Below are 57,671 nucleotides of genomic sequence, written 5' to 3'. Positions count from 1 at the left end.
AGCGCAAAATGTGCGTGAGATTTTGCGAGATGAAAAAATCATTTGCGAGTGTTTCGACGGAGCCGAAAATAAGGCGATGATAGCGAATTTGTCGGCTGAGTATAGGGATAAAATTTTCGTTTGCGCTTCGGGTATGGCGGGAGTTGGGGGAGCAAATTCTATCCAAACTCGCAAATTTGGGGCGAATTTATATATCTGTGGCGATAGCGCGAGTGGGGCAGGGCTCGAAAATGGGCTAATTTCTGCGCGAGTAATGCTATGTGCCGCCCACCAAGCAAACACCGTGATAATGGCGATTTTGGGTGAAAATTAAAATTTTCGTCATTGTGAGCAGAAAATTTGTTTAATCTGTTATAGCTAGCGAGCTTCGCTCGCAATGACAGCAAATTCGGCGCAAAAAATTTTAAAGTCGTAGATTGCCACGCTCGTTACACTCACTCGCAATGACAAAATAAAGTAAATTTTACTTCGCTTACAATGACGATAAGATTTCGGCGCAGTATTTCAGGGTGACAGATTATGTGTCATTGCGAAAAGCCAAAACCTACATATATTTTTCTAAAACTTTTGGAATTTCGATAGTGCCATCGGCGCGTTGGTAGTTTTCCATGACAGCGATTAGTGTGCGCCCCACTGCCAAAGATGAGCCATTTAGCGTATGCACTAACGCATTTTTCTTATTTTCATCTTTATAGCGGATTTTCGCGCGTCTTGCCTGAAAATCACGACAATTTGAAATCGAGCTGATTTCTCTGTATTTATTTTGTCCCGGAAGCCAGACTTCAAGGTCGATAGTTTTAGCCGCACTAAATCCCAAATCCCCGCTGCAAAGCACCATGTGGCGGTGCGGAAGTCCCAAAGAAGCTAGTAAATCACTAGCGCAAGAGACCATTTCATCTAGCATTTTTGCGCTATCTTCTGGGCGTGTAATCGCCACAAGCTCGACCTTTTCGAACTGGTGCTGACGAATCATACCCCTAGTATCGCGCCCGGCACTCCCTGCCTCTTTGCGGAAGCAGTGGCTGTAACTCGTAAGCTTTATCGGTAAATTCGCGCTTTCGATAATCTCATCGTTGAATAAATTCGTCGCCGTAACTTCGCTAGTAGGTATGAGATACAGATTTAGCTCGTCATCATCGACCCTGTAAAGATCGTCTTTGAATTTCGGTAGCTGTCCCGTGCCGTAAAGTATCTCATCACGCACCAAAAACGGCATATTTACAAGCTCAAAACCACGGCTATTGTTAAAATCTATCATATAATTAATCAGCGCCATATTTAGTTTCGCGCCCACTCCACGAAGCGCGGTAAAACGGCTACCGCTAAGCTTCACGCCACGAGCGAAATCTAGCCAACCAAGGCTCTCGCCAAGTTCAAAATGCTCTTTTGGCGTAAAGTCAAATTGCCTTGGTTCTAGCACGGTTTTTACGCAGACATTTTCGTTTTCATCTGCGCCAAAAGGCACATCATCATCAATGATATTTGGCACGACGGCTGCCACACTATTTAGCTTTTCTTCGCACTCGCCGACCACTGAATTTAGTTCTGCGATTTTTGCCTTGTTTGCGTCAAGTTCGGCTTTTAAGGCTTTCATGTCGCCACCATTTCGCGCGATGACGCCCATTTCTTTACTTTTGGCGTTTTGTACGGCTTGCAAATTTTCTAAATTTGTCTTTTTTTCTTTTAACTCATTATAAGCGTCAAGTAGGCTTTTTAGCGTGTCTTCGGGGACTTTTTTGGCGATTAGTTTTTTATTAAATTCGTCAAAATTTGTTTCGATTAGTCGTAAATTTATCATATCTTTCTCCGTGAAATAAAATTTTTGGATTTTAGCGAAATTTTACTTTAAAAATATAAAGTGGGCAAATTTAAGCGAAATTTTATAATATCTAAAAATTTTTAGTGTTATTTTAAGCTAAATTCTGTAATATTACGAAACCGAAATTTTTCACAAGGAGCGAATATGAAATTTAAAATTTTATCCCTTCTAACCTGCGCCGCAACAGCGTCATTTGCGCACTTTGGCGTGATTTTAGCTGATAGCGACACTATCGAGGACGAAGGCAAAAACAAGCTAAATTTAGTTTATGAATTCACTCATCCTTTCGAGCAAAATCGTATGAATTTAGAAATTCCAAATGTGGCTGAAATTTGGATAAATGGCGAGAAAAAGCCGTTTTTGCAAAATTTAAAAGCGCAAAAAGATGGCGAAAATGCTTATTTCACAGCCGAATTTGAGGTAAAAGAACCGGGCGTTTATCAATTTTACTTCGATCCTAAGCCATATTTCGAACCAGCTGAGGGAAAATTTATCCGCCACCAGACAAAAACCATAATCGACGCTTACGGATACGGCGAGGGCTGGGACGAGCCAGTGGGGCTAAAAGCCGAAATCGTGCCACTTACGCGTCCGTTTGGGCTGTATGCGGGCAACTCGTTTTGCGGGGCAGTATTATACAAAAATGCCCCAGCTAAGGGCGTAGAAGTCGAGGTCGAATACTACAACAAATCCGCCCTAAAAGCCCCTAGCGAGGACCATATCACGCAGGTTGTAAAGACTAATGCAAACGGGGAATTTTGCTTTACGATGCCTTTATCTGGGCATTGGGGCTTTGCGGCGTTAATAGATGATGACGAAAAAATCACGCACGAGGGCAAGGAATACGGCGTCGAGCTTGGTGCGGTGCTTTGGGTGCAGACCAAAGACTACGAAAAATAGGGCTTTGCGCGTGAAATTTGACGAGAAAATCGAAGCGAAATTTAGTATGAATTTAAGCGAAAAATTTGGCGCAAATTTTACCTATAAATTTAGCTCAAATTTAAGCGAAATTTCATTTAAAATTACGAAATTTAGGACATTAAATGCACATTAGCGAAGGCGTTTTACCAAGCGAAATTTTAATATCAGGCTGGGCGATAAGTGCGCCCGTGGTGGCGTATCTCGCATACCGCTTAAAAGTGGAGAAAATCCCGCAAGTAGCGTGTATAAGCGCGATTTTTTTCATCGCTTCATTTATCCATTTGCCAGTGGGCGCAAGCTCCGTGCATTTGATTTTGGGCGGATTAATCGGCGCAGTATTGGGTGCTGATGCGATTTTAGCGATATTTGTGGGGCTCATGCTTCAAGGGGTTTTCTTTGGCTTTGGCGGGATTACGATTTTGGGCGTAAATACCGCGATTATCGGCTTTCCGGCCGTTTTGGGCGCAGTGTTTGTGCGTGCGTGGAAAAATGCTAAAATGCCCGCCACGACGGCGTTTTTCCTAGCAGGAGCGGTGCCGATACTCATCTCGACGCTACTTTTGGATTTAATCCTTTTTGCTAGTGGTAAGGAATTTTACACAATCATCACGCTAATCTCGCTAGAATCAGCAGTTTTAGCGGTTTTGGAGGGAATTATCGCGCTGTTTGCGCTGAAATTTATCGTGCGGGTAAAAAAGGAAATTTTGCTATGAAAAGGCTCATTTTTGCGCTGTTTGCGTTAGCTTTGGCGAATACTGCTCCGGCTCACTCGCTCAAAGTTTTCGCTAGCCAAGACGGGGAAAATGTGCGTATAAAAAGCTTTTTTTACGGCAATTCGCCCTGCCAAAACTGCGATGTGAAAATCAGCCAAAACGGCGCAGTATTACTGGAATCAAAAACCGATAAAACTGGCGTTTTAAGCCTAAATTTGGGCACTGGGGAATACGAAATCGAAATTTACGGCGGCGCAGGTCATGCGAAAAAAATAAATTTCAAAGTAGAAAATTTAGGTGGAAATTCGCAAAATTTGCAAAGCCAAAATTTAGATCAAAATTCGAGCGAAATTTTGCAAAATTCGCTCGAACCAAAAAATTCATCAAACCAAAATTTATTAAATTTTGCGCTTAGTTTGGCTATAATTTTTGCGATTTTTGGCGCACTCTACGCCATGAAAAAACGCAAATAAGGATCAAAAATCAAAACTTTTAACCCCTGCCAAAACGCCGCAATTAGCCTACTTTGCTTTGTGATTTATAGCTTTTTTGTCGCACTTGGGGGCAAAATTTATCTTAGCTATTTTTTGCCAGTTTTAGCCCTTTTGGCGCTAAATTTCGCCGATTTTAAAGAGATTTTTAAAAAACTTGCGATTTTAAATATTTTTGTATTTTTTATGATACTAAGCGCGCTAATAGCGCAAAATTCGCACTTTGCACTGCTTGTATTTTTTCGAGCAAATTTGATTATGCTTTTTGCGATTTTGATTTTTTGGAAGCGGGACGAGTATTTTTTGGCACGCGGGGTGCGAAATTTAGGGCTTGGGGATAAAATTTCATCGATTTTTTATTTTTGCGTGAAATTTATCGCGTTTTTGCGCGCGGAGTTAGAACGCCAAAAAACCGTGCTTTTGGTGCGTGGATTTAGGGCGAAAAGTTCGATTTTTAGCTACAAAACCTACGCAAACTGCGTCGCGCTACTGATTTTAGGGGCGTTAGGGCGGGCAGAAAATCTGCAAAATGCCCTGATTACGCGCGGATTTAGCGGGAAATTTTTCTTCGCCAAAGAAAAATTTGGCGCACTCGAAATCGGATTTTTATTTTTTGTATTAATTTGCCTTTTTGCAAGGTTTGGAGAGATGATTTGAGCTGTTCGGTAAAACTTAGAAATTTAAGCGCGAAAATGGGCGAGAGAAGCCTTTTTTCAGGGCTAAATTTAGATGTCGCGCACAAGGAAAAAATCGTAATCTTGGGCGAAAATGGTCGCGGAAAAACCACGCTTTTGGAGATTTTGTGCGGGTTAAGGGCGCCTAGTGGCGGAGAGATCGAGATTTTTCACGAAAAAATTTCTAGCGTCAAAGAGTTTGCGAAATTTCGCCAAAATATCGGGTTTTTGTTTCAAAACTCCGACGAGCAATTCATCTGCGCCAATGTCTTTGACGATGTCGCATTTGGGCTTAGGGCGCGAAACGAAGCGATAAAAAAGGGGCAAAACGGAGGCGCAAAAAAGGCTAAAATTTTAAAATTTTTCCGTAAAAATTCGAGCGAAAATTTAGAGCAAAATTCTAGCGAAATTTTCACCACGCCACACAATCACCACATAAAACCGCGAAAAATTTTAAGCGAAGACGAGATAAAAATCCAAGTTGATGAGATTTTGCAACGCTTCGGAATCTCGCATTTAAGGGACGCCGTGCCGTATCATCTAAGTGGCGGCGAGAAAAAACTCGTAGCGCTTGCTGGGGTGATCGTGTGCGAGCCTGAGATAGTTTTGCTCGATGAGCCCACGACTGGGCTTGATTTTGCTATGCAATCGCGCGTCGCAAAAATCCTAAAAAACCTCGATATTAGCGAGATTATCGTGAGCCATGATGAGAAATTTATAGGTGCCGTGGCGGATAAAATTTACACATTGGGCGAAGAGGGATTATTTAGCGCAAATGGCGAGCCTTGCGGGATTTGAACCACGCGTTTCTACACTGAGAATGTAGCGTCCTGGGCCGCTAGACGAAAAGCTCAAAGAAAAACGCGTATTATACAAATTTTTAGTTAAATTTTTTCTTTGCGTTTGAATTTCGGCGGTTTTATGTGCGGGTTTTTGGCTCTGGGAATACTGCGCCGAAATCTTATTGTCATTATAAGCGAAGTAAAATTTACTTTATTTTGTCATTGCGAGCGTAGCGAAGCAATCCAGGGAAATTCAAATAAATTTTAATTCGCAGAAAAATTTATCGAAATTTATATTTTATGGAATTTTAAAAAACTCACTCTAAATTTTACTGGATTGCTTCGACGGCGTTGCCGTCTCGCAATGACACGGAATTTACATTTTGGTTATTTTCGCTCGTAGATTGCCACGGCGACTGCGTCGCCTCGCAATGACAGATTAGACAATTTTCGCGCTCGCTATTGTCATTGCGAGGAGCAAAGCGACGAAGCAATCTACGATTTAAAATTACCGAACGCTCAATTTGCTGTCATTGCGAGCGAGTGTAACGAGCGTGGCAATCTACGAATTTAAAATTCCTTGCGCTAAATTTGCTGTCATTGCGAGCGAAGCGAAGCAATCCAGGGAAATTCAAATAAATTTTTAATTCACATAAAAATTTATCGGAATTTATATTTTATGGAATTTTAAAAAACTCACTCTAAATTTTACTGGATTGCTTCGACGGCGTTGCCGTCTCGCAATGACACGGATTATAGCGTCTGGTAGTTTGCGCTCGTAGATTGCCACGGCGACTGCGTCGCCTCGCAATGACAAATTAAACGAAATTTGCTCGCCATTGTCATTGCGAGGAGCATAGCGACGAAGCAAAACAAGCGTAGCGGTGGCGTGCGTAGCACGACAGGTTTGGACGAGCCGTAGGGGAAGTCAATCTACGAATTCAAATCACCGAACGCCAAATTTGCATTTTTTAGTTTGCAAATTCGCGCGCAAATAAATTCGCCCAAATAACAAAAATAAAAAATCCGCTAAATGCCTTGATTATTCACATTTTCAAAGGTTAAATTTATATTTATTTTAAGCGATTTAGTAATAAAATAGAGAAAATTTTTACACATAAAATGATGGAGGTCATATTATGAAAAAAGAAAAGGTATTTAGCAGGGCGTTATCTGCTATGTTGATTTTGTTTGGAGTTAGCGTTGGCGCGTTCGCTGAGGGTTGGTATAATGATCCAGAAATTCCAAACAGCGGAATAATTCCAAAAACGCTTGGGCATTTAACTGCTGATGGCAAAAAACAATTAGTCAATTTTAGCAAGGTTAATCCAGTTAGTATCAATACACAAAGCGATTCTTTGAGCCATAGATTTGGTGGAGAGGGAACTTATGTCTTTGGAGACATTGTAACGGCGGGAAATTCTGTGCTTGAAGCTATGAAAGCCGATACCATAGGTGATGCGACGGTTTATACAGGAGCGTATAGAACAGATGGTGGCATGGGAAAGCAATACAATAACTCAAAGGATGAAATCAAACTCCCAAATGGTGTCACGAGAGATGATATAGTTTTTGCTAGGCTTTATTGGTTTGGTCATTTATATGCTAATGAAGGTTTGCCAAACTCATGGGATAGTGCTGGCAACCTAGAAGTAAAAGATATAGCAGGCTATAAAAAGGCAAAATTAAAAATAGGAAATGAGCAAGCCAGTGCGACTTATGAAGTAGAAAGTGAAGTTTGTAATGGAGTGTTTGCTTATGATTCTGATAAAAAATTATTACCAGATAATGCTATAAACAAAGGCACGCAGTATAGATATAATATGCACTATACCTGCTCTGTGGATATAACAGAAAAAATAAAAAATAATTTTAGCGATTATAGCGATACAATAGAAATAGCAGCAGGCGATATCAAAGTCACAAAAGATAACGCTGCTCGAAGAAAAGATGGCAAGCTGGACGGCACGCGAATATATACAAGTAACCAAGTATATAGATTGGCGAATGCTGACAAGGAAAAAAATCCAGAGAAAGGTTTTATGGAAGACCAAGCTGCGTTGCTTCCTTTTGGCGGCTGGTATGTAGTGTTGGTTTATGATAAATCTTTGGAAGCTAGACAAAAGCTACTAGATAATCCTAGTTTGATAGGCAAAAGCGATAGAAAAGGCGCAAAAGAGCATTTAGATAAATATTTCAAAGCAAAAAATGTCACGCTATATGATGGCTATTTGTCGTTGGAGCCAGATACTGGCAATAACACAAATATATCGGCTGATTTTAGACTAGACGGGATTTATACCCCTACACATGGCGATTATATTCAAGGCAAGCTTTTGTTTGGGTCTTTTGGTTCTAATAAGGGAAATTATAGCAATTTAAGTGATGACCAGAAAAAAAGTTTAAATGAAGGTCTATTTGTAAAAAATGCAAAAAATGGCAAATATGAGAGATTGACAAGTCCTAGCAATCCGCTTGCGACATTTAATGGCTCAAAAAGCAAATATGTAGTGGATGATAATGGAAAATATAAATTTGAAGGAATGCAATGTTCGCAAAGTGGTTGTGGCAACAAATATCTTCAAGGATATGACTTAGATGAATTTGATATTTCGGATAAATTTGGCAATGGACAGACAAGTATAGATATTACTCTGAAACAACAACCGCTTCCTGGCGGTAAAGGAACAAACCGTGCCTATGTGGCATTTATGGGATTTTCTGTTGATTTACATGTCCCAAATCTCTGCTATGCACAGAAATTTTACGACACAGCTGGCTGGCTGGGATTTTATTATGATAAAAAAACAGTTGAAACAGAGAAACTGAATCCTGAAAAGATAGGCGAAGCAAAAGATACCCCTGATGCTGATATCAAGACCCCAGAGGCGGTAGTCGTAGGCGAGACGCTGTATTATAGGACAGAGATTCGAAACCAAGCTGGCAAGGATGGTGCTGGTGAGGTTGTCGAGGGCGCAGTAGTAGAGCTAGCCACAGGTGCGTCTAATACATACAATCCAAATTCTGCTGGTATTAACAATACTGACCCGCAAGCAAAACAGCTAGAAAAAGTGAAATTTAGCTATCTCGTAGATGATAAGCCTGGTGCATATACTACCAATAAAGCAAGATCTGCTGAGGCAGCGGAAGGCCATGATCCAAGATACGAAGGCAACAAGACTATATTTACGACGAATAATAACAATATGAAATTTCGTGTCGGTAGAGACGCTGGTGGCGAAATGGGCGATGGCGAATACGCTGGTGGTCGTATAGGTGTAGGTGAATCAGCATATATGGAGTTTAACGCTACTGTCGGAAACACAGCCGTATATACACCTATGAGTTATACGCTTTCATACTCAATGAACCTTGGTGGTAAAAACATAGTAGGACCTAAGACTGTGCTAGAAAGATGTGATAACGCAGAGGAACAGAATGTTAAGATTAGGTTTTTAAATGGTCTTAAAGTGGTAAATCAAAATTTCAAAGATTTAAAAGACCGAGATAAAAACAGCGAACAAGACGATAGATTATATACCCAAGTAGCAGAGTTGCCATTTGATGTAAATATGGTTTTTCAGCCAGATATCAATGATATATTCCAATGTGGGATAAAAGTGGCAGAAAGCGGAAAATGCCCTAACTGGGATTTGGAGTTATCAAGCGATGGACAAACAACTCAAAATCGTGGATTGTGCGCGAGATTCCCAGCTATTTTTGAAATCAAATCTGACGGCACTTGCCAGCCAATAAAAGATAAAGAGCTAAGTGATGGCACGATAGGCATAGACTACGATGAGGCTAATGGCGATTTGCAAGTATTTGAGTTGCCTGGCAAGGTCTATATGTCAGCTATCAGAGCGGTAGATAGGGGACGTTGTAGAGATATAACACGAGAGTTAAAACTGCCATTTAAAGTAGGTAATGGCAAGAGTATGGTGGATTATGATACTAAGTTTGAAAAAGATCAAACCGAGGAAAATAAAGTCTTAGGTATCAAGGATGTAGAGATACTAGACGCATTTCAGGGCGTGACATTTATGCTTAGCTACTATCCTAATGGTCTAGGTAGCGAGCAACAAACAATAGGCGTAGATGAAAATACGACTTTGTCTATGGATACGCTGATTTTATATGAGTATGACACAGATGGCAAAGCTACGGCGATTTCTAACCCAACTGATTACTATGTAAGATACCAAGTTGAAAAATTATATGAATACTATATAAATAAAGATAGAAATTTGCCTGAGAAAGTAGCAGAGCTTTTGGGTAATCGCAACCAATATGAAATGAACGCTACTGAGAGCGACAAGCGCCCACTAGAAGTGGCATGGCTAAATGAGACAAAGACTGCGACTGGATATACAGATGAGAGAGAGGCTTTTGAAAAGGAAAAAGAAGCTATCCTCGATGAGATTAATAGAGCTAAATCGTATTTCGGTGTAGAAATGTCGAAAGACGGCTCCTTCCATGTATGCGATAGCGATAGCTTCGTAGTCAGACCTGCGTATTTCGAAGTAGATATGAGTGCTATCGACAAATACGCTAAACTAGTCGATCCTAGTGGCAAATCTGACAAAGACGGCGATATCACAACGGCATTAGATAAGACACATACTACTGATTTGCGCACAGGTGGCGACTATGAGAGCAATAAAGATATTTTAAGCAAGGTGCTTTATGCAAAAAGCTTTGAAGGAAATCCTGTGCCAAACTATACAAATCGCATAGGTGGAAATTTAAGCAATCAAAGATTTGTTAGGAGAGCGAGTTATGATTATAATGGCAAATCTCTAAGCGCAAGTTCTTCTGACGAAAATGCAACGCTAGCGGCATATAGAGAAAATTTGACTTATCTAAAACCATTTATTTCAAATGATTGTCGCAATAGCATATCAAATCAAGCGTTTTTCATAGAAAGTCAGTTAAAAGATCAAACTTATTTAAGAAAAACGATTGATTATCAGTGTGCTAATGAAAAAATCGGTTATACTGGACTTGTGCTCAAAGACGGCAGATATCAGGTGAGCGATTATGATAAATTAAACAAAGATGACAAATTTGGTGAAGCGACGAGCATAACAGTAGAGCACTGTATGGTAGATAGCAAAGACTTTAATAACATTGAAAATTTTAGAAGAGTTTGGGATAAAGATGCAGTGGCATTGAATGCTATGTTTGATGCCAAGGATATCAATGTCAATGCCAATGGTGTCGCTACCATAAAAACCTTTACTAGCAACGATCTTCGACTAGAAGCTCTAAAAGAGCCAGCAGCGAAGACTGGCAAACCAGCTGTTTTATTCACTGAAATTTTATATAAAGATAAAAATTTAGCAAGCAGACAGGGTGAAATTTTCAATTATTACAATGTCGGCGATGTTATGGTAAGCGTATATGACAACTCATGGACAGATGCTTTTGGTGATCAGACATTTGACAATAGAATAAATCCTAGTGCCAAAAAAGACGATGACGACGATGACGACGATGACGACAAAGATAAAAATAGTAAAGATTACTGGGGCACTAAATGTATCATCAATTCTACTACCAATAAGCACGATGAAAGAGGTAGAATCGGTTGCGATATCGGTATAAAACGAGCTACTCACAAGGTAGATGTTGGTGGTCAAAAAGCTGATGACGCGCTAGGTCTAGTGCTACGCTATCAACCAGATAGAATTCTTTCATCTATTAATGGATTGAGAAATGGTTTGCATGGTGCTAGATGGGATGGCGGTGCTGATTATAATGCGAGCGTTACTGCTTTTGTTGGTGATAGCAGCAATGAAAATTTTACATATTTCAATTCAGTTGATGTCGAAAATTTTGATATCGACATTGTCGGAAATGGTGAGAGTTATGTAGCTGCTAATGCAAATAACGCTGCGACTAGACAGCTAAGCGAGCTTGCTAGAATTTCTATTAGCACTAAGGCGTTTTTAAGCGATAAAGTTCATCCGGGAATCATCGCTACACTATATGATGGTAGAATGAGCACTTATGATAATAACAATACTGAGCCATTGTGTGGTTTCGCGTCTGATATGGATCTTTCTGTAAATTTCAGCTTTGATTGCGCTGTGGATGGTAGCGACCCTCGTTGTATCCAAGGTGTAGATCCTGATGAGACTGCTCCACAAGAGCCTTATACTCCGTATTCTGGTATGCCTGGTAAAATAGCGAGCGAGTATGGTATTACAATCCCTAACGATGCGAGGTTTTTCAGCGAAGATGTATGTAAAAATAGCGTAAATTATGATACTAGATGTTATAATTTTACTAAAAAAGAAGTTAGATACGAACAAAAAAAAGAATCTCAAAAACATTTTTCTTTACAACATGCGCTTTCTTACTATACAGATGGTAGCTTAAATAGCGGTCTTATCAATGCGGTAGATACAGCTAATGGCGATATCTTAAATGCTAAATCGCCAAATTTTGTATTAATGTCTCGTGCGTTTAAAGAGGGACAAACACCTACTGCGACTATCTATTTTAACTTCGATAGAATGCAAAAAATCCCTCATTTCCCTGCGCTTGTATATTTGACAGACTTTGATATAAATAATTTTGCATTAAGAAGTAATGAGATTCGTCCGGCTAAATTTGGAGCAGATTATAAGCTAAAACCTCGTGGAAGTAACTATGACTATAACTTTGCTCGTGAAGTATTTAATCCCGGCGCTATGAAGATAGATAGAAATAGCACTAAAAGTATCATAAATACAATAACCAATCCAAACGATATCTATGCATATTTCGTATATGGAAAAGCGTATGATGTAGATGATGGGTGGAAAGAATATACGCCAATAGCGGGCAATACCCAGCCTATATATATAGAGCAAGGTTTATATTGTGGCAAAGGTGATAATTTTGCAAATTGCACTGGTATGGTTGCGCCAAATATTATTCCTAGCGCATTAAGACCTGCCACAAATATATTTGCTGATTTGAGAAGAGACGATCCTGGACTTATGGCGACACAGAGAGGTTTTGTTAAAAATGTGAATTCTCGTGTAGATGCTACTTTGGCGCCTAGTGTGTTTGTTTCTAGATATGCTACTAGTAGAGTAACATTAAGCAATATATCGACGCTTCAAAACGGAGTTCAAACTCTAAGTGTAACTCATCCAAACAGAGCGAGTGATACTATTAGGATTATAACAAATCCATGGTTGATCTACACTTCACATGATACTGCGATATTTATAGAAAATCCGGCATTTGTTGGCGGAGAGGACTATGCTGCTAGATACTCTGGTGTTAGACAATACTTTAATCCTATTAAGGTTCGTTTTACTACGGCTGGCACTTGGGCTGGTGAAGGCGGTATAAAAGGCAAAACAAATAAACAAGTCGGTAATTTCGCCGGTGATAGTAATAGTGAAGCTTCTGTGGATGGCGGAGCAAAAGAAGGTTCTAGCGGAAGAACATACCGCAACAACCGCATTAACTGGTAACTTTCACGCCAGTTAAAATTTAAAGCCTAGCCTTGGTGCTAGGCTTTTTTAAATTTAATCAAATTTAAAAAAATAGTAAAATTTAAATTAGGAATACATTTGAAAAATATACGAAATTTCAGCATTATTGCCCACATAGACCACGGCAAAAGCACCCTTGCAGACAGACTAATCAGCGAGTGTAAGGCGGTCGAAGATCGTCAAATGAGCTCGCAAATCATGGATACTATGGATATCGAAAAAGAGCGTGGTATCACTATCAAGGCCCAATCCGTGCGCCTAGAATACGAGCTTGGTGGCGAAAAATATGTCCTAAATCTCATCGACACCCCAGGCCATGTGGATTTTAGCTACGAAGTGAGCAGAAGTCTGGCTAGCTGCGAGGGCGCGATACTCGTCGTCGATGCCAGCCAGGGCGTGCAGGCTCAAACTATCGCAAATGTCTATATCGCACTCGAACACAACCTAGAAATTATCCCTGTGCTAAATAAAATCGACCTTCCATCAGCAGATCCTGCGCGCGTCAAGGACGAGATCGAGCATATAATCGGACTTGATTGTTCAGAGGCAATCGAAGTAAGCGCAAAAACAGGGCAGGGCATAAAAGAGCTATTAGAGGCGATTATCACGAAAATCCCAGCCCCTAAAACCGATGAAAACAAGCCATTAAAAGCACTTATTTATGATAGCTGGTTTGATAACTATCTTGGCGCGCTAGCACTTGTGCGCATTTATGACGGAGTGGTCAAAAAGGGCGATGAGGTCTATGTCATGGGCACTGGCGGTCGCCACGAGGTGCTAGGGCTTATGTATCCAAACCCTCTTGCGCCGATTAAAACAAACGCCGTGCGAAGCGGTGAGGTCGGTATCGTAGTAATGGGGCTAAAAAATGTCAGCGATGTGCAAGTCGGCGATACGATTACGCTCTATCGCAACCAAGCTTCCCAGCCAATCGGTGGCTTTGAAAAGGCCAAGCCTTTTGTGTTTGCTGGAATTTACCCCGTCGAGACCGATAAATTCGAAGAGCTACGCGACGCGCTAGATAAGCTCAGCCTAAACGATAGCTCACTTAGCTACGAGCCAGAGACCTCGCTTGCGCTTGGATTTGGCTTTCGCGTGGGGTTTTTGGGCTTGCTTCACATGGAGGTTGTCAAGGAGCGATTAGAGCGTGAGTTTAACCTAGATTTAATTGCCACTGCGCCGACCGTTACTTATGAGGTCTATCTCACAGACGGCTCTATCAAGCGAATCCATAGCCCTAGCGAACTGCCTGAGCCAAATTATATAGATCATATCGAAGAGCCTTATGTGCGCGCTACAATCATTACACCGAGTGAATTTTTGGGGAATTTAATCACGCTTTTAAATTCTCGCCGTGGCGTGCAGACCAAAATGGACTATATCACGCCAGAGCGTGTTTTGCTCGAATACGATGTACCGACAAACGAGATTATTATGGATTTTTACGACAAACTCAAATCCTGCACCAAAGGCTATGCGAGTTTCGATTACGAGCCTAGCGATTATAGGCGCGGAAATTTGGTCAAACTCGATATTCGCGTCGCTGGCGAGGCTGTCGATGCGCTCTCTATCATCGTGCCGGTAGAAAAGGCGCAGTCTAAGGGCAGGGATCTAGTAAAGGCGATGAAGGAAATCGTCCCGCGTCAGCTTTTTGAAGTGGCGATTCAGGCTAGTATCGGCAACAAAATCATCGCCCGCGAAAATGTCCGCGCCATGGGCAAAAATGTAACCGCCAAGTGCTACGGTGGCGATATTACGCGTAAGCGCAAGTTGCTCGAAAAGCAAAAAGAGGGCAAAAAGCGCATGAAGGCTATCGGCAAGGTGAATTTGCCTAGCGAGGCGTTTTTAAGCGTTTTGAAGATTGATTAAAATTTGGCTTTTTGGTGAATACTGCCCCGGATTTCTTGTGTGATTTTTGTCGCAGGAATTTTGTGAGGGTAAAATTTGTTTAATTTGTCATTGCGAGCTTTCGCAGAAAGCGAAGCAATCCAGTAAAATTTAGAGTGAGTTTTTTAAAATTCCATAAAATATAAATTCCGATAAATTTTTCTGTGAATTAAAATTTGTTTGAATTTCCATGGATTGCAACGCTGGGCTCGCAATGACAGCAAATTTGGCGCAAGGAATTTTAAAGTCGTAGATTGCCACGCCGTGCAAGCACGGCTCGCAATGACAAATTAAAAGTCAATGAAAATCCCATGGATTGGCATGTTAGCTGCGTTTGCTTGCAAATGACAAATCATAGAAATTTATAAGCCCAAATTTGGGCTTATAAAGTAGAATTTGGCCTAAAAATTGCTAAGGAAATCGTCTAGCAGAAGGTATTTTTTATCAATACTACCTTTGTAAAATTTCTCGAAAGTATCGGTGTATGCGTGTTGGAAAAACTCCGCCTTTGTTAGCTCAATAATCGCGTTATTTACGAAATTTACAAGCTCTGCGTTGCCTTTTTGCGCGCCCACACAGATATAATCTATTTCGCCTACGCTTTTGACGCCAGTTTCTAAGCTAGGATTATTCATCACAACTGCGGCGGCTGTGATATTTGTGTGCATGTAGCCATCGACTTCGTTTGATAGCATTTTTTCCGCGCACTCTACGCCATGTTCGCAGTAAGAAACATCAAAACTATATTTTTGTGCATTTGTTTTGAGCCAATCATCGCTTGTGGTACCCTTTTGGACTATGATTTTTTTGCCCTTTAAATCAGATAGTTTTGTAACTCCGTCAGCTTTTCTGGTGACTACGACTTGCACATCTGCTAGGTATGGCACTGAAAAATCCACTTCCTTAGCGCGCGCTGGTGTGGCAGAAAAGTTGCCGACCACTAGGTCTAAATCGCCGTTTTTAAGCATAGGAAGTCTGTCTTTTGCCTCGATGACTACTAAGTCGATTGAGCCGTCGCTTCCTACTAGCTTTGTGCCGATTTCTTTGGCCAAAGATACCTCAAATCCCTCACTCTCGCCGTTTGCTTGCGAGCTAAATGGAGGCAGGTTTTCTCGTACACCGATTTTAACCTTTTTGCTTGATTGAATTTCTTGCAAAGAGGCACCAAATGCACATGCACAGCCAAGTGATAAAAGTAAAAACTTTTTCATTATATACTCCTATAAATGAAATTTTAGTTTTTTTTAAAAAGATATTAGGAGTAATTTTACCGTGAAATTTTAAAATAAAATTTAAATTTCACGGCAAATGTGGGTAAATTTGAAGAATTTTAGTATAAATTTTTAACCAAAAAGGCTATTTACGCTCTCGTCGTGATATACGCGACGGATAACCTCGCCAAATAGCGATGTTACCGAGATGACTTTGATTTTATCGCACTCTTGGCGCAACGGAATCGTATCTGTGACGATTAGCTCATCTAGCGCGCCCTCATTTAGCCTCTCATAAGCCGGCCCGCTTAAAACCGCGTGTGTGCAAAACGCCATAACGCTAGTCGCGCCCCTTTCTTTAAACGCAGCAGCGGCTTTGACGATAGTGCCAGCTGTATCGATCATATCGTCGATCAAAATCACATCTTTGCCATTTACATCGCCGATGATATTCATAACTTCGCTTTTGTTGGCTTCTTCGCGTCTTTTATCTACGATTACCATATCCAAATTTAGCTTTTTAGCAAAGGATCTTGCGCGCGCCACACCGCCGACATCTGGGCTAGCGATGATAGGGTTTTTTAAATTTTTGTTTTTGAAATAGTCCAAAAACGCCAAAGAGCCATACAAATTATCTACCGGAATATCGAAAAATCCCTGAATTTGTCCAGCGTGCAGATCCATTGTCACCACTCTATCAATGCCCGCTGTTTGCATCATATTTGCGACGAGTTTGGCGCTGATTGGCACTCTTGGGGCTGCCTTGCGGTCCTGCCTAGCGTATCCGAAATACGGCACCACGGCTGTGATTGATCTAGCGCTTGATCTTTTTAGCGCGTCGCTTAGGATTAAAAGCTCCATTAAATTTGAGTTAGCCGGAGCGCAGGTCGGTTGTATGACGAAAACATCCTTACCGCGCACACTTTCGCCGATTTGCACGCTAATCTCGCCGTCGCTAAATGTCTTGATAGAACACTCGCTAAGTGGCAGGGATAGGTATTTTGAGATTTTTTTTGCGAAGTCAGGATTGGCGCTTCCTGATACGATTTTATAGCCACGCATATTTTGCCTTTGTGATAAGATGAGCCCTAATTTTACACCAAAGCTGATAAATTTAAGCTAATTTTCTACGATTTTACTCGGTTCGCCGAAAAGATTTGCAAGCTCGGTTTTTAAAATTTCTTCCTTGCTCACAGCCTCGCTTGCAAGCTTGGCAAGCTCGCTTCTGGTCTTTTGCATATCGGGCTTGGCTGCTTCGGCGCTGATTTCGTAATTGCTCAAATTTGTCTGATTTAGCAAATTTAGCTTGGGTAAATCCTTTGGCGGGGTTGTTAAATTCGGTTTTGGCTCCGCCTCGCGAAGTGGGGCATTTTGGGTGATTGAAATTTTAGCATTTTCGCCAAAAGTCATTTTCAAAACGCTATTTATCGCCCTTGACGCGGCGCGCAAATACTCTTTGTCCTCGTTTTTGGCGCGCGAAATCAGATACAAAGTCGAGTTTTCGAATTTGACAAATTCAATGCAATTATCAAATTTCTCGCCCAACTCGTAGCTTCTATCGTATAAATTCGAAAGAAATTTATCATACGCCGAATTCGCATTTAGCGTATCTGCGCCTGTTTTTTGCGCTACTTTTTGCTCTAAATCGTTTAAATTTTGGCTAGTTTTGTTTTGCATAGGGGCTGGACTTTGCGCTGAATTTTGCGTAAAATTTGGCGCATTTCGTGGTGCGCTGAAATTTGCATTTGCCTGCGCGCTTTTTGGCGTAGCAAAATTTGGCGCAGAGCCCAAATTCGCCCCGCTTGCACCGCTATCACCAATGGATTTTGAAATTTCGATTAACTCGTCGATTTCTTGCAAATTCACAGCTTCCATCATCAAAAATATCATCATCAAAAGCGAGTAAGTATTATCCGAACTCACGCCTAGCATGCTTTTTGCGCCGGCTAAAATTCGGAAAAATCGCTCATAAATTAGCATGCTAAATTTGGTATCATTTCGCAAAAATTTCTCTTTTAAATTTGCAATCATCTCGTCGATTATGGTCTCGGCGTTGTAGTTTTCGATCTCTTTGACGATTTCGATAGCGCCCACGCGGTCTTGGCGCAAAACGATTTCTAAAATTTCATTGATTTTGGCGGGATCTAGGAGCCCTAGCATATCGGCTACTGCGGTTTGCGTGACATTTTCTTCGCTATAAATTATGGCTTGATCTAAAAGCGTGAGAGTATCCCTGAGCGAGCCAGAACCGCTTCTAGCTAGGATTTTGAGCGCGCCGTTTTCGTAAGAAATACCCTCGTTTTGTAAAATCGCTTCAAGGTGCGAAATAATCGCTAATTGGGCGATTGGTTTGAAACGGAAGTGCTGCGTGCGCGAAAGCACGGTCGCTGGTAGTTTGAGCGGGTCTGTGGTAGCTAGGATAAATTTCACATACGCAGGCGGTTCTTCAAGCGTCTTTAAAAGGGCGTTTGAAGCCTCTTTGGTAAGCATATGAACCTCGTCTATGATAAAAATTTTAAATCTCGCACTAGCCGGGGAGTATTTGGTCTGCTCGATTAGCTCCCTGATATCGTCGATTTTGCGGTGGCTTGCGGCGTCCATTTCGATGATGTCGATATGGCGACCCTCGTTTGCCATTATGCAGTTATCGCAACTCTCGCAAGGCTTCGAAGTGGGTCCGTGATCGCAAAGCAGGGCTTTGGCGAAAATACGCGCGGTCGAGGTCTTGCCAGAGCCTCTAAGTCCGCTAAAAAGATACGCATGTCCTAGTCTTGCGCCATCGAGTGCGTGCGCTAGGGAGCTTGCGATTGCGTTTTGTCCGATTAGGGCGTCGAAGTTTTTGGGTCTGTATTTTAGTGCGAGTGCTTGCAAAATTTCTCCTTGATTTAAAACCTTTAATAATACAAAAAAAACTATAAATTTAAAATTTATCGCTATATTACGCCAAATTTTTCAAAAAAGGATCAAAATGAAATCAATTTTTGTCGCAATCTTTGCACTTTTAATCGCAGGGTGTTCGAGCAATACGCCTGTTTTGGGGCTTAGCCCATATATTTCTGCTGCTACGCCACAAGCAAAAACCAAAAGCGCTGGCGAGCTAAATATCAAAGACTCTCGTCAAAACAGCCTAATCATCGGCACAATCAACGATAATAGCGGAAATTTAATCGACGAGGTTTTGCTTAAAACAGATTTGAGTTCGTGGTTCGAAAACGCCTTTAAAACCGAGCTTGGCGCGCGTGGTGTAGCCATAGGCGCAGGTGGGGCTAACATAAGCGTGGATATCAAAACCCTAAATGCCGCAATCGAGGGGTATTCTAAACAAAATATGAGCGCAAAAGCCGAAGTTTTCATAACTATCGTAAATGGCACTAGAACGATTACAAAACGCGTAGCCCAAGATCAAAGCGAGTTTGCGGCCCTTCGCAATGCCCGCACAATGGAGCCTTTCGTCGAAAGTATGCTAAGAGATATAATCAAAAAATCAGCCGATCAAATCGTCTCTTCGCTTTGAAATTTAAATGCGTTGCATTAATTGTGGCGCATTTTCCCTGCGCCTTTTTTGCGCCTCTTGTGCGCGAACTCTCTCGCAAAACCGCCTAAACGCGCGTGTGGTGGAGGATTTCGTGGTATTTTATTATTACGGATACTCGGAGGTTAAAAATTTAATCCTCTCCAAGCACCATTTGCACGGAAGCGCGGTTTTATCGCGCTTGGCTAAATTTAGTCTAGCGAAATTTCCAAATGAATTTAAGGTTTTTTTAGATGAGAATTTGCCAAATATCACGCGCGAAATCCCAAATTTCAAATTTCAAGCTGTCCCGCTAGATGATGATATTGGCTCTGGATTTTCGCATACTGCCGTTTTAGCCCGCGCGCTAAAATCGCGCGAAATCACGCCAGCTTATGGCGTGATTAAAGCCCAAAACAAGGTCAAATACGCAGGGCAGTCCTTGGAATTTCGCCTAAAACACAGGCGCGATTATAAAATTACAAAAGAGCCAAAATTTCCCGTGATTTTAGTCGATGATATCGTTACAACCGGGCTTAGTATGTTGGAGGCTAGGGAGGTTTTAAAAAAGGCTGGATTTAGAGTGGTTTTTGGCATAGTTTTGGCAAATGCACAAATTTAAGCAAATTTACGCGAATTTTAGGTTACTCAAAAGGTTTTTTTGCTAAAATCAAAAGTTTAAATTTGCAATAAGGAAAGATATGCAAGAAAGTATTTTTGACACACAAGAAATCATAGACATAGATGTTGAAGAATCAATAAAAACAAGCTATTTAGACTATTCGATGAGCGTTATCATAGGGCGAGCTTTACCTGATGCCAGAGACGGCTTGAAGCCCGTGCATAGGCGAATTTTATACGCTATGAACGACCTTGGAGTTAGCTCTCGCCAACCATATAAAAAATCAGCGCGTATTGTGGGCGATGTCATTGGTAAATACCACCCACACGGCGATACAGCGGTGTATGATGCGCTAGTGCGTATGGCACAAAGCTTTTCTATGAGAATTCCAACCGTCGATGGTCAGGGAAACTTCGGCTCGATAGACGGCGATGGCGCAGCTGCTATGCGTTATACAGAGGCTAGAATGACGCCACTAGCCGAAGAGCTTTTGAAAGATTTAGACAAAGAGACGGTCGATTTCATACCAAACTACGATGAGAGCCTAAGTGAGCCTGATGTGCTTCCTGCGCGTGTGCCAAATTTGCTTTTAAATGGATCAAGCGGTATCGCTGTGGGTATGGCGACAAATATCCCGCCACACAGCCTTGATGAGCTTGTAGATGGGCTTTTGCTTTTAATCGACAATAAAAACGCTAGCCTTGAAGAGGTCATGCAATACATTAAAGGTCCAGATTTCCCAACTGGCGGACTTATTTTTGGTAAAAAAGGCATTATTGATGCTTATCGCACTGGGCGTGGCAGGGTCAAACTCAGGGCTAAAACGCATATCGAAAAAAAGGCCAACAAAGATGTCATTGTCATCGACGAGCTTCCATATCAGACAAACAAAGCCCGCCTTATCGAGCAAATCGCGGATTTGGTCAAAGATAAGCAAATCGATGGCATTAGCGAAGTGCGCGATGAGAGCGATTTCGAGGGAATTCGCGTCGTAATCGAGCTCAAACGCGACGCTATGAGCGATATCGTGCTAAATAATCTTTTCAAACAAACCACTATGGAGGGCACTTTTGGCGTGATTATGCTCGCAATCGACGGCAAAGAGCCAAAGGTATTCTCACTAATCGAGCTACTTAAACTTTTCTTAAATCATAGAAAAACCGTCGTCATTAGACGCACGATTTTCGAACTTCAAAAGGCGCGTGCTAGGGCGCACATTTTAGAGGGTCTTAAAATCGCGCTTGATAATATTGATGAAGTGATCGAAATCATTAGAAATTCAGCCGATACTGCGATAGCTAGGGAAAATTTAATGGCTAAATTTGGCCTAAGCGAGCTTCAATCAAACGCGATTTTGGATATGAGGCTAAGCAAGCTAACTGGCTTAGAGCGCGAAAAAATCGAAAATGAGTTAAAAGAGCTTTTGGTCGAAATTTCACGCCTTGAAAATATCCTAAAATCTGAAAATTTAATCGAGCAAATTATCAAAGATGAGCTCTTAGAAATCAAAGATAAATTTAAATGCCCGCGCATTACAGAAATCGTCGATGACTACGATGATATCGATATCGAGGACCTTATACCAAACGAAAATATGGTCGTAACTATCACGCACCGTGGATATATAAAACGCGTGCCAAGCAAGACTTACGAGAAGCAAAAAAGAGGTGGCAAGGGTAGGGTAGCAGTGACTACATACGATGATGATTTTATCGAAAATTTCTTCACTAGCAACACCCACGATACGCTTATGTTTGTGACTGATCGCGGACAGCTTTACTGGCTCAAAGTCTATAAAATCCCAGAGGGCTCACGCACAGCCAAAGGCAAGGCGATTGTAAATTTAATCAAACTCGTAGGCGATGAAAAAATCATGGCGATAATCCCGACTACCGATTTTTCAGATACAAAATCGCTAGTATTTTTCACCAAAAATGGTATCGTGAAACGCACAAATTTAAGCGCGTTTTCAAATATCCGCTCACTTGGCGTAAGGGCTATCAGCCTAGACGATGATGACGCGCTAGTAACCGCGCTAATCGTGCCAAATGAGGCAGGCGAGAGCGCACCGATTGAGAGCGATGATGAAAATGGACAAAATTTAGAAATTTCGCAAGAAATCGAAGAAGTTGAGGGCGAAATTTTAGATGAAAACAGCAGCGAAATCAACGAAAACATGATTTTCATCGCTACCAAAAAGGGTATGTGCGTTAAATTTAAACTCGGCAAGGTCCGCCAAATGGGACGCGTAGCCAGAGGTGTGAGAGGGCTTAAATTTAAAGAAGCTGGCGATGAGGTGATTGGAGCGACATTTATTTTAAATGATAATTTAGAAATTTTAAGCGTGAGTCAAAAAGGTATTGGCAAACGCACCACAGCTAGCGAATATCGCCTCACAAACCGCGGTGGCAAGGGCGTAATCTGCATGAAGCTCACAAACCGCACCGGCGATTTGGTGGGCGTAGTAATGGTCGATGAGGAAATGGATCTCATGGCGCTAACCACAAGTGGCAAGATGATTCGCACAGATATCCAAAGCATACGCAAGGCCGGACGCAACACAAGTGGCGTCATCGTGGTAAATGTCGAGGGCGATGATGTGGTAAGCATTGCTACTTGCCCGAAAGCAGAAAGCGATGATGAGGGCGAAGTGGGCGAAGAAAATGGTGGCGAGAGCCTAAATTTAGAAAATAGCGAAAATCAAATTATACAAGGAGAGAGTGATGAATAGATATAACATCGCAATCGTTGGCGCAACAGGCGCTGTTGGCGAAGAGATACTTAGAGTTTTGTCTGAGTTAAATTTCCCAGTAGCAGATATTTTGCCACTAGCTAGCGCACGCTCGGCTGGCGAGGTCGTAGAATTTGAGGGCAAAGAGTATGTGGTAAAAGAGCTTACCGATACTACATTTGAAGAAAATGAGATTGATATCGCGTTTTTTAGCGCAGGTGGCAGTATTTCGGCGCATTTCGCACCGCTTGCAGCAGCTAGTGGCGCAGTGGTAATCGACAATACAAGCCATTTTAGAATGCAAGATGATGTCCCTCTCGTGGTGCCTGAGTGCAATCCTGGCGATATCGAGCTATGGGAGCAAACAGGAATCATCGCCAATCCAAACTGCTCAACTATCCAAATGGTGCAAATCCTAAAACCACTAAACGACGCTTTTGATATCGAGCGCGTAGATGTGAGCACATATCAAGCCACAAGTGGCGCAGGTAAAGAGGGTATGAGCGAGCTAGTCGAACAGCTCCAAGCGTTTTTTGCCTTTAAGCTCGATGAGTGTGAGCCAAAGGTTTTCGCTCACCAAATCGCAATGAATGTAATCCCTCATATCGATGTTTTCAACGAAAATGGTTTCACGAAAGAAGAGCTAAAAATGGTAAATGAAACACAAAAAATCCTACACAAAAACTTCCCAGTAGCCGCCACTTGCGTGCGCGTGCCTGTCATGAGAAGCCACAGCGAGGCGATTACGATTAAATTTAAACAAGATTTCACGCTTGAAAAGGTGCGCGAAATTTTAGCAAACGCAAAAAGCGTCGTGCTTTACGATGATCCAAGCGAGAAAAAATACCCTATGCCAATCGTGGCGACCGATACAAACGAAACTTTTGTAGGTAGAATCCGCCGCGATATTTATGATGATAAAATTCTCCACCTTTGGTGCAGTGCCGATCAAATCCGCGTCGGAGCGGCTACAAATGCCGTTAGAATCGCGCTTGATTGGATTGAACTTCAAGAAAACAAATAAATTTACGGGCGCAAATTTAAGGCGCCCATTTTGAATTTTGCAAATTTCACTAAATTTAGCCTATTTAAGGAGCAATGATGATTTTTATCGACGCATGTTTGAAAAAACCGACACCTTATACGCCTGTGTGGATGATGAGACAAGCTGGGCGTTATTTGCCCCAGTACATGGCGGTGCGAAAAAGTGTGGGCGGATTTTTAGAGCTTTGCAAGGACTTTCGCAAAGCAAGTGAGGTTACGATCCAGCCTGTGGAGATTTTAGGCGTCGATGCGGCGATATTATTTAGCGATATTTTGGTTGTTCCGCTTGAAATGGGCTTGGAGCTTGAATTTGTAGCTGGGGAAGGTCCAAAATTTAAAAATCCTTTGAAAAATTTGGAAGATTTAAAGGCCCTAAGCCCTGAAAAAGCCGTGAAAAATCTGCAATATGTTTATGATACGGTCGCGCTAACAAGGCAGAATTTAAGCGATGATAAGGCGTTGATTGGCTTTTGTGGTTCGCCTTGGACGGTGGCGACATATATGATCGAAGGCGGCACGACAAAGACTTATGCGATTTGCAAAAAAATGGCGTATTCTAACCCTGAGCTTTTGCACGAAATTTTGCGCGCCGTTACGGAGACGACCAAACTTTACCTTGAAAACCAAATCAAAAATGGCGTAAATGCCGTGCAGATTTTTGATAGCTGGGCGAGTGCGTTAGAAGAAAGCGCGTTTTTCGAGTTTAGCTGGAAGTATATTTTAGAAATTTGCGACTATTTAAAGGCGAAATTCCCGCAAGTGCCGATTATTGTCTTTCCAAAGGGCATTAGCGGATATTTGGATAAGATTAGCGGTAATTTCGATGTTTTTGGCGTGGATTGGAGCACTCCGATAGAGCTAGCTGCGGCAAAACTTGGGCAGAAATACACGCTTCAAGGAAATATGGAGCCAACCCGCCTTTATGACAAAAATGCCATAAAACAGGGTGTTTCGCAGATTTTGGAAGTTATGAAAAATCGCCCGCACATTTTCAATTTGGGGCATGGAATTTTGCCTGATATTCCTGTGGAAAATGCGAAATATTTCATAAATTTAGTGCATGAAATGAGCGTGGGAAAATGAAATACATTTTCGGTCCTGTGAGTTCTCGCCGTTTTGGGCAGAGCCTTGGGATTGATTTAAGTCCAAATTCGAAGCAATGCAACTTCAACTGTGCATATTGCGAATTAAAAGCAAAAAAGCCTATTTCGCAGATGAGCGAGATTTGCGATATTTCGCCCGTGCTTGATGAGCTAAAAGCGGCTTTGGCTAAATTTAAAAATACCCAAGTCATCACGCTTACGGCTAATGGCGAACCTAGCCTTCACCCTAAATTTGGCGAACTTGTAAGCGAGATTAAGGCTTTAAAATTGCCCCAAAAACTGCTAGTTTTATCAAATTCGAGCAGAATTTCGCAAAATTATGAAGCATTTTTGAAATGCGATATTTGCAAATTTTCCCTTGATAGTGTGGTTAGTGAAACTTTTAAAAAAATTGATAATCCGCATAGTAGTGTGAATTTGGACGAAATTATCTCAAATTTGATTAAATTTAGCTCTGAATTTAGGGGCGAATTAGTTATTGAAATTTTGGTTGTTGCAGGTCTTAACGATACTGCGCGCGAATTTGAAGCGCTAAATTCGGTGCTTGAAAAAATAAATCCCGCTCGCATTGATTTAGGCACGATTGATCGTCCGCCTGCGTTTAAAAACGCTAAGCCAGTAAGCTTTGAGAGGCTAGAATTTTTAAGCAAATTTTTGAAAAATCAAAGCGTAAATATAGTCGCAAAACCAAAATACGATAGCGAAAAGCTCGATTTTAGCGAAGATGAAATCCTATCAATGCTAATTCGCCGTCCTCAAAGCCTAAGCGATGTAGAGGCTAAATTTAGCGAACTCTCAAAGGCAAATTTAGCAAATTTGCTAAATTTAGGAAAAATCACCCTAAAAGACGGATTTTATAAAATTTCATAAATTTTGCAAAATACTGCCCTGAAATTTGCTTGTTATTGTCATTGCAAGAGTTTTGCAAATTTGTTTAATCTGTCATTGCGAGCTTTCGCAGAAAGCGAAGCAATCTACGAATTTAAAATTTCGGGGCAGTGTTTTTGCAAAATTTGTGTTAGGAATTTTATTTGCGTGAAAATTTTGCAATGACAAATCTGGCGCAGTGTCCCGCAACCCAGCTACTTCACGCCTTCCCACCATCTGTTTTGCGGTAAATTTGATAGGTTGAAAACCTCCCCCACAAGCGGCGTTGTGATAGTGTATTTCGCCCCAGCTTCCTTGCTAGCGCGCACAAATCTCTCCATTGGCTCGCTCCATTTATGATACGCCAAATCAAATTTCGCCCAGTGTATCGGCAAAAGCACGCGCGCACCAAGCACGCTGGCGTTTTTCGCGCTTTGCTCTGGCATGGAGTGGATCTGCGCCCAGGCGCGGTTGTAGGCGCCGTTTTCTAGCATGGCGATATCAAAGTGTCCGTATTTTTGCGCGATTTGCGCGAAATGCTCGCCATCTCCGCTATCGCCTCCGTAAAAAATCCTAGCCCCATCAGCGATAATCGCATACGAGCCCCACAGCGTGGTATTTCTGTGAAATCTACCGCTAAAATGTCTAGCGCGTTCGAGCGTGAAACTCACACCATTTACGCTTGCGCTCTCTTCTAAATCCAGTTCCGTAATTTTCGCGTCCTGCACGCCCCAGCGAAGCAGGTGGGCGCGCACACCAAGAGGCACGATATAGCGCTCTGCTTTGGCGTCAATCTCCCTGATAGCGCGCATGTCGAGGTGATCGTAGTGATCGTGGCTGATTACCACGCATAGCTTATCTGGCAGGTCCGAAATCCTAGGCGTTATCTCATACGCAAATGGCGCGCCACCCACGAAAATCGGCGAGGCGCGGTAAAATACAGGGTCGGCGATGATATTTAAATCATTTATGCGAAATAGCACACTCGAATGCCCAAACCAGACAAAATCGCCGTTTTTGAGGGCGCTAGGCTCAAATTTCACGCTAGGAAGCGCGCGCGAGGGGTTTTTGCCCTTGGGAGTAAAAATCATATCATAAAGCCAGCTTAGCATGCTTGGCATTTCATCGCTGGTCGCTAGCACCGTAGGCTGGGCGTTTTCGAAGGTTTTGCCATTGTAAGCCTTGCTGGCGCGGATTTTCGCCATAGAAATCTCATCTGGTACTCCGCCAAAAACAGGGTGAAATTTCACGAAGCAAAGCACGAGCGCGCCCAAAAACAAAACCGTAGCAAAAAACCAAAAAATCGATTTTAAAATCATTTTTTCCCTTTGAAATTTTTGGTTTATATTAGCGAAATTTTGAAATTTTGCTTAGACAAATTCTCCAAATTTATTGCCCAATTTTGCAAATTTTAGTAAAATGCGCCCAAAAATAGGAGAAATTTTGATTTACGATGTGATTGTTGTGGGCGCGGGTGCGGCTGGGCTTTTTGCTGCTATAAATTTGCGCGCAAAAAGCGTTTTGATTGTGGAGAAAAACGCCTTAGCAGGGCGCAAAATCTTAGCCAGCGGTGGTGGGCGGTGCAATATCACAAATGCGAATTTGAGTGCGAAAAATTATTTAGGAGATGAAAATTTTATCTCGCAAATACTGCGCCGGCTAAGCGTAGATGAGCTTTTGAGCGTGTTTGCGCCTTTGGAATTTGGCTTAGAAAAAAACGCTCAGTATTTTTGCAAAAACCACTCGCGCGCAGTGTTACAAAAACTACTATCTATGGCGCAAAAGAGCTGCGAAATTCGCACAAATTGCGAAATTTGCGAAATTTCAAAGAGTGGTGAAATTTTTAATTTATTTAGCATTAAAGGCGAGAAATTTTGTGCCAAAAATCTCATAATCGCCACTGGCGGGCCTAGTTTTAGGGCGCTTGGCGCAAGTGATAGCGTGCTAAGCTTTGCGGTGAGTTTTGGCATAAAGTGTGAGAAATTTCGACCAGCCCTTGTGGGGCTTTGTGTGCAAAAGAGCGAGTTTTGGTTTAAAAATCTAAGTGGCGTGAGTCTTGGCGTGCGCGCAAAGCTCGCAGGGCGCGAGATTGTAGGCGAGGCGCTATTTACGCACAGAGGCATTAGCGGGCCTGCGATTTTAAATGCGTCGCTGTTTTGGAGAAGTGGCAAAATCACTCTAAATTTCGCCCCAAATCACAATATGCAAAGCCTAGAAAAAGCCCTAAATGGCGGGAAAAAACAGCTTTCGAGTTTGCCATTTTTGCCAAAACGCTTTGTTTTGGAGTTTTTGCGCTCGCAAAATTTGCAGGATAAAATTTTCTCAAAATATAGCTCCGCAGAGCTAGAAAAAATCGCGCGAATTTTTTCTTACGAGTTTGCGCCTGCTGGCACTTTTGGCTTTGAAAAGGCCGAAATTAGCGCGGGTGGCGTTTGCACGGACGAGCTATGCGCAGATTGTGAAAGCAAAAAAATCCCCGGGCTGTATTTTGCAGGCGAGTGCATAGACGCATCTGGAATGCTAGGGGGATATAATTTGCATTTTGCCTTTGCTAGCGCTCTTTGCGTGGCACGCGCGATAAATTCTAAACTTAGCGCGCGAAATTTGGCTAAATTTGGCTAAAATTTGCAAATTTGACAAATTTTAAAATTCGCCAAATTTCGCAAATTTAGCCCAAAATTATCGCTCAATTTTTTCGATTATGATATCGCCTGATTTTAGGCCTTCGAGTGTGGTTTTGGCCTTTTCGTCGTCTTTAAACTCGGCGCAGTAAATCTCCAAATACTCAATCCCTTTGGCGTTGTTTTGATTCATTAGCTCGATTGCCGCAAGCGCCAAATATGGGCGTTTTGCGCCAAGTTCGGTAGCGCGAGATAAAATTTCTTTTGCCTTGTCTGTGCGAGTGGAATTTAGCAAAAACTCGCCATAAGTCGTTAAAACCTCGGTGTTTTGGCTATCGCGCGCTAGTATTCTCTCATAAATCGCGTCGGCTTTTTCCTTGGCTCCCAGCACATCGAAATTGTGTTGGGATACATAAATTTGGGCGAATTTCATATCGAATTGCGTGCGGTCTTTGGCGTCGATTTTATCGGTGATGATCTCTTTGTTTATGTATTCAAAAACGCTCGCCATTAGCACGGAGTCGTTGTATCCTTGCTCGGCTTCGTCCTCGCTGTCAAATTTCAGCGGATACTCGCAGGCATGCTTGCACAGCGCGTCGGAGTATTCGTAGAGTTTGGCGATGTCGAGGTTCGCACCACCATTAGGATTTTTTTTCATTACAGCGTCGTTTGAATACGCGCTATACGGCTCGGCGCAAAGTGCGCTAAATAGGGCGAAAATCGCGATTAGTATGCGGTTTGTCATTTTCTTATCCTTAAATAAAAAAGTTACTAATTCTAGTGGAAAAATTTAAATAATTACTGAATTTAGACTAAATTTTTAAATTTCATTTTCAAACGCACTTTTTGGATACAGACCGATTAGTTTTTTTACCATTTTGCCGTTTTTATCATATATAAGCGAGGTTGGCGTGCCAAATATCCCGCCAGCGACATTTGATAGGTATTTCACAGAGGCTGGCGCGCTAAGCGTAGGGAATTTTACCCCTTTTTCGCGTGCGGTTTTAAGATCTGTTTCTAGCTCACCGCCACCGCCTAAAACGCCGATTACAAGGGCTTTTTGCGAGGCGTGGATTTCATTTAGGATAGGGGTTTGCGCCCCGCACGCTCCACACGAAGCCGTGAAAAAAAACAAAATCACAGGTTTGTCGTTTCCACTCACGCCAAAAGAGCGAGTTTTAGGGTCAAATTTCGTCGCGATACTCTCGCCATTTAGGGCTAAATGGCGTTTTTCGCCATCGCATGCGCCAAACATTAAAGCGCACGCTAGCCCTAGCGCAAATTTTAAAATTTTAAATTTCATTTAAAACCTCGATTTTATCTAATTTTCCGTGCCTTAAACGCACGACTTTATCGGCGTATTTACCTAATTCTTCGTTGTGAGTGACTAGTATGAGGCTCTTTCCCTCGGCGCGCAGTCCCTTAAAAAGCTCCAAAATCACAGCCTCGTTCGCCTCGTCTAGATTGCCCGTAGGCTCATCGGCGATGATGATATCAGGCTCGTTGATTAGGGCACGCGCGATACAAAGCCGCTGCTGTTCGCCACCGCTTAGCTGGCTTGGTCTATGCTCTATCCTGTGCGCTAGGCCGACCCTTTCGAGCGCCATTTTTGCGCTTTTTTCATCGACGCAGGAGTGGTAGTATTGATTTAGCATGACATTTTCAATGGCGTTTAGGTATGGTATGAGGTGGAATTGCTGAAAAACAAGGCCGATTTTTTTGCGACGAAATTCTAAAATTTGCGCTTCATTTAGCGAGCTGGCATCATCTCCGCCTAGCAAATACTCGCCCTTTGTGGGGCTATCCATCAAAGAAAGGATATTTACGAGCGTGCTTTTGCCGCTCCCGCTTGGCCCCATTATGCTCACCCACTCGCCCTTTTTCACGCCAAAGCTAATGTCATCTAGCGCCTTTACATCGCCAAAATATTTACAAATACCATTAAATTTTAAAATTTCCATATTATTCCTTTAATAAATTTGCCAAATTTGGATTTAGCGCCCGTTTTATGGGATAATAACTCGCACTCAGCGCGAAAATCAGCGATAAAATCACCGCCATTACAAGCCCTATAAATCTAAAATCCACTCCGCTAGAAAATAAAATTTGACCCAAAATTATGGCTAAAAAATACCCGATTATCGCGCCAAATACTGCCCCGCTAACGCACAAAAGCAAAATTTCGCCCAAAATTATGTGAAAGATATTGGCTTTGTTTGCGCCGATAGCGCGAAGCAGGGCGAATTCTTTAATGCGAGAGAGTAGGACCTGGCTTAGGCTAGTGTTTATGCAAATCGAGGTTATGGCTAAAATCGTAAAACCACTTAGTAGCATTAAAAGCTTGATTTTATCAAGGATTATGCCTTGTGTTTTGGATACTTTGCCCACGACATTAAAGCTCATTTTCTCATCGCTCAAATTTTGTGAAATTTCGCTAAGACCCTTAAAATCGCTATCTACGATTGCTTCGGCGTAGTTGATTTCGCCTTTGGCATTAAAAATATTTTGCGCCAAATTTAGCGAGATTAAAAGCAAGCCATCTTCCTTACCTCCGTCAAAAACAATGCCTTTTATGCGGACTTTGTGAGTGAAATTTGCATTTGCGTTGTGCGGAGAAATGCCGATTTCATCGCCTAGTTTCACGCCTAAAATTTTGGCTAAATTCTCGCCGATTAGGGCGTTTTTATCGTCGAAATCCACTCTGATTAGCTCGCCCTCTTTGAGTTGCAAAAACGGCATTGTTTTTGCTAAATTTGAAAATTCCACGCCCATTACCACAGCCGAATTTACCCCTAAATTCGCACTTTTAAATAGATAGCTATTGTGCGCTTTGAGATTTGGAATTTTTTCAAATTTTGCCCTTAGCTCATCTTGGCTAATGCGAAATTCTTGCGCCAGGGTTGGCGAGATTATCAAATTTGCCCCATAAGAGTTTAATTCTCCTGCGACTTTTTTGTCGATATCTGCCCAGATATTCACAAACGCCGCGCAAACTGCCGAGCCAAGGGCGATTGCGATAAAAATCACAAACGAGCGCAAAGAGTTGGCAAAAATGCTTTTTAAGACTATCGTGCGATAAAATTCATTATTTTCTACCATATAAAACCTCCGCTGGTGGCAGTTTTAGCGCGCTACGAAGTGGCAAAACCGAGCCGATTAGACAGATTACAAACCCAAATGCAATGCTTAGTGGCAAAACTAGCAGAGCAAAGCCTAAAAACGAGCCAAAGATTTGCTGTGCGATAATTTGGCTTGCTAAGTATCCCGCGCTCGCCCCTAAAATCGAAGCGAAAAGGCACACGACGAGGGTTTCGGCGATGAATTGCAAATATATAGCCAAACCGCTTGCCCCAAGCGCCTTTAAAAGCCCGATTTCCTTTTTGCGTTTGAAGGTTTCGTTACTAAGCAAGCTTGCGATGCAAATGCTAGAAATGATGAGCGAGAGGATACTCACCACACCCATTAGGCCTTGGATTTTTTTGGTGATTCCGCTCTGGGCTTCGCTCACGCTAAGGACTGCTTTGGCGCTTGCGTTTGGGAAATCCTCGGCGATTTGGTATGCTATGGAGCTAACATAGGCTGAGCAATACCAAGTATCGTGCTCGACGGCGTCTAGGCTGTCTAAATTGCGCCTAGCTTTTACCGATAAATCATCTTCTGGGATTGTCATTGCAGATACTTCTGCTTTGGCGATTTGACCCTCGCGGTGAGTGAGCTTTTGCACGAAGGCTAAATTTGCGATGATTTTACCGCTGTATTCCTCCGCGTCGTGCAAAATCCCCACCACGCGCACAGTGTAAATGCCTAGATCAATCTCATCGCCGATTTTTAAACCCAGCTTTTCGCCTGCGATGACTTCATCATTTGCGCCGTCCTTTGCCCACTCGCCACTAACGCGCCAAAATGGATAAAGGTGCCTTACTCCGACTCTAAAATCAGGCTCATCGCTCACGCCGGCAGGTCTGTCAAAATATGTCCCAACGACCTCGAATTCATCGATTTGCTCGGATAAAAACGGCGCGTAGCTTGTGATATTGTTGCGCCAAAAAATCTCTTTGATTTTCACCAAATCACTTTCGGCCAAAAAATCATCGTTTGCAAGTGGCGAAAAATCGCGCCCTGCAATTTCGATATTTAGGTTGGCAGATCTGGGCAAAACCACGATATTTGCGCCGTATCTTCCAAGCTCGCTTGCTAGTTTGTCGCCGATTTTAAGAGTGATATTTAGCATGCAAGCAATCAAGCCAACCGATAAAAAAATCGTCAAAAACGCTAAAAATTTCGACTCCTTAGCCCCAAAAATCGAAGCTTTTAAAATTCTAAAAAACATTATTTAAGCTCCTTTAAAGTGCCGTTTTCATCGACGAAATTTTGCGGATTTTGAGTGAAAATTTCTTCGTTTTTTTCATTTTCGAAAAAATAAATCCTGCCATAATACAAATAGCTAAATTTCGATGAATTTGAAATTTGCGCGCGCGAAACGGGGTCGATGACCTGTTTTTCGACGATTTCGCTAAAATAGCTTGCCCCGCTTAAAATTTCGCTAAGCGCGATTTTCACGCGCTCGCCGTCAAAGTCAAATTTCATAGGGATTGGGTTGCAGCCGCCCATTTTACCCACACTTGGCAAGAAAATTCGCACATTGCACGCTATGCAGATTAGCTCGCCCTTTTTTTTGACATAGCCCATATCTCCGCAAATCGAGCACGCGTCAAAGACCGCAACCGGCGAGAGATGAGTGCTAAATTTATTTAGCAAAAAAAAGCGGATTTTATGCCCATCATCGCTGATATAGGCGTATCTGTGAAGGCGCCCGTCTTGCAAGGCCTGCGCGTCAAAAACAAACTCGCCATTTACGGGCTCTACGAGCGTGGGCGTATCAATCGTAGGCGGGCGAGAGGCCACTAGCAGATAATAGAGGCTAATGGCGCAAAATAGGGCGCAAAGTGCGAGTGTGCAGAGGAAAGTGCGCCAAATTTTAAACCTTGCGCTTTTGTTTATGCGCCAAGCGATGATATTTTCATCTCGCGCTAGTTTTTTGGGGGCTAAATTTAGGTAGAAAAGCCCCATAAATAGGGCGATTGTGCACAAAATCAATATTAAATGCTGGTTGTTGTGGTAGATGATTTTGGCGATTATGCTTAGAAATTCGCTCGAATTTATAAATTTTAGCGAGGCGAAATTTGCGAAGTATCCGCCCTGCCTAATCCCTAGCCCCACAAATCCGAGCTTAGCGATGAATAAGAGGGCGCAGGTTAGGGCAAGGGCGCCAAAATTTGCGCGCGCACGATTTTTTAAAATTTCGCTATAAAGCAGGTAAAATAAAACTAGGCACGAAAGAGCCAAAATCACCATAAAAAGGTTTAGAATAGCCCCGCTATCAAGGAGTTCGGTGCTAAAAATTTTAAAATTTGCGCTGATTAAAAAATACTCAAAACAGGCGCAAACGCCAAGGGCAAAAATGCAAAATTTGGCAATTTTTGAAAGGCAAAATTTAGCGCAAAAAGGCAGTAAAAATAGCGCAATCAATGCTAAAATATCAAAGAAAATTTTGCCCTCTTGCGCGATTAGACTATGATTTAGTGCGCTAAAACAGGCACCCCCAAACACTGCTCCAAAAAAGGCAAATGCAAAATCTTTTTTGCCAAAGTGCGCGGCGATGATAAATAGTGGCAAAAATGCCAAAACAAAATGGTAAAAAAATATCGACAAAACTGCAACCTAAATGTGAAATTTTAGAGCTGTTTGAAATAAGCCAGATAATTTTAAAGCGAAGCTTTAAAATTATCCACCTCTAAGGTTTTACAGGGGTGGGGGTTGGTAAGGGGGAGGGTAGCGTCTCCTAAAAAGCGCGCCCTCCCCCTTACAGAGAATTTCAAATTTCGCTTAAAATTTAAAAAATCGTTCAATGCAAAATTTAAGTAGAATTTTGCTTTAAATTTTACTGGATTGCTTCGTCGCTGTTTCACAGCTCCTCGCAATGACAGCAAATTTGCAAATTACTTCGCTTTTCTTTTGCGTTTTGACTAAATTTACAAAATTTTTCAAACACTTCTAAAATTTCACCCAAAAAGGGTGAAATTTTGTTATTCTTTTGGAGTTCCAGTGTATGCAAATGTGTATTTCACATCAAATGCGCCCCACCATTTACCCACGCCTGTGGCCTTGTCAGCGTGGCGACCAAAGCCGTTTGCGCCTGGGTTTTCGATATGGAAAATCAGCTCATAATTTCCCACGCCATTTTCCATTTTGACATTTGCGCCATAGTGTGGGCCGTCGCTTGCGACCATTGGCATGAAATTTCCCTTTTGGATTTTGCCGTTATCTAGGTTTTTTAGCTCGTAGCCGATTTTTAGGTATGGGATCCACTCACCCTCGCCAAAGCCGTTTGCATTGCCCTCGATCGCGTGGATATCAGCCTCTAAGTGAATATCAGCTAGGCTAGGGGCTAGATCAATGCCCTTTGGCTCCATGTCGATTGGTTGTAGATACACAGCGGCGATCTCCATGCCGTTCATCTCCACAGGCTCACCGATAGGTTGCTCGCCAGCGAAGGCGATACTTGAAGCAAGGCTTAAAGCCAAAACTGATGAAAATAATTTTTTCATAAATTCTCCTTTGAAATAGATTTGTTTTTTTGTTTGATTATCAAAATTCCAACTATTAAAGCCACGATTAGCGCAGCTTGCGGGATAAGGCTCTCTTTGTAAGGGTAAAATCCTAGCCATGTAATCGTTGGCAAGCCCTCGATTATGCTTGGCGTAAATACCTTGCCCTCGACTAGCTCCATTATTCCCTTGCCGACAAAGACAATCGACATATAAAAAATAATCGCCGAAGTTATCATAAAAAACGGCTTGATCGCGATGCGAAGCGAGAATTTTTTGATTAGGATATAAACCACGAGCAGTGCGATTACACCCACGACAAATCCCGCACCCACCATACCTAGCGCGCTCGGAGTTTTAGCGTCGATTATGAGCGCTAGATAAAATAGCACCGTCTCGGCTCCCTCGCGATATACCGCTAAAAAGACCATCCACCATAGCATTTTGCCGTCTTTTTCGCTCAGGCTTTGCGAAATCGCGCCACTGATATACGCGCTCCATTTTTTCGAATTTGCATTTGAAAGTAGCCAAAACCCGACATAAAATAGCAATCCCACGGCTACTAGCATGACTGCGCCTTCTAGGATTTCGCGACTTTGACCTGCTTTTGCGGCGCCAAAAATCGCGCTTATGCCCCACGCTGTGGCAAAACTAAGCACAATTGCGACCGCAAGCGCGCTATAAACGATTTTTAATTTGCCCTTGTTGCCTGATTTGATAAGTAGGGCGATGACGGCAGCCACGATGATTAGGGCCTCCATACCCTCGCGCAAAATAATTATAAGCGAGTATAAAAACAGATCCCATGCGCTAGAATTTTGCGTCAAATTTAGGCTCTCTCCAAGTTGCGCGAAAAGCTCGTTTTGCGCTGCGATAATCTGCTCTTTTGGCGCGCCAGAGCTAATTAGGGCTGAAATTTTATTAAAGTTAGCCTCGGTGTCAAGTTTGAGTTGGGAGTTTTTGGCTCCCACGAGGGCTTCTATGCCGCTTTCTTCGTATTCGTCGAAGTAGATATTTCCGCTCTCATCGATTGCCTCATCGGTTTTGCCAGCCTCATACAGAGCCAAAACCTGCGCCATTTTGGATTTTATGTTTGCTACGGTTTGGCTAAAATCTGCATTTTGCGCCACTTCGCTTTCGCTAGTGTTTTGCGCGCTTTGTGGGGCTAGGGCGTAAGTTTGGCTAGGCAAATTTTGCGTGGCACTAAGAAGCAAATCGTCTAAATCTTTTAGAGATTGGTTAAATTTCGCTTCGCTCGTATTTAGGCTATCGCGCAATAAATTTGAGATAATTCGTTGAATCATTTGGTCGTTTTTGCTAGAAACATATTTTCGCACGACCTCTTCGAGGCGAGTGTTGCGATAAATGTCAAATTTAGCCTTGTTTAGAGCCGATTTTAGCGCGGTTTCGTCTTTGTTATCAAAGGCAGTTTTTGCATTATTTAGCTCGGTGATAAAATCATTATAAACGCTAAGCCATGGAGAATTTGGGTCGGAATTTGGGGCTTGATTTGCCGAATTTGCACCCGAATTTGCGCTAGAATTTTGCGTGGTGTTTGGGGTAGAATTTTCGCTTTGATTTGCGCTGGTTTGAGGCTGTTCTTCGCCCTCGTTTTGATATTGTGCGACTAGTTTATGACCGCTTTCGATGATTGGCAAAATTTCAGTGATTTCGCTATTTAGCTTTGCTATCATAGCCTCGATTTCGCCCCTTGGAGTGCCTGCTTTAAAGGCTTTGCGGATATTTCCAAACTGCTTTTCCATAGCGTAGGATTTTTTCTGTCCTAAATTTATGCGAATTCCAGCTTCTAAATTTTCAAAATGGCTAAAATACGCCTCTTGGGTTAGTTTGCGCGCACTAGCGCTATCGCCGTTATCATACGCGCTCAAAGCCTGCTCAAATTTGGCCTTTATCGCCTGGGCATGGACTTGGTAATCTGCGCCAAAAAGCGATGATAAAAACAGAAAAATCAGTAAAAAAGATGATTTTAGGATAAATTTCATAACCTGCCTTTTTGCTAATTGGTTTCAAAATCAGTTTGGGATTATACAGCAAAATACTTAAACTATAATAAAAATGTTTATCAAAAACAAGGATAAATGATAGCCGAAATTTAGCCAAATTTAAGGCAAAATTTATGCGAATTTGAAATCGAAATTTAGTGAAATTTAAAGATTAAATTTGAGAAAATTTATTGAAATTTAGGGGATAAATTTAAAAGTAGTCGGCGAACCGACTACTTAATTTTAATGGAGTTTCGACCAAACTTTGCTTTTCCAAAGTCCAGCGAAAACTGATAAAATCGCGAAATATAGCATTATGTAAAGTGCTGTTTTTTCGCGCTCATCTTTTTTGCTATCGCCGACTTCTTCGAGGTAGGCGACGACTTGATTTTCAGCTTCTTGTGTCAAACCAACGCGAGGCATAGATGTGCCTGGGAGTTTCTTTTGTGTATCGTTGATAAACTCGTGCAAATAATCAGGCAATTTCGATCGAATCATCATTGATAAATCTGGCGGAGTAGAGCCCATGTAGGCTGCGACTTTCTCCATATCGCTTGTGATTTTGCGACCAGCATATTTGACATCGTGGCATCTTTGGCATGAGTCCTCGAAAACCTGCGCGTTTTCCATTGCGCTTGGCGCGATTGAGCGTAGATATGCTACGATATCTGCGATTTCTTGGTTTATATCATCGCCAAGTCCGTAAAATGCTGGCATTGGGTGCGGATTTTCATCGCCAAATTTATGATCTAGCTTCATCGCCATTACAGGATCTTTGATAAGAGCGGCTAGGAATTTTGGTGAGTATAGATATCCTGCGCTGCTAAGATCTGGCGGATTTACGCCATAAGCTTCGCTAGCGCTTGTCGCGTCCATTGGAGCGTCCATGCCAAGCTTGCTTACGCCGTGGCATGCCACACAACCTGCGTTCATAAAGGTATCAGCGCCTCTTGTGGCGTCACCTTTGATAATGTCGATTTTGTTGATTTCGTCCCAAAATAGCGTAACTTTGTCTTGTTGGTTTTTCGCGTCTTGAAGCGTTCTTGTCGCACTTGCGATCATACCCTCATCGCCTGAATTTTGGGCTGTTTCTAGGGCTTTTTGCGCCTTTTCTACATTTGTAGTAGCAAGGGTGATATCCTCGGCTGCAAAGTCGTAATTAGCAGGATCGACATGCGGGCTAAGTCTAGTATGAGCAAAAGGCTCAATCATCCAGTATAAAACCGCTACTAAAACAACGAGTATTGCTAATGTTTTTATCTCTTTCATCTTAACCTCTTTTCTTTCTTTCTGCGATTGTTATCAAAGGCAAGACAACTACTATCAATGCGATATAAAGTATCGATAAAATAAAGCCCCAATATGTATTTGGCATGCCAAGCTCTGCGCCGTCTGCTGGGAGTTTGCCAAATAGGCTTAAAAGTATCATATCGATTAGTAATACCCAAAACCAGATAAAATATGCTTTGTTTCTGTGAGCTGGGGCTACGACAGAGCTTCTATCCATCCATGGAACTATCATTAGTGAAACGCCAGCGAATGCAAACGCCATAAGTCCGATATCTGCTGCCTTTAATGGTCCAACATCGAAGAAAAATCCGCGTAAAATTTCATATTGCCACAAGAAATACCACTCTGGGTAGATATGGTTTGGTGTTTTGAGGCTGTTTGCAGGGTCGAAATTTATCGGATCCATTGCAAAATTGAATTGAAATCCAACCAAATAGAAGAAAAATATCATAAAGATTGAAAGATATAAAAAGTCTTTTGATAAAAATCCTGGCCAAAATGGGATAACTTTCGCATTTTTTGTATCGCCGCTTAGGAATTTTTCACTCTCTACCTCAAAATCGATTTCTTCGCCGTCTAGGTTATTGACATGAGGGACGCGAAGTGCGTAGAAGTGAAGCGCGATGACAGAGATTACGACTATCGGAAGCAAGCAGACATGAAGCATAAAAAATCTTGTCAAAGTCGGATCGCTTACAGCGTAATCGCCTCTGATCCACTCTACCACGGCCGGTCCGATAACTGGAATTCCGCCGAATAAATTTGTAATAACCATAGCCGCCCAGTAGCTCATTTGCCCCCAAGGAAGCATATATCCGCTAAAAGCTTCGGCTGAAAAAAGTATGAAAAGTAGCATACCGCTGACCCAAATCATCTCTCTGCCTTGCTTATATGAGCGATAATAAAGTCCCACAAAAGTGTGGATATAAATCACCAAAAATACGACCGAAGCAGCCACTGCGTGGATATGTCGCCATAGCCAGCCATATTCTACCTCTTGCATGATAGTTTTATTTACGCTATCAAACGCCAAAGCAGCGTCTGGTTTGTAATACATTACAAGCATTAAACCGCTTACGAAAAGCACGATAAATAGTGTCATCAAAATAACGCCCATAGCCCATAAAAAGCTGATGTTTTTCGGAATCCAATACTCCGTCATCATAACTTTCATAAATTTATTAACAGCAAGTCTTTGATCTAACCAATCCAAGATGCCTGTTGATTTTCTTACATGCATATCAATCCTCCTACGCTTTGCCCATTAGAGCTTGATATTCAGGGCCTTCTTCGCCAAGGACAAGTTTAGTTCCGTCGATTTTAAATGGAGGTATATCCATACCGCGTGGTGGCGGACCAAACACAGCTACGCCGTCAGTGTTGAAAACGCCTCCGTGGCATGCGCAAACGAATTGTTTAGAAGCTGGTTTGTAGCTAGGGATACAGCCCAAATGCGTGCATAGACCGATACAAAGCGTGTATCTAGCGCCACCTACGACGACATCTCGTTCATCGTTTTTGCCCATATCGGCTGTCTTTTTGAGAATAAATATTGGCTTTTTGCGCCACTCTGTCCTGTATAGCTCTCCGTCTTTAATCGGGCTTAAATCCACAGTCGTTACGCCGGCTGCTTTGACGCTAGGAAGCGGATCCCAGCTTTTTTTCATACCACCTAGTGCAAATACGCCACCCACTGCGGCGACCGCACCAAATGCAAGTCCGATAAAGCCTCGTCTATTTTCACTAAAATCAGATTTAACAGACATCTTTACCCTTTCTTTTTGTGAAATAAAAGGGTAATTCTAGCCAAATAAATATTAAATTTAATTGATTTGAGTTAAGAATTTTGGCTTAAAATGCCTATTTAAGGGAATTATTTAATGAAATTTTAAAATTTAGAGTTTGAAATTTTATTTTTACAAACTCTAAATTTTATATAATAAATTTTACAATCTAGTCGATTTTCCCGAGCGAAAATATGCAACGATTGCCAAAACAAACATAGAAGCTGTCATTATATATGCCCAGCTTGGCACAGGGATTTTTTCGCCGGCTGCGTAAGAGTGCATACCTGTAAGGTAAAAATTTACTCCAAAATATGTCATTATGACGCTAAAATACGCAAACATCGACGCTACGGCGAAGGCAAATTGTGAATTTAGCTTTGGCATAAATCTAAAATGCACCACAATCGCATAGACAAAAATCGTAATCAAAGCCCAAGTTTCCTTTGGATCCCAGCCCCAGTATCTGCCCCAGCTCTCATTTGCCCACACGCCACCTAGGAAGTTTCCAGCTGTTAGCAAACAAAGCCCAAGAATCATCGACATTTCGTTGATTCTAGTGGCTTCTGTGATATTGCGCGCGATTTCTGGGTTGTTTTTGCCGAAGCAAAACATCAAAAGCGTGAAAATTCCAAGCAACATACAAAGCCCCAAAAATCCGTAGCTAGCGGTGATTACAGATACATGGATTGTCAGCCAGTGCGATTTAAGGACTGGTTGTAGGTTTGTGATTTGCGGATCCATATCGCTTAAATGCGCGACCATTAGCGTAATTCCTGCCATAATCGCCGTTAGCGCCAAAGAAATTGCAGATTTGCGCGAAAAGAAAATTCCACTAAGCGCTAGCGCCCACGCGATATAAATCATCGACTCATACGAATTCGACCACGGCGCATGTCCTGATACATACGCGCGAAGCCCAAGTCCGAAAGTATGTATCAAAAACGCCACTACATTTACAAACCAAACTAGATTAAATGCCCATTTTAAGCCTAAATTTGGCTTCATCATACGGATAAAAATAAAGATTAAAAGCAAAAATCCAGCGATTGTATAAATCGAAAAAAGTCGTTTGAAAATATGCGCGTTGTTGTATAAAATTTCATATTTTATCGCACTCTCGCTAGGTGCTAATTCGCCACCATTTTTGATTTGATAATCCTTGATAATGCTTAGCATTTTGTTTGCGCTTTGCCAATCGTTTTTGTTTTGGGCATAAATCACAGCTGTGGCAAACATCGCGCTCATATCGCGCACCTTATCTCGCTCGCTCTCGCTTAGCATTTCAAGGGTTGCAAACGGCGAAATCCATGTGCTATCGTTTGACTTTCCGGTAGGGATTATGCGGAAGTATTCGCCCATAATCGCGCCGTAAAACACATTTACTCTCTCATTTACTTTGATGATTTCTTTATCGAGCGTAGAGCGGTTACCAAGGGGTTTGCGGTTGATTTCCTCGCTTAATTTATCAAGCTTATAAAAGCTCTCATTATCCTTCATTTCGAAAAAATCCATCATCGAAGCGTATTTTTGATTTTCGTTAAGACCTAAAATTTTGCGCAGTTCCTTATCGCCTACGCGTATGATTTTGGCGGTGCGCCAATAATCTTGATTTAGCATAAATGAAAGCAAGGCTTCGTTGTGATTGAGCGTAATCCCGTCCTCGCCCTTGTAGGTTTCGCCACGGTAAATTTTGTGCAAAATTTCGCGCGAAACTGTATCAAACGGCTCCATACGACCATTGAAACCTTGCACGACTAATTTGCCAAGTTCTTTGCTAAATTCCTTATCAAAATTTGGCAAATTTAGCTTGATTTCATTTAAATTCACACTCTCATTTCCCTCTGCGTGGGCTAAATTTGGCGCAACACAGGCGAAAATTACAGCCAAAATCGCCACGCTTTTTGCTAGGTGAGTGTTTTCACTGATGAGTTTAGAAAGCTTGAAAAAGCGTGAATTTGGGTTTAAAAAGTTTAAAAACATGCCAAGGCAGAGCAAAAAATATCCTAGATATGTCGGGAATTTGCCCGGGTCGCGATTTACAGATAGCACGGTGCCTCCCTCGTCCCTGTCATACGAGCTTTGGAAAAATCTGTATCCGCCGTGATCTAGGACATGGTTCATATAAATATCGTAATCATAGCTGTTTGTGCCGTCTTTGACGGTAACTTCGCTCTTGTATCCTGAGGGCGAGTTTGTGCCTGGGTAGCGATCCATGACGAAATCGCGCAAAGCTAATTTAAACGGCAAATTTACCATTTTTGGCCCCAAAAGCGTGATAAAATTTGCGCCACCGACTTCGTATTGAAGGCCTTTTTCGCCTTGGATTACTAGCACCTCTTTGCTTTCGTTGTTATAACTAAGATCTGCGATAATGCCACCCATACCGGCTAAATTTTCCTCTACCCTAACAAATTTTTCCACAGCTGAGCTTAGCAGGCTAACTGGGGCGAAATTCGTCCCCTCAAAGCTATAAAGCGATAAATCATCGATTAGATTATCCTCATTTTTATTTAGTGCGATTTTTTCGCTAGTGCCCATTTTAGTGGCGTTTATGTCGAAATTCGAGTTTATATAGAATTTATCAGCGTCGTTTTTGATATAGATGAAATATTTGGTTTTTGGCATGGTATTAAAGCTAATGCTAACCTCGCCTAGCTCGATACTCTGCCCAGAAAGTAGCGAAAGGGACTGTTTTTGGGTATCGTTTGAAAACAAAAACTCGATTCTAGCGGGTGCGCTTTGGCTCTCGTCTTTGACCCATTTTAGCTCGCCGTGCGGGATAAATTCTTTAAATTTCAAATTTGCGTTTTTGCCATTTACATCTAAATTTAAATCAAATTTCATTTTTCCTACGCCGCTTAGGTAGTTTTTTTCATCGGCTGAGATGAAATTTTTATCCTCGCCTATGCTAATTAACTGCACAAATTCGTCCTTGGTGCTAATTAGCGAGCTTTCCTCTCCCTCTCTAATGTGCAAATTCCCCTCAAATCCAAAATATCTCGTAAGCCCAGCCCCAAGCAAAATAAAAAGAAAGCTTAAATGAAATATAAAGGTTGGAAGCTTTTTGATATCGCCGAGGCGGTAGCGGTAGATATTGTAGGCCAAATTTAGCCCCAAAAGTAGCATTATCAGCCCGAACCACCACGCATTATACACACTCGCCCACGCTACTGGCGTGCCAAATGCAGTCTCCACAAATGTCGCCACCGCGCACGCGATAGCCAGCAGGGCAAGCATAATGCTGGCAGATTCCATGCTAAAAATAGATTTCATATTTTTCCTTGCTAAATGATAAATTTTATTAAAGGGGCGATTTTAACAAAAAATTCTTAAATTTTCGTTGCGATAAATCAATAAATAAATCATCGCAAAAAGCGTATCGATACCAAAGCAAAATTTAGCGAAATTTTGCATTAAATTTTACCCATAAGCATAATTGCAAAGAATTTTGCGAAGCAAAATTCCATAAATAAATGCGTGCATAGCACGCCACTTTGCAAGCGTCGTCGGGGGTTAGGGGGTTGGTAAGGGGGGAAGGGGAGCGACCTCGCAATTCAAGCCCCCTTCCCCCCTTACAAAAGTTTTAAAATTTTTTGCCATTTTGGCGGTTGGCAATTTAAAATTTGGCGATTGCTTCGCTTCGCTCGCAATGACACTTAAAAGTAAAATTTCGGGTTAGTATTTCATGCTTGCGGACAGCGAAATTTTATTTTTTATATGCAAATTCACACACCTTGCCTACGGCTTGATTGCACGGAATTGCCGAGATAGAATTATCTGGCGAGCCGTCGATGATTTTATCTGAATACACTAGATAAATTATGCTCTGGCTTGCTTCGTCAAACATACGCACGACATGGGTTTTTTTAAAGATTAGCGAGGATTTTTTCGCAAATATATCTTCTTTTTTAAGCTCTTCTTTGATTATGATTTTTGGGGCTGTTTGGCTGCATGAAACAGAGGCTTCTGAGCGGTCTTCTTCGACGCCAACAATCTCTTTTGCGCCACCTTTTTTGGCGTATGAGATGAAGCATGTAACCCCATCGATTTTAGGGTCGCTAACGCTGATAACCTCGATTCTATCGTTTTTGCCAAAAATTCTAAACGAAGTATTTACGCTATCAATCACCTCGTAATCCTTAGCAAAAACTGCGCCCAAAATCGCACAAACAAGAAAAATTTTTTTCATTTTGACTCCTTAAATTTGACAAATTTTAACATTTATAATTTAAAATATTGTAATTTTTTTGTCAAGGAATTTTATGATTGAAGATATTTTTAGAGAATACGATATCCGCGGAATCGTGGGCGAGGATCTAAACGAAGAGAGCGTTAAGGCGATTGGTTTTGCCTTTGGTATGCATTTGCGCCATTTAGGCCGTGAGCGTATCAGCGTGGGTTATGATGCGAGGCTAAGCGCGCCAGATATGTTTGAATACCTAGTAAGTGGGCTAAACTACGCTGGGCTTAGGATTTTTGATATTGGCCTGCTTCCTACGCCTGTGGGGTATTTTGGCGTATTTACGCACAAATTTGACGCAAACATTATGATTACAGGCTCGCACAATCCGAAAAATTATAACGGCTTTAAAATCACAATCGGCACGGATAGTTTTTTTGGCGCACAGCTTAAAACACTCGGCCGCCAAGTGGCTGAATTTATGGCTAGTGGCGTAGAGATCCCAACAAATACATTTTGCGAAAAATATAATATTTTGGGCGAGTATTTGGATTATTTCGAAAAAGAATTTGCAAATTTGAAAAATTTCAAAACACCATTTGTGATTGATTGCGCAAACGGCGCAGCAGGTGTTACGGCGTGTAAAATCGTGGAAAGACTTGGCTTAAATGCTAAAATTTTATTTCCAGAACCTGACGGAAATTTCCCAAATCACCACCCAGATCCAAGCGAAGAGAAAAATTTAGTCGATTTAAAAAATGCAATTAGCCAAAACGGGCTAAATTTGGGCTTTGGTTTCGACGGAGACGCCGATAGAATCGCCGTGCTAACAGCGAAGCGAAATATCAAAGGCGACGAGCTAGCCTGCCTTTTATCATTAAATATGAAAGAGCCGAAAATTTTGGGCGAGGTGAAATGCTCGCAGGTAATGTATGATGAGATAAACCGCCGTGGCAAGAGCTTTATGGGCAAAACCGGTCATAGCAATATCAAAAAGGCTATGAAGGAGCTTGGCATTGATTTGGCGGCTGAGGTGAGCGGGCATATTTATTTTAAGGAGCGATATTTTGGCTTCGATGATGGCGTATATGCGATGATGAGAGTGTTAGAACTCGTCGCAAAGGGCATTGATTTAGACGCTGAGCTTGACGCGCTTCCTGTAATGCACAGCACAGATGAGATTAAATTTAAAACCACAGACGCCGCTAAATTTGAGATAATTGAAAAATTTAAAAATTTAGCCAAAAACGGCATTTCTGGGCTTCCAGCCGTGCGCGATATGATAGAAATCGACGGGGTTAGAATTCGTTTTGATGATGGCTGGGCTTTGGTGAGAGCTAGCAATACCACGCCGATAATCGTAACGAGATTTGAGGCTAAAAGCCCTGAATTTCGCGATGAAATGCAAAGGGTGATAATGGGCGCATTAGAGGAGATTGCAAAATAATGGAAAAAGAGCTAGTCGAGCAAAATATAAAAGAGCTTCTTGGCGCTAGGGCTGAATTTTTCGCGCTACTAGACGAAAAAGTGCCAAAAATAAAGGGCACAGATGTGTTTGATTTCGCAAACGCAAAAGAGGCGAATTTAAAGGAAATTTACGCCAAATTTTACGGCTATGATTACGCTATTCGCAAGCTTTTGCCGTATTTATACAAGGCGTATGGAGTGAGCTTTAATGTCTGAAATTTTGATTGATAAATCAGCGTATTTTCACAATCTTTCGCAAATTTCGCAAAAAGTAGCCAAAGAGCGCATTATGCTCGTGCTTAAAGACAACGCTTATGGGCATGGCATGCGCGAAATCGCGGGTTTGGCGCGTGAGTTTGGTATCAAAAGAGCCGTTACTAGGACGCTAGATGAAGCGCGCGAAATTTCAGAATTTTTTGAGCAAATTTTAATTCTTTCGCATATTCCAAACGGAAACGAAAATCCAAATTTTATTTATGCTGTAAATGATATGAGCTATTTTGCACGCCTAAAAACAGGCACGAATATTCATATTGTCGCAGATACAAATATGCATAGAAATGGAATTTGCGCCTATGATTTGGACGAAGCACTCGCACTTTGCAAAAAACACTCGTTAGCTTTGCGCGGATTTTTTACCCATTACCGCGCTAGTGATGAGCTAAGCTCTGATTTTTACGCGCAAAGGCAAAATTTCGCCGAATTTAAAAAAATCGCCAAATTTAAGGCAAATGAGGCTGGATTTAATGAGCTTATTTTTCACTCATCAAATTCAGCTGCGATCGAGCGCAGAGCGGGGTTTGACGATGAGTTTGTGCGTGTGGGTATGGCGCAGTATGGATACGCTCAGTTTGATGAGAGCCTAAATTTGCGCCCTGTGCTTAGCTTGTGGGCTGATTTAATCAGCCAAAGAGTGCTTAAAAAAGGCGAAAGGGTAGGCTATGGCGGGGTGTTTTGCGCGCCGTGCGATATGAAAATCGGCACCTATGATTTAGGCTATGCGGACGGGCTTTTGCGATACGCTGGGCTTGGGGATTTGCGATTAGGTAGTGGCGAAAGGCTACTTGGCAAAATGTCTATGGATAGCTTTTGCGCTGAATTTGGCGGAGAGCGGGTGTGCGTGATAAATGACGCCAGAGAGTGGGCGAGATTTTTTGGCACGATTGAGTATGATGTGTTAGTTAAACTTCATGAAAAAATATCAAGGAGAGTGGTATGAACGAGTTAGAAAACCAAAATGGCGCCGAACAAATCGGCTATGACGGCGAAAAAGGCGCAAAAGGCGCAGAGCAAAGCCAAACCTACAATGGCTCTGCTAATGTCGAGAAAAAATCATCAAAAGGCTGGCTAAAATGGCTGATTATCGCTGGCATAATTTTGGCTGTGTTTGCGATTTTCGCCGTGCCTGTGTATAACAAACTGACCCTAAAAGACGAAGATGTCAATGCGGCCTGGGCGCAGGTGCAAAACCAATATCAAAGGCGTGCTGATTTGATTCCGAATTTCGTCGAAACCGTCAAAGGATACGCAAGCCATGAAAGAGGCACCTTAGAGGGCGTAATCGAGGCTCGCGCGAAGGCAACGAGCGTGAAAATCGACGCAAACGATATCGCAAATAACCCAGAAGCCTTTACGCAGTTTAACAACGCACAAGGCGAGTTAAGCTCGGCTCTATCGCGCTTAATGCTAGTTGTAGAACGATACCCTGAGCTAAAAGCAAACTCAAATTTTACGGATTTGCAAAATCAGTTAGAGGGCACCGAAAACCGCATAGCTGTGGCTCGCAAGGACTATATCGCTGTGGTGCAAGAGTATAATAAGATGATTAGGGTTTTCCCTACAAATATCATTGCCAAACTCGTAGGCAAGGGCGGAGCTAAGCCTGTATTTAACGCAGGCGAAGCCAATCAAAACGCGCCAAAAGTTTCGTTTTAGATGATTGAGCAAATTTACAAAGACGCCATAACGGATAAAATCTCAAAGGCCGAAGATGCGAGCGACGCTGAGATTATCTGCGTGCTAAGTGGCGAGGCTTTGGACTTAGAGCCCCTTAGCTGGGGCGTGGCTTGCACGATTGCCTTTGTAGTGGGCACTGCGCTGATGTTTTTCCAGCAAGTAGGCAAAGTAGGCGCGTTTGAGTTGATTGCGATTGTATTTTTGCTCTTTAAATTTCTTTTTTCTAAATTTCCTAAATTTTTAGAATTTTTTATCCCTAAATTCTTTAAATTTAGGCTTACTTACGACTTTGCCGTGAGTAAATTTGAACTGTTTGGGTATGATAAAATCCCAAACGCTGTGATTTTTTGTGTTTGCAAAAATGAAAAAATCGCGCATATAGTTTGCGGTGAAAATATCAGCGCAAAGATTGATAATTCTGAATTTTTGCAGATTGTGCAGGAATTTTGCGTCCAGGCAAAAACTGCGAATTTTGGCGAGGCTGTGAGTGCGGGTATAGATAGGCTTTGCGCGCTAATAATGGCGAAAATCCCCCATGAAATGGGCGATAAAGATGAAATCAAAGAAAAGATTGTGGAAATAAAATGAGAAGAATTTTGCTTTTTTTATTTTTGGCTTTATCTTTTTCGCAGGCTAAAATTTCAGACTATCTAGCCTTGCCAAACGACACAGCTATTATCGACGAGGCGGGTATTTTGCGCGCCTCTACGGCTGGTGCGTTAAACGAAATTTTGCTTAAATTTGACGAAAATTCCACCAATCAAATCATGGTCGTAACCCTAAAAACGCTCGGGGATTACTCTATCGAAGAGGTCGCGAACGAGCAGGCTAGGGCGCTTGGCATAGGGCAGAAGGGCTATGATAACGGCGTGCTTTTGCTCGTCGCGCCAAACGAGCGCAGGGTGCGTATCGAGGTCGGATATGGCTTGGAGGGCGTGCTGACTGACGGCGTCTCAAAGCGCATAATCGAGTATAAAATTTTGCCCCATTTTAGGGCTGGGGATTTTGAGGGCGGAATAGTTTCTGGTGTGCTTACGATCCTCGATTTTATCGAGAGTGGCGACATAAAATTCGCCAAAATCGAGCGCGCTCAGGGCGAGGAAATCGATATTGATTTCATAATCTTTATGCTTTTCTTTTTCTTTGTATTTTTTATGATGATGAGAAACAAATCACGCTCGCACGGGGATTATGGCAACACTATCATTTTAGGCGACGGGCTTGATGAAATTTTGCGCGGTGGTTTTGGCGGCTCTGGCGGATTTGGCAGAAATGGCGGATTTGGCGGCGGTTTCGGTGGCTCTGGTGGATTTGGGCGCAGTTCGCGGGGAGGTGGCTTTCGCGGTGGTGGAGGCGGATTTGGCGGTGGCGGTGCCAGTGGCGGGTGGTAAGCCTGCAAATTTCAAATTCAAATTTTAAATTTAATCAAAAAGGCGAAAATGTATATCATACAGCGCGAATTTAGCGCGAATTTAGAAGTCAAAAAGTCAAATTTCATCGCGCATTTGGTGCCGTTAGCTGAGTTTGAGAGCGTGCGTGAGCGACTAAAACACGAACACCCCAAAGCCCGCCACATCGTCTGGGCGTATCGAGCGCTAAATGAGTATTCCCAAATCGTCGAAAACCAAAGCGACGACGGCGAGCCCAAATCCACGAGCGGCCCATCGTGCCTAAATGCGCTTCGTGGCGCAGGTCTGATTGACACGGCTGTGCTTGTGGTGCGGTATTTTGGCGGAATCAAGCTAGGCACTGGCGGGCTAGTGCGCGCGTATGGTGGGGCTGTAAATTTAGCGATAAATGCGAGCGAGCTAATAAAATTCGAGCAAAAAGCCCCATGTGAGTTTTTCGTGCCGTTTTCGCAAATTTCAAAATTCGAGCACTTTATGAAAAAGCAAAATTTCGCTTACACGCTAAATTTCACCGACACAGGGGCTGTATTTTCGTGCGCTCTTTCTCAGGCGCAAACAGCGATTTTCACGGATTTCGCGCAGGGTTTCATCGCGCCATTTGAAATACTTAGATTGCCTGAATTTTAAATTTTCCACATAATATTATTGTTATTTTTTTATTTTAAGTTAAATTTTATAAATCACTTTGTAAAATTGAGAGAAATTTTATCGTAAAGGAAAAAAATGCCAAGACCAACCCCTAAAAACAACGAAATCAAGCTAGATCCGGGCAGATATATCGTCTCGCGCACCGATCCTAAGGGTATCATCACATTTGGCAATGTGTATTTTTGCGCTATTTGCGGGTATAGCGTCGAGGAGCTACTTGGTCAGCCACACAACATAATCCGCCACCCAGATATGCCAAAAATCGCGTTTAAGCTCATGTGGGATACGATCCAAAAGGGTCGCGATTTCGTCGCAGTCGTCAAAAATATGGCGAAAGACGGAAGCTACTACTGGGTCATGACCGAATTTATCCCTAAAAAAGACCCCGCCACAGGCGAGATTGTCGAATACACAGCCTACCGCAAGGCCCCGCCACGCGCTGCAATTGACATCGTCGAACCGCTGTATAAAAAGCTTTGCGCCGCAGAGGAGCAAGGCGGTATGGAGGCTAGCGAGGCGCTGCTAAACGAGTATCTCAAAAAACAAGGCGAGACTTATGAGAGCTGGGTTGTGCGCATTACTGGCAAGTCAAACCCGATTACTGCGCTGTTTTTCAAGGCGATGAGGAAGCTTTTCGGCTAAATTTGGCTTGAAATTTGATGATTTAAATTTGCGTTGATTGTGAATTTTGATTGTTTAAATTTTAGTTTTTTAAATTTTAGTTTTTAAATTTTGGGTTTGAAATTTTAGTCGTTTAAATTTTATGACTGAAATTTTGATTATTTAAATTTTTGTTTGAAATTTTAAATTTCATTTCCCCCTTTTGCCTAGACCTCGCGTCTAGGCTTTTTTATTTCGCATTTTTTCCGCTAGCGCAACTTCTAAACACTGCCCCGAAATTTTCATTTTGCCGCCATTGCGAGAAGCGAAGCAAATTTGCCTTGATTTGTCATTGCGAGGAGCTGTGAAACAGCGACGAAGCAATCCAGGGAAATTCTAAAAAATTTTAATTCACAGATAAATTTCTAATCAAAAGTAAAATTTTTAGAATTTTCTCTAAATTTTTCTGGATTGCTTCGAAATACTTCGTATTTCTCGCAATGACAGATTAAATGTCATTGCGAGCATAGCGAAGCAAATTTGCCTTGATTTGTCATTGCGAGGAGCTGTGAAACAGCGACGAAGCAATCTAGGGAAATTCTAAAAAATTTTAATTCACAGATAAATTTCTAATCAAAAGTAAAATTTTTTAGAATTCTCTTTAAATTTTTCTGGATTGCTTCGAAATACTTCGTATTTCTCGCAATGACATAACTAGCGAAAATTGCCTCACACTGACAGATTTGGCGAATTTATCACAAAAAGCATATAGCTTCACAATGACAAAATTCAAATCTCATAATACAAATCTTTCCAAAATGGATTTACGCTTTCAATCAAAGCTAGTTTTTGTTTTCTGCTTCCGCCTTTTAGCTGTTTTTCGCGCAAAATCGCACTCTCTACGCTATCGCAACTCTCAAAATACCCGAGTTTATCCACGCCATATTTTTCGGTAAAACCTTTGAAAATTTTGTTTTTGTGCTCGTAAGTTCTGCGTTTTAAATCATTTGTTACGCCGATATACAAAGTGCCGTTTCGTTCGTTAAAAAGGATATAAACGAAGTATTGTTTCAAATTTTTGCCTTCATTTTTTGTAAAGTATATCAAAATTCGCCTGATTTGTCATTGCGAGAAGCAAAGCAAATTTGCTTTGCTTTGTCATTGCGAGGAGCGAAGCGACGAAGCAATCTAGGGAAATTCCAATAAATTTCAATTATCAAATAAAATTGACAAATTTTAGAATTCTCTTTAAATTTCCCTGGATTGCTTCGCTACGCTCGCAATGACAGATTAGCCGAATTCGCGTAATGCCACTCTTTGTTTTGTCATTGCGAGGAGCGAAGCGACGAAGCAATCTACGAGTTTAAAATTCAAAGCGCTAAATTTGCAAATTTAGCGACTTTAAAATTCTCCAAATTCCCCCAAAAACGGCGCAAAAAAAAAAACGGCGATAAATTTTATCCTTTACAAATGTGTAATTAAACTTCGTTTAATTTTTAAAGAGTTAAAATACGGAGTTATTTATCACATTTTGCGATTAAGTTCGCAGAAAAAAGGAGTTTTTCATGAACAAGGTCTATAAGCTCAAAAGGAGCTCTCACGGCGTCAAGGTCGTTAGCGAGATCGCTAAGGGACACAGTGGCGAAAAAACTGTGCGCGAGGGGTTCGGTAGCACAATTTTTTCAGGCATTGGCAAGATAGCGAGCGCGCCTGCTCTGGGACGGCTGGCTATGTCGCTAGCTACGATAGTGGCTATTAGTGCGCCATTTGCACCAGAGGGTCTGTATGCAGAGATAGTAGAGGGCACATCTACTGGGACTAATACTATTGCTATTGGCAAAGACTCTTATGTTAGAGCAAACAATGGTATTGCTGTGGGCACAGATGCCAAGGCTGGTCATAAACTGACTGATATGTATATCCAAGCTAGCTTTATTAACGATAACAATCCTACCAAAGTTATGGTCAAAGCATATACAACTGCTCAACTAGCTGAGATGGGAATTACTGGTGCGACCAAGACTTACTATTACGCATATTATATGAAAAGCGGTAATGAAATAAAAGTCGGTGGTTTGGATAGGGATAAGGATTTATATAAGAATAAAGATATTAACGGAGAGCTAAAATCTGAATTACTTCGAGCTTATGCTTTTGATAGTAGTGAAAGTTATACTAATCTTAACCAAAACTGGGTTGCAGGAAATGGTGACACCGATGCAGATGTGGCAGCACATGTAGCACAATTTATATATAATAACAGAAATAGCTCTGAGAAAGAAATTGGCGATCCTAATCGCTTTTTCTCTGATAAAGTCGTAATAGCTGGTTCAGACGGCACACAGATTGCAATCGGTCCAAATTCTTATGCTATGGATAAAGGTGCAGTTGCTCTTGGAAATAGTGCGACAGCGAATGGAGATTACACTATCGCTATCGGTGAAGAGGCTATGGCGGCTACTATGCAAGATTGGAGTGGCGGTAATATCGCTATCGGCGGTAAAGCAAAAGCTGTCGAAATGAATAGCGAAGATGAAAATGATAGACCAGGACAGAGCACCGCTGTGGGATATAGTGCATTTGCGACTGGTGGTCAGGCGATGGCTTTGGGTGCGAATACTATCGCAAGTGGATATGGCTCTATATCAATAGGCGGAGATGATATCGGTGGTACAAAAAGTGATTTTAAGCTAGGAAAAATTGGTGAATATTTGTATGTCATCGGCGGTGAAGAGCACGCCACCGACCATATTAAAATTTTGCAAGGTATTTTTAATGGAGATTTGGTAGTTGTTGGTAAAAAAATACAAGTTAATGAAAATAGAACAGAAGCCCAACAAACTGAAATCAAAGCTAAATATGGCGATTTGATAGGTGAGCTAGCAGAAGGCAATCTATACATACCAACGACAGCTAGTGGTCTTGGCTCTATGGCAGTAGGTCAAAGCTCTGTTGCTAGCAATACCTTCTCAAATGCTTTTGGTTATATGGATATAGCTAATGGTATCGGTGCTAGCGCGATAGGCACATACAATGTAGTCGATGGTCACGGCTCGACCGCTGTGGGTGCAGAAAATACCATAGTCGATGTAAATTCTACCGCTATCGGTGTAATCAATACAATCAGTGGTGGCTCGACAAACGCTATGGCTACTGGTAATGGAAACATTGTCGAAGGTAGCAATTTTTCTATCGCGGCTGGTTACTATAATGAAAACCATGGTGATAGCACTATCACAGTCGGTCTATATAATGATGCTAATGCTACAAGTGCTGCCGCTGTCGGTCTAAGCAACTATGCTCTTGGCGAAGGCGCTATCGCCGTGGGTGGAAAAAATGTGGCACAAGGCGATTATTCGACCGCATTTGGTTTGAAAAACAATGCTACGGCGGATAATACCCTAGCTATCGGAACTTTAAATAACGCTACGGCTATGAATTCTATGGCTTTGGGTGCTGATAACAACACTACTGCTGAGTTTTCTGTCGCTGCTGGTATGAGCAATGTCGCCGAGGGTATGCAATCAGCCGCACTTGGTTTTAAAAACACTGCTAGTGCTGCTAAATCTTTCTCAGTCGGTATGGACAACAATGTAACCGTAACAGGTGTCGAGAGTATCGCTCATGGTTATGGCAACACAGTAAGCGGTAAAAACTCTATCGCTATGGGTTCTGGCAATACCGTAACTGGCAATCGCTCAGGTGCATTTGGTGATCCGAATATTATTGATAGCGATGATAGCTATGTCGTAGGTAATAATAGTAAGATAAAAGAAGGAGATAATAGCGTATTTATCTTAGGAAACAAGGTTACTAACACTTATAAAAATTCTGTATTTCTTGGCGATGGTGCAGCGTATGAGACAGGCAAGACCTCGGCTAGTATGGATACATACTCTACAAATTCTGTCGCGATAGGAAAGATTGCGGCAAACAAATTAAGCTTTGCAGGTGCTAAACCTGAGGGCGTAGTCAGCATAGGCAACGCCACTGCTCCACGCAGAATCCAAAATGTCGCCGCTGGTCTGATCTCTGCTGATAGCACAGACGCAATAAATGGAAGCCAACTATACTCTGTGATAGAGAATTTGCCAAGTGGCGGTAGTATCACTAGCGACGACAGAGTCGTAAGAATCGATAATGATAAAATAGTAAGCCCATATATACACATAAACGGTGTAGCAGGCGCTCCTGCTACTTCTGCACAAGCTACTGGCACAAACGCCGTAGCAATTGGTGCAAATTCACAAGCTAATGGTGATAACTCTACTGCGTTTATGGGAACTACTGCTACTGGTGAAAATGCTATGACTTGGGGCACAGGCGTAAGTGCTGGTGGATATACGGAACAAGTCAAAATTTCAGATTATGAGACACATGATCTTTATCTTCGTGGAGGAGATGGGTCCAATAAAGATAAAATCGGATATGTTTTACCTGGTCCAAGCAAATATGATCCAAATACTTGCATGACTGCGACACTTTATTTTGTAGATGATAATAATAAAGAAACTGGTGAATATGAGTGTGTTGGGAATTGGTTTCTTACCCCTGATAGAATAGTAGAAGCTAATGCGCAGGTCGAAATGCGAACTTCACATGTAGAAGTTACTAATATCGCAGGAGGTAAAAACGCCACTGCATTTGGTTATAATACGATTGCTGGGGGAGATCAATCTACTGCATTTGGTGAAGCTACGCATGCTGGAGTAAAATATCAATATGATAATAAAGATGTTACTCCTATCCAAAAAACAATCAAATTAGAAGATGGTACAGAAGTTGTGGCATGGGTGCTTATGAAGGAAGATGGTACTTATGTAGAAGGATTTGATTCGCAAGCAAGTAGTAGAGATCGCAGAGCTGAAAACGGCGAATTATATTATATGAATCGCGACAAAATGATGAGTAGTATAAATAAAGTAGTCGCTGGTAAAAACGCTACTGCATTTGGCGAGGGAACCAATGCTAGTGGAGACAATTCTACTGCATTTGGTTATAGAACTATTGCTAGTGGAACAAGAGCTACTGCTTGGGGACATCAAACCATAGCTAGTGGCAAGAGAGCAACTGCATTTGGTATGGAAACACAAGCGACAGGAAGCCAATCTACTGCATTTGGTTACAGAACTATTTCTAGTTCTGAAAATAGCGTTGCTTGGGGTTCTAATACTGAGGCTTACGGTATAGGTTCGACTGCTTGGGGTTCGCATACTAAATCAGCAGGAGATAATTCGACTGCTTGGGGTAGAGAATCTCTGGTAAGTGCAGGCGCAATGACTTATGGTGGTAAAGATTACACTGATGTAACTATTGAAATTAAAATCGAAAAAGTGCCTTCTCCGGGAGATCCGAGTGTAACGATTAATACTGGTTATTATTTTGTGCAGGGCAAAGATGAAGAAGGAAATATAGTAACCATATATGATAATAATCAAAATTGGCTTTGGAAAGAAAGTGGTGATACTGATTTAGACCAAAGAAAAGAAATCGCAAAATGGATTTTGAATAATAATGGTTCATTGGCAGCCGATTTTTCAACTGCTTTTGGCGATGGCTCGAAAGTCTATGCTCCTAATGCACTTGGTGCATTAGGCGGTATTATTGAGGGAAAGGCAGAGAATTCAGCAGCTATCGGCAAGGGTGCGACTGTATCTGTGGCTGATACCATAGCACTTGGTAGCGGTTCGGTGGCTAATAGAGATAATGTAGTTACGCTTTCATCTTTCGATGAAAACCGAACTTATAAAGGCTACGATGTTCAAACACGAACAGCAGGCAAGGACAATTTAAAAATGCCTGATAACGCTGTATGGATTGGCACAGCAAATGCTATCGCAGTCGGAAATATAGATAAAAATGTAACTCGCCAAATCACAGGCTTAGCCGCTGGTAGCGAGGACACAGACGCAGTCAATGTCGCTCAACTAAAACGAGCAGTGAGCGGTGCCGGCACAGTTTGGTCTGTGGGTATAGACAAAGATGGCACTGGCACGAACAAAGACGGAACTCTTACATTTGGCAAACACACAGTGGGCACTGAGGATTATAATAAAACTGGTCTTGACTTTATCGCTGGGGATAATGTAGATATCTCGTATGTCGAGCTAAGCACGGATAATAATAAAACCGCTAGTGCTTATGGCATTAAATTTAGCGCGAAAGATACAAATGTAACTTCTAAAAACGGAAGCGTAATCATCACTAGCGAATACAATGCCGATACAATGACTACTGGGTATGATCTAAAAGTCCCTGTCAAGCTAACCGATAACAATGGAACTATTAAACTTGTAAGTTACGGCATAGACGGAGACGAGAATTCAAGCAGACCAGTCAAGATTACAAATTTAGCTCCTGGTGAAGCTGATACAGACGCTGTAAATGTATCTCAACTAAAAGAGGCAGCCGAGGGTAATAGAACTTATCTTACTGTCAATGGTGGCACAGAAGCACCTAAGACCCCTGGTCAATACACAGATGGTAACCTAAAACTTACTCATGGCGGTGAAGATAACAACACCTATGACCTAAAACTTGCTAATAACCTAACAATAGGTGAAAAAGGCGATGGCACACCTGGAAAACCTGGCGAAGATGGTCAAATCAAAGTTATCGACAAAAATGGCAAAGATGGTGTAACTATCGGTGCAAAAGATGGCGAGGGAACTATCGGTATCAATGGTAAAGATGGTAAAGATGCCCAAATCACAGTAGCTAAGGGTAAAGATACGCTTGATAATAAAGAACCAGGTAGAATTATTTATAAAACTACAAATAACGAAGGTAATGAGATTACATTGCAAGTTGCTACTATGGATGACGGCTTGAAATTCGAGGGTAATTACCGAGATGGCACTAATGACCCTATCGCTAAAAAATTAAATGAGCAACTAAATATAGAAGGAACTCATACAGCTGGTAAAGACCAACTAACTACTGGCAACATTGGTGTTATCAATGATGGAACTAAACTAGTTGTTGAACTTGCTAAGGATGTAAATTTAACAGAAAGCGGAAGTATTTACTTCGGCAAAGATGGTGCAAAAATCAGCAACGATAATGGAGACATTAAAGTTGGTGATAAAAACGAAGGACCAGTTAAGATTACAAATTTAGCTCCTGGTGAAGCTGATACAGACGCTGTAAATGTATCTCAACTAAAAGAGGCAGCCGAGGGTAATAGAACTTATCTTACTGTCAATGGTGGCACAGAAGCACCTAAGACCC

The 57,671-nt window shown here is 42.0% G+C and carries 44 protein-coding genes and 1 tRNA gene (1 of these 45 running past the window's edge); 25 read left to right on the top strand and 20 right to left on the bottom strand.

Features of this window, described 5'->3' with window-relative positions; translation table 11 throughout:
* Window positions 1-313, top strand: the 3' end of a protein-coding gene (gene thiF, locus OFO00_RS05445; RefSeq protein WP_270865200.1) for a sulfur carrier protein ThiS adenylyltransferase ThiF. 320 nt of this gene lie to the left of the window's left edge; 313 of the gene's 633 nt are visible here — the last part of the coding sequence; its start codon lies off the left edge, out of view; it ends in the stop codon at window positions 311-313.
* A gap of 231 nt (window positions 314-544) precedes the next feature.
* On the opposite strand, the gene serS is transcribed toward thiF, so the two are convergent.
* The gene (gene serS, locus OFO00_RS05440) at window positions 545-1,798 is read right to left on the bottom strand and encodes a serine--tRNA ligase (RefSeq protein WP_270865199.1); all 1,254 of its coding nucleotides are present in this window, start codon (window positions 1,796-1,798) and stop codon (window positions 545-547) included.
* Between the two features lie 165 nt (window positions 1,799-1,963).
* Here serS and OFO00_RS05435 point away from each other — a divergent pair, with 165 nt between their 5' ends.
* Genes OFO00_RS05435 through OFO00_RS05410 form a run of 6 tightly spaced genes read left to right on the top strand, consistent with a single transcriptional unit; the run spans window position 1,964 to window position 5,416 of the window.
* A complete protein-coding gene (locus tag OFO00_RS05435) occupies window positions 1,964-2,719 on the top strand; it encodes a DUF4198 domain-containing protein (protein ID WP_270865198.1) in 756 nt (251 codons plus the stop codon).
* Between the two features lie 10 nt (window positions 2,720-2,729).
* Window positions 2,730-2,873: a hypothetical protein gene (locus OFO00_RS05430; RefSeq protein ID WP_270865197.1), complete on the top strand. Its 144-nt coding sequence runs from the start codon at window positions 2,730-2,732 to the stop codon at window positions 2,871-2,873.
* On the top strand, window positions 2,863-3,453 hold the full coding sequence (cbiM, locus tag OFO00_RS05425) for a cobalt transporter CbiM (RefSeq protein WP_270865196.1): 591 nt from the start codon (window positions 2,863-2,865) through the stop codon (window positions 3,451-3,453). Before OFO00_RS05430 ends, cbiM begins: the two co-directional genes overlap by 11 nt.
* Complete coding sequence (locus tag OFO00_RS05420; protein WP_270865195.1) at window positions 3,450-3,926, top strand: hypothetical protein; 477 nt, start codon at window positions 3,450-3,452, stop codon at window positions 3,924-3,926. The genes cbiM and OFO00_RS05420 overlap by 4 nt, the downstream gene beginning before the upstream one ends.
* Window positions 3,927-3,935: 9 nt before the next feature.
* On the top strand, window positions 3,936-4,601 hold the full coding sequence (locus OFO00_RS05415) for an energy-coupling factor transporter transmembrane component T (RefSeq protein WP_333721408.1): 666 nt from the start codon (window positions 3,936-3,938) through the stop codon (window positions 4,599-4,601).
* Window positions 4,598-5,416 carry an energy-coupling factor ABC transporter ATP-binding protein gene (locus OFO00_RS05410; RefSeq protein WP_270865194.1) on the top strand — a complete coding sequence of 273 codons (819 nt, stop codon included), beginning with the start codon at window positions 4,598-4,600 and terminating at the stop codon, window positions 5,414-5,416. Before OFO00_RS05415 ends, OFO00_RS05410 begins: the two co-directional genes overlap by 4 nt.
* On the opposite strand, the gene OFO00_RS05405 is transcribed toward OFO00_RS05410, so the two are convergent.
* Window positions 5,395-5,471 (bottom strand) — tRNA-Glu (locus OFO00_RS05405). The two genes, OFO00_RS05410 and OFO00_RS05405, sit on opposite strands and share 22 nt — an antisense overlap.
* Window positions 5,472-6,539: 1,068 nt before the next feature.
* On the opposite strand from OFO00_RS05405, the gene OFO00_RS05400 reads away from it, so the two are divergent.
* Both OFO00_RS05400 and lepA read left to right on the top strand, forming a co-directional pair.
* Window positions 6,540-12,875, top strand: coding sequence for a hypothetical protein (locus tag OFO00_RS05400; RefSeq protein ID WP_270865193.1), 6,336 nt, complete (start codon window positions 6,540-6,542; stop codon window positions 12,873-12,875).
* A 93-nt stretch (window positions 12,876-12,968) separates the two neighbouring features.
* Window positions 12,969-14,765, top strand: coding sequence for a translation elongation factor 4 (gene lepA, locus OFO00_RS05395; RefSeq protein ID WP_270865258.1), 1,797 nt, complete (start codon window positions 12,969-12,971; stop codon window positions 14,763-14,765).
* A gap of 419 nt (window positions 14,766-15,184) precedes the next feature.
* On the opposite strand, the gene OFO00_RS05390 is transcribed toward lepA, so the two are convergent.
* From OFO00_RS05390 to OFO00_RS05380, 3 genes are all read right to left on the bottom strand, one after another.
* On the bottom strand, window positions 15,185-15,994 hold the full coding sequence (locus OFO00_RS05390) for a transporter substrate-binding domain-containing protein (RefSeq protein ID WP_270865192.1): 810 nt from the start codon (window positions 15,992-15,994) through the stop codon (window positions 15,185-15,187).
* Window positions 15,995-16,126: 132 nt separating this feature from the next.
* A complete protein-coding gene (locus tag OFO00_RS05385; RefSeq protein ID WP_270859651.1) occupies window positions 16,127-17,056 on the bottom strand; it encodes a ribose-phosphate pyrophosphokinase in 930 nt (309 codons plus the stop codon).
* Window positions 17,057-17,113: 57 nt separating this feature from the next.
* Window positions 17,114-18,868 carry a DNA polymerase III subunit gamma/tau gene (locus OFO00_RS05380; RefSeq protein ID WP_270865257.1) on the bottom strand — a complete coding sequence of 585 codons (1,755 nt, stop codon included), beginning with the start codon at window positions 18,866-18,868 and terminating at the stop codon, window positions 17,114-17,116.
* A 94-nt stretch (window positions 18,869-18,962) separates the two neighbouring features.
* Between OFO00_RS05380 and OFO00_RS05375 the strand changes: the two genes are divergently transcribed.
* The 6 genes from OFO00_RS05375 (at window position 18,963) to OFO00_RS05350 (ending at window position 25,875) form a co-directional block, all read left to right on the top strand.
* A complete protein-coding gene (locus OFO00_RS05375) occupies window positions 18,963-19,508 on the top strand; it encodes a YajG family lipoprotein (protein ID WP_270865191.1) in 546 nt (181 codons plus the stop codon).
* 7 nt (window positions 19,509-19,515) lie between these two features.
* Window positions 19,516-20,127, top strand: coding sequence for a ComF family protein (locus tag OFO00_RS05370; protein WP_270865190.1), 612 nt, complete (start codon window positions 19,516-19,518; stop codon window positions 20,125-20,127).
* Between the two features lie 79 nt (window positions 20,128-20,206).
* Complete coding sequence (gene gyrA / locus OFO00_RS05365) at window positions 20,207-22,858, top strand: DNA gyrase subunit A (RefSeq protein WP_270865189.1); 2,652 nt, start codon at window positions 20,207-20,209, stop codon at window positions 22,856-22,858.
* Window positions 22,851-23,882: an aspartate-semialdehyde dehydrogenase gene (locus OFO00_RS05360; RefSeq protein ID WP_270865188.1), complete on the top strand. Its 1,032-nt coding sequence runs from the start codon at window positions 22,851-22,853 to the stop codon at window positions 23,880-23,882. Before gyrA ends, OFO00_RS05360 begins: the two co-directional genes overlap by 8 nt.
* A 77-nt stretch (window positions 23,883-23,959) precedes the next feature.
* Window positions 23,960-24,985, top strand: coding sequence for a uroporphyrinogen decarboxylase (gene hemE, locus OFO00_RS05355; RefSeq protein WP_270865187.1), 1,026 nt, complete (start codon window positions 23,960-23,962; stop codon window positions 24,983-24,985).
* Window positions 24,982-25,875 carry a radical SAM protein gene (locus OFO00_RS05350; RefSeq protein WP_270865186.1) on the top strand — a complete coding sequence of 298 codons (894 nt, stop codon included), beginning with the start codon at window positions 24,982-24,984 and terminating at the stop codon, window positions 25,873-25,875. Before hemE ends, OFO00_RS05350 begins: the two co-directional genes overlap by 4 nt.
* 212 nt (window positions 25,876-26,087) lie before the next feature.
* Here OFO00_RS05350 and OFO00_RS05345 read toward each other — a convergent pair whose 3' ends face one another.
* Window positions 26,088-27,191, bottom strand: a complete 1,104-nt coding sequence (locus tag OFO00_RS05345; protein ID WP_270865185.1) for an MBL fold metallo-hydrolase — start codon at window positions 27,189-27,191, stop codon at window positions 26,088-26,090.
* A 124-nt stretch (window positions 27,192-27,315) separates the two neighbouring features.
* Between OFO00_RS05345 and OFO00_RS05340 the strand changes: the two genes are divergently transcribed.
* Window positions 27,316-28,494: an NAD(P)/FAD-dependent oxidoreductase gene (locus OFO00_RS05340; protein ID WP_270865184.1), complete on the top strand. Its 1,179-nt coding sequence runs from the start codon at window positions 27,316-27,318 to the stop codon at window positions 28,492-28,494.
* A gap of 57 nt (window positions 28,495-28,551) precedes the next feature.
* Here OFO00_RS05340 and OFO00_RS05335 read toward each other — a convergent pair whose 3' ends face one another.
* The 13 genes from OFO00_RS05335 to OFO00_RS05275 form a co-directional block, all read right to left on the bottom strand.
* Window positions 28,552-29,238, bottom strand: a complete 687-nt coding sequence (locus OFO00_RS05335) for a tetratricopeptide repeat protein (protein WP_270865183.1) — start codon at window positions 29,236-29,238, stop codon at window positions 28,552-28,554.
* Window positions 29,239-29,313: 75 nt separating this feature from the next.
* Window positions 29,314-29,796 carry a TlpA family protein disulfide reductase gene (locus OFO00_RS05330; RefSeq protein ID WP_270865182.1) on the bottom strand — a complete coding sequence of 161 codons (483 nt, stop codon included), beginning with the start codon at window positions 29,794-29,796 and terminating at the stop codon, window positions 29,314-29,316.
* Window positions 29,786-30,454 carry an ABC transporter ATP-binding protein gene (locus OFO00_RS05325; protein WP_270865181.1) on the bottom strand — a complete coding sequence of 223 codons (669 nt, stop codon included), beginning with the start codon at window positions 30,452-30,454 and terminating at the stop codon, window positions 29,786-29,788. Before OFO00_RS05325 ends, OFO00_RS05330 begins: the two co-directional genes overlap by 11 nt.
* 1 nt (window position 30,455) lies before the next feature.
* A complete protein-coding gene (locus tag OFO00_RS05320) occupies window positions 30,456-31,592 on the bottom strand; it encodes an ABC transporter permease (protein WP_270865180.1) in 1,137 nt (378 codons plus the stop codon).
* Window positions 31,579-32,823, bottom strand: a complete 1,245-nt coding sequence (locus OFO00_RS05315) for an ABC transporter permease (protein WP_270865179.1) — start codon at window positions 32,821-32,823, stop codon at window positions 31,579-31,581. Before OFO00_RS05315 ends, OFO00_RS05320 begins: the two co-directional genes overlap by 14 nt.
* Window positions 32,823-34,205, bottom strand: coding sequence for a Fe-S-containing protein (locus tag OFO00_RS05310; RefSeq protein WP_270865178.1), 1,383 nt, complete (start codon window positions 34,203-34,205; stop codon window positions 32,823-32,825). The genes OFO00_RS05315 and OFO00_RS05310 overlap by 1 nt, the downstream gene beginning before the upstream one ends.
* Before the next feature lie 374 nt (window positions 34,206-34,579).
* On the bottom strand, window positions 34,580-35,101 hold the full coding sequence (locus OFO00_RS05305; RefSeq protein WP_270859954.1) for an iron transporter: 522 nt from the start codon (window positions 35,099-35,101) through the stop codon (window positions 34,580-34,582).
* Complete coding sequence (locus OFO00_RS05300) at window positions 35,098-37,104, bottom strand: FTR1 family iron permease (protein WP_270865177.1); 2,007 nt, start codon at window positions 37,102-37,104, stop codon at window positions 35,098-35,100. The genes OFO00_RS05305 and OFO00_RS05300 overlap by 4 nt, the downstream gene beginning before the upstream one ends.
* Window positions 37,105-37,347: 243 nt before the next feature.
* A complete protein-coding gene (locus OFO00_RS05295; RefSeq protein WP_270865176.1) occupies window positions 37,348-38,373 on the bottom strand; it encodes a c-type cytochrome in 1,026 nt (341 codons plus the stop codon).
* A 1-nt stretch (window position 38,374) separates the two neighbouring features.
* Complete coding sequence (locus tag OFO00_RS05290) at window positions 38,375-39,634, bottom strand: cytochrome b (protein ID WP_270865175.1); 1,260 nt, start codon at window positions 39,632-39,634, stop codon at window positions 38,375-38,377.
* A 10-nt stretch (window positions 39,635-39,644) separates the two neighbouring features.
* Window positions 39,645-40,160, bottom strand: a complete 516-nt coding sequence (gene petA, locus OFO00_RS05285; protein ID WP_270859958.1) for a ubiquinol-cytochrome c reductase iron-sulfur subunit — start codon at window positions 40,158-40,160, stop codon at window positions 39,645-39,647.
* A gap of 180 nt (window positions 40,161-40,340) precedes the next feature.
* Window positions 40,341-43,454 (bottom strand): cytochrome c biogenesis protein, encoded by a 3,114-nt coding sequence (ccsA, locus tag OFO00_RS05280; protein ID WP_270865174.1) that lies wholly within the window; start codon window positions 43,452-43,454, stop codon window positions 40,341-40,343.
* Window positions 43,455-43,887: 433 nt separating this feature from the next.
* Complete coding sequence (locus tag OFO00_RS05275; protein ID WP_270865173.1) at window positions 43,888-44,370, bottom strand: CreA family protein; 483 nt, start codon at window positions 44,368-44,370, stop codon at window positions 43,888-43,890.
* 73 nt (window positions 44,371-44,443) lie between these two features.
* On the opposite strand from OFO00_RS05275, the gene OFO00_RS05270 reads away from it, so the two are divergent.
* From OFO00_RS05270 to OFO00_RS05235, 8 genes are all read left to right on the top strand, one after another.
* Window positions 44,444-45,808, top strand: coding sequence for a phosphomannomutase/phosphoglucomutase (locus OFO00_RS05270; protein ID WP_270865172.1), 1,365 nt, complete (start codon window positions 44,444-44,446; stop codon window positions 45,806-45,808).
* Entirely contained in the window at window positions 45,808-46,044 is a 237-nt protein-coding gene (cmeU, locus tag OFO00_RS05265; RefSeq protein WP_270865171.1) for a CmeU family protein, read from the top strand. The genes OFO00_RS05270 and cmeU overlap by 1 nt, the downstream gene beginning before the upstream one ends.
* Window positions 46,037-47,047 carry an alanine racemase gene (locus OFO00_RS05260; protein ID WP_270865170.1) on the top strand — a complete coding sequence of 337 codons (1,011 nt, stop codon included), beginning with the start codon at window positions 46,037-46,039 and terminating at the stop codon, window positions 47,045-47,047. Before cmeU ends, OFO00_RS05260 begins: the two co-directional genes overlap by 8 nt.
* Entirely contained in the window at window positions 47,044-47,763 is a 720-nt protein-coding gene (locus tag OFO00_RS05255; protein WP_270865169.1) for a LemA family protein, read from the top strand. The genes OFO00_RS05260 and OFO00_RS05255 overlap by 4 nt, the downstream gene beginning before the upstream one ends.
* A complete protein-coding gene (locus OFO00_RS05250; RefSeq protein WP_270865168.1) occupies window positions 47,764-48,372 on the top strand; it encodes a hypothetical protein in 609 nt (202 codons plus the stop codon).
* Complete coding sequence (locus OFO00_RS05245) at window positions 48,369-49,175, top strand: TPM domain-containing protein (RefSeq protein WP_270859966.1); 807 nt, start codon at window positions 48,369-48,371, stop codon at window positions 49,173-49,175. The genes OFO00_RS05250 and OFO00_RS05245 overlap by 4 nt, the downstream gene beginning before the upstream one ends.
* Before the next feature lie 48 nt (window positions 49,176-49,223).
* A complete protein-coding gene (locus tag OFO00_RS05240; protein WP_270865167.1) occupies window positions 49,224-49,820 on the top strand; it encodes an IMPACT family protein in 597 nt (198 codons plus the stop codon).
* A gap of 96 nt (window positions 49,821-49,916) precedes the next feature.
* Window positions 49,917-50,483 (top strand): PAS domain-containing protein, encoded by a 567-nt coding sequence (locus tag OFO00_RS05235; protein ID WP_270865166.1) that lies wholly within the window; start codon window positions 49,917-49,919, stop codon window positions 50,481-50,483.
* 747 nt (window positions 50,484-51,230) lie between these two features.
* Here OFO00_RS05235 and OFO00_RS05230 read toward each other — a convergent pair.
* On the bottom strand, window positions 51,231-51,515 hold the full coding sequence (locus OFO00_RS05230; protein ID WP_270865165.1) for a GIY-YIG nuclease family protein: 285 nt from the start codon (window positions 51,513-51,515) through the stop codon (window positions 51,231-51,233).
* A gap of 491 nt (window positions 51,516-52,006) precedes the next feature.
* Between OFO00_RS05230 and OFO00_RS05225 the strand changes: the two genes are divergently transcribed.
* The coding region (locus OFO00_RS05225) for a hypothetical protein (protein WP_270865164.1) at window positions 52,007-57,671 on the top strand (5,665 nt) is incomplete at its 3' end.

Origin of the sequence: Campylobacter sp. VBCF_04 NA7 (assembly GCF_027737405.1) — a bacterium.
Lineage (GTDB): Bacteria > Campylobacterota > Campylobacteria > Campylobacterales > Campylobacteraceae > Campylobacter_B.
This window is presented reverse-complemented; position numbering and strand designations above follow the sequence as displayed.

What these genes read in the sequence shown, in the direction of transcription:
- serS (WP_270865199.1), bottom strand. Translation starts at nt 1,798, where the DNA reads ATGATAAATTTACGACTAATCGAAACAAATTTTGACGAATTTAATAAA.
- OFO00_RS05435 (WP_270865198.1), top strand. Translation starts at nt 1,964, where the DNA reads ATGAAATTTAAAATTTTATCCCTTCTAACCTGCGCCGCAACAGCGTCA.
- cbiM (WP_270865196.1), top strand. Translation starts at nt 2,863, where the DNA reads ATGCACATTAGCGAAGGCGTTTTACCAAGCGAAATTTTAATATCAGGC.
- OFO00_RS05420 (WP_270865195.1), top strand. Translation starts at nt 3,450, where the DNA reads ATGAAAAGGCTCATTTTTGCGCTGTTTGCGTTAGCTTTGGCGAATACT.
- OFO00_RS05400 (WP_270865193.1), top strand. Translation starts at nt 6,540, where the DNA reads ATGAAAAAAGAAAAGGTATTTAGCAGGGCGTTATCTGCTATGTTGATT.
- OFO00_RS05390 (WP_270865192.1), bottom strand. Translation starts at nt 15,994, where the DNA reads ATGAAAAAGTTTTTACTTTTATCACTTGGCTGTGCATGTGCATTTGGT.
- OFO00_RS05385 (WP_270859651.1), bottom strand. Translation starts at nt 17,056, where the DNA reads ATGCGTGGCTATAAAATCGTATCAGGAAGCGCCAATCCTGACTTCGCA.
- OFO00_RS05375 (WP_270865191.1), top strand. Translation starts at nt 18,963, where the DNA reads ATGAAATCAATTTTTGTCGCAATCTTTGCACTTTTAATCGCAGGGTGT.
- OFO00_RS05370 (WP_270865190.1), top strand. Translation starts at nt 19,516, where the DNA reads ATGCGTTGCATTAATTGTGGCGCATTTTCCCTGCGCCTTTTTTGCGCC.
- gyrA (WP_270865189.1), top strand. Translation starts at nt 20,207, where the DNA reads ATGCAAGAAAGTATTTTTGACACACAAGAAATCATAGACATAGATGTT.
- OFO00_RS05360 (WP_270865188.1), top strand. Translation starts at nt 22,851, where the DNA reads ATGAATAGATATAACATCGCAATCGTTGGCGCAACAGGCGCTGTTGGC.
- hemE (WP_270865187.1), top strand. Translation starts at nt 23,960, where the DNA reads ATGATTTTTATCGACGCATGTTTGAAAAAACCGACACCTTATACGCCT.
- OFO00_RS05350 (WP_270865186.1), top strand. Translation starts at nt 24,982, where the DNA reads ATGAAATACATTTTCGGTCCTGTGAGTTCTCGCCGTTTTGGGCAGAGC.
- OFO00_RS05345 (WP_270865185.1), bottom strand. Translation starts at nt 27,191, where the DNA reads ATGATTTTAAAATCGATTTTTTGGTTTTTTGCTACGGTTTTGTTTTTG.
- OFO00_RS05335 (WP_270865183.1), bottom strand. Translation starts at nt 29,238, where the DNA reads ATGACAAACCGCATACTAATCGCGATTTTCGCCCTATTTAGCGCACTT.
- OFO00_RS05330 (WP_270865182.1), bottom strand. Translation starts at nt 29,796, where the DNA reads ATGAAATTTAAAATTTTAAAATTTGCGCTAGGGCTAGCGTGCGCTTTA.
- OFO00_RS05325 (WP_270865181.1), bottom strand. Translation starts at nt 30,454, where the DNA reads ATGGAAATTTTAAAATTTAATGGTATTTGTAAATATTTTGGCGATGTA.
- OFO00_RS05320 (WP_270865180.1), bottom strand. Translation starts at nt 31,592, where the DNA reads ATGGTAGAAAATAATGAATTTTATCGCACGATAGTCTTAAAAAGCATT.
- OFO00_RS05315 (WP_270865179.1), bottom strand. Translation starts at nt 32,823, where the DNA reads ATGTTTTTTAGAATTTTAAAAGCTTCGATTTTTGGGGCTAAGGAGTCG.
- OFO00_RS05305 (WP_270859954.1), bottom strand. Translation starts at nt 35,101, where the DNA reads ATGAAAAAATTATTTTCATCAGTTTTGGCTTTAAGCCTTGCTTCAAGT.
- OFO00_RS05300 (WP_270865177.1), bottom strand. Translation starts at nt 37,104, where the DNA reads ATGAAATTTATCCTAAAATCATCTTTTTTACTGATTTTTCTGTTTTTA.
- OFO00_RS05295 (WP_270865176.1), bottom strand. Translation starts at nt 38,373, where the DNA reads ATGAAAGAGATAAAAACATTAGCAATACTCGTTGTTTTAGTAGCGGTT.
- OFO00_RS05290 (WP_270865175.1), bottom strand. Translation starts at nt 39,634, where the DNA reads ATGCATGTAAGAAAATCAACAGGCATCTTGGATTGGTTAGATCAAAGA.
- petA (WP_270859958.1), bottom strand. Translation starts at nt 40,160, where the DNA reads ATGTCTGTTAAATCTGATTTTAGTGAAAATAGACGAGGCTTTATCGGA.
- ccsA (WP_270865174.1), bottom strand. Translation starts at nt 43,454, where the DNA reads ATGAAATCTATTTTTAGCATGGAATCTGCCAGCATTATGCTTGCCCTG.
- OFO00_RS05275 (WP_270865173.1), bottom strand. Translation starts at nt 44,370, where the DNA reads ATGAAAAAAATTTTTCTTGTTTGTGCGATTTTGGGCGCAGTTTTTGCT.
- OFO00_RS05270 (WP_270865172.1), top strand. Translation starts at nt 44,444, where the DNA reads ATGATTGAAGATATTTTTAGAGAATACGATATCCGCGGAATCGTGGGC.
- cmeU (WP_270865171.1), top strand. Translation starts at nt 45,808, where the DNA reads ATGGAAAAAGAGCTAGTCGAGCAAAATATAAAAGAGCTTCTTGGCGCT.
- OFO00_RS05260 (WP_270865170.1), top strand. Translation starts at nt 46,037, where the DNA reads ATGTCTGAAATTTTGATTGATAAATCAGCGTATTTTCACAATCTTTCG.
- OFO00_RS05255 (WP_270865169.1), top strand. Translation starts at nt 47,044, where the DNA reads ATGAACGAGTTAGAAAACCAAAATGGCGCCGAACAAATCGGCTATGAC.
- OFO00_RS05250 (WP_270865168.1), top strand. Translation starts at nt 47,764, where the DNA reads ATGATTGAGCAAATTTACAAAGACGCCATAACGGATAAAATCTCAAAG.
- OFO00_RS05245 (WP_270859966.1), top strand. Translation starts at nt 48,369, where the DNA reads ATGAGAAGAATTTTGCTTTTTTTATTTTTGGCTTTATCTTTTTCGCAG.
- OFO00_RS05240 (WP_270865167.1), top strand. Translation starts at nt 49,224, where the DNA reads ATGTATATCATACAGCGCGAATTTAGCGCGAATTTAGAAGTCAAAAAG.
- OFO00_RS05235 (WP_270865166.1), top strand. Translation starts at nt 49,917, where the DNA reads ATGCCAAGACCAACCCCTAAAAACAACGAAATCAAGCTAGATCCGGGC.